General features: G+C 32.6%; 62 protein-coding genes and 4 tRNA genes (1 of these 66 only partly in view). 28 read left to right on the top strand and 38 right to left on the bottom strand.

What is annotated here, in order from left to right:
• The first annotated feature begins 90 nt into the window (after window positions 1-90).
• The 4 genes from K6T82_RS23400 to K6T82_RS23415 all read left to right on the top strand — a co-directional run bounded on the left by K6T82_RS23400 (window position 91) and on the right by K6T82_RS23415 (window position 3,688).
• A complete protein-coding gene (locus tag K6T82_RS23400; RefSeq protein WP_223711362.1) occupies window positions 91-1,233 on the top strand; it encodes an ABC transporter substrate-binding protein in 1,143 nt (380 codons plus the stop codon).
• A 1-nt stretch (window position 1,234) separates the two neighbouring features.
• Window positions 1,235-2,263 carry a FecCD family ABC transporter permease gene (locus tag K6T82_RS23405; RefSeq protein WP_420828334.1) on the top strand — a complete coding sequence of 343 codons (1,029 nt, stop codon included), beginning with the start codon at window positions 1,235-1,237 and terminating at the stop codon, window positions 2,261-2,263.
• Between the two features lie 135 nt (window positions 2,264-2,398).
• The gene (locus K6T82_RS23410; protein ID WP_223711364.1) at window positions 2,399-2,812 is read left to right on the top strand and encodes a GxxExxY protein; all 414 of its coding nucleotides are present in this window, start codon (window positions 2,399-2,401) and stop codon (window positions 2,810-2,812) included.
• A 99-nt stretch (window positions 2,813-2,911) separates the two neighbouring features.
• Window positions 2,912-3,688, top strand: a complete 777-nt coding sequence (locus K6T82_RS23415) for an ABC transporter ATP-binding protein (protein ID WP_223711367.1) — start codon at window positions 2,912-2,914, stop codon at window positions 3,686-3,688.
• Here the strand turns inward: K6T82_RS23415 and K6T82_RS23420 are convergent.
• The 4 genes from K6T82_RS23420 to K6T82_RS23435 are packed head-to-tail and all read right to left on the bottom strand — an operon-like array spanning window position 3,685 to window position 5,499.
• Complete coding sequence (locus K6T82_RS23420) at window positions 3,685-4,167, bottom strand: hypothetical protein (protein ID WP_223711369.1); 483 nt, start codon at window positions 4,165-4,167, stop codon at window positions 3,685-3,687. The genes K6T82_RS23415 and K6T82_RS23420 overlap by 4 nt on opposite strands.
• A 1-nt stretch (window position 4,168) precedes the next feature.
• Window positions 4,169-4,624: a tRNA (cytidine(34)-2'-O)-methyltransferase gene (locus K6T82_RS23425; RefSeq protein ID WP_223711371.1), complete on the bottom strand. Its 456-nt coding sequence runs from the start codon at window positions 4,622-4,624 to the stop codon at window positions 4,169-4,171.
• 50 nt (window positions 4,625-4,674) lie between these two features.
• Window positions 4,675-5,247 (bottom strand): pseudouridine synthase, encoded by a 573-nt coding sequence (locus K6T82_RS23430; protein WP_223711373.1) that lies wholly within the window; start codon window positions 5,245-5,247, stop codon window positions 4,675-4,677.
• 45 nt (window positions 5,248-5,292) lie between these two features.
• Window positions 5,293-5,499: a hypothetical protein gene (locus tag K6T82_RS23435; protein ID WP_223711374.1), complete on the bottom strand. Its 207-nt coding sequence runs from the start codon at window positions 5,497-5,499 to the stop codon at window positions 5,293-5,295.
• 144 nt (window positions 5,500-5,643) lie between these two features.
• Between K6T82_RS23435 and K6T82_RS23440 the strand changes: the two genes are divergently transcribed.
• The 3 genes from K6T82_RS23440 to K6T82_RS23450 all read left to right on the top strand — a co-directional run bounded on the left by K6T82_RS23440 (window position 5,644) and on the right by K6T82_RS23450 (window position 10,640).
• Complete coding sequence (locus tag K6T82_RS23440; RefSeq protein ID WP_223711375.1) at window positions 5,644-6,018, top strand: hypothetical protein; 375 nt, start codon at window positions 5,644-5,646, stop codon at window positions 6,016-6,018.
• 153 nt (window positions 6,019-6,171) lie between these two features.
• Window positions 6,172-6,924, top strand: a complete 753-nt coding sequence (locus K6T82_RS23445) for an SDR family NAD(P)-dependent oxidoreductase (RefSeq protein WP_223711376.1) — start codon at window positions 6,172-6,174, stop codon at window positions 6,922-6,924.
• Between the two features lie 305 nt (window positions 6,925-7,229).
• Window positions 7,230-10,640: a T9SS type A sorting domain-containing protein gene (locus K6T82_RS23450; protein WP_223711377.1), complete on the top strand. Its 3,411-nt coding sequence runs from the start codon at window positions 7,230-7,232 to the stop codon at window positions 10,638-10,640.
• Between the two features lie 47 nt (window positions 10,641-10,687).
• Here the strand turns inward: K6T82_RS23450 and K6T82_RS23455 are convergent, their stop codons facing one another.
• From K6T82_RS23455 to K6T82_RS23475, 5 genes are read right to left on the bottom strand one after another with little or no spacing between them, the layout of a single operon-like run.
• Window positions 10,688-11,215: a MepB family protein gene (locus K6T82_RS23455; RefSeq protein WP_223711378.1), complete on the bottom strand. Its 528-nt coding sequence runs from the start codon at window positions 11,213-11,215 to the stop codon at window positions 10,688-10,690.
• Window positions 11,216-11,254: 39 nt separating this feature from the next.
• Entirely contained in the window at window positions 11,255-12,874 is a 1,620-nt protein-coding gene (locus K6T82_RS23460) for an outer membrane beta-barrel protein (protein WP_223711379.1), read from the bottom strand.
• Window positions 12,871-13,422 (bottom strand): RNA polymerase sigma factor, encoded by a 552-nt coding sequence (locus tag K6T82_RS23465; RefSeq protein ID WP_184167212.1) that lies wholly within the window; start codon window positions 13,420-13,422, stop codon window positions 12,871-12,873. The genes K6T82_RS23460 and K6T82_RS23465 overlap by 4 nt, the downstream gene beginning before the upstream one ends.
• Before the next feature lie 51 nt (window positions 13,423-13,473).
• A complete protein-coding gene (locus tag K6T82_RS23470; RefSeq protein WP_223711380.1) occupies window positions 13,474-13,872 on the bottom strand; it encodes a hypothetical protein in 399 nt (132 codons plus the stop codon).
• A 7-nt stretch (window positions 13,873-13,879) separates the two neighbouring features.
• On the bottom strand, window positions 13,880-14,755 hold the full coding sequence (locus K6T82_RS23475; RefSeq protein ID WP_223711381.1) for a protease complex subunit PrcB family protein: 876 nt from the start codon (window positions 14,753-14,755) through the stop codon (window positions 13,880-13,882).
• A gap of 182 nt (window positions 14,756-14,937) precedes the next feature.
• Between K6T82_RS23475 and K6T82_RS23480 the strand changes: the two genes are divergently transcribed.
• From K6T82_RS23480 to K6T82_RS23500, 5 genes are all read left to right on the top strand, one after another.
• Window positions 14,938-16,311 carry a DNA recombination protein RmuC gene (locus K6T82_RS23480; protein ID WP_223711382.1) on the top strand — a complete coding sequence of 458 codons (1,374 nt, stop codon included), beginning with the start codon at window positions 14,938-14,940 and terminating at the stop codon, window positions 16,309-16,311.
• Between the two features lie 187 nt (window positions 16,312-16,498).
• Complete coding sequence (locus K6T82_RS23485) at window positions 16,499-17,047, top strand: acyl-CoA thioesterase (protein ID WP_223711383.1); 549 nt, start codon at window positions 16,499-16,501, stop codon at window positions 17,045-17,047.
• Between the two features lie 39 nt (window positions 17,048-17,086).
• Window positions 17,087-17,482: a VOC family protein gene (locus K6T82_RS23490; RefSeq protein ID WP_223711384.1), complete on the top strand. Its 396-nt coding sequence runs from the start codon at window positions 17,087-17,089 to the stop codon at window positions 17,480-17,482.
• Window positions 17,483-17,487: 5 nt separating this feature from the next.
• Complete coding sequence (locus K6T82_RS23495; RefSeq protein ID WP_223711385.1) at window positions 17,488-17,940, top strand: hypothetical protein; 453 nt, start codon at window positions 17,488-17,490, stop codon at window positions 17,938-17,940.
• Window positions 17,941-18,140: 200 nt separating this feature from the next.
• Complete coding sequence (locus K6T82_RS23500) at window positions 18,141-18,707, top strand: YceI family protein (RefSeq protein ID WP_223711386.1); 567 nt, start codon at window positions 18,141-18,143, stop codon at window positions 18,705-18,707.
• Window positions 18,708-18,709: 2 nt separating this feature from the next.
• On the opposite strand, the gene K6T82_RS23505 is transcribed toward K6T82_RS23500, so the two are convergent.
• Complete coding sequence (locus tag K6T82_RS23505) at window positions 18,710-19,621, bottom strand: TIGR01777 family oxidoreductase (protein WP_223711387.1); 912 nt, start codon at window positions 19,619-19,621, stop codon at window positions 18,710-18,712.
• Window positions 19,622-19,719: 98 nt separating this feature from the next.
• On the opposite strand from K6T82_RS23505, the gene K6T82_RS23510 reads away from it, so the two are divergent.
• Entirely contained in the window at window positions 19,720-20,379 is a 660-nt protein-coding gene (locus K6T82_RS23510; RefSeq protein ID WP_223711388.1) for a TetR family transcriptional regulator C-terminal domain-containing protein, read from the top strand.
• Window positions 20,379-21,683, top strand: coding sequence for an ABC1 kinase family protein (locus tag K6T82_RS23515; protein ID WP_223711389.1), 1,305 nt, complete (start codon window positions 20,379-20,381; stop codon window positions 21,681-21,683). The genes K6T82_RS23510 and K6T82_RS23515 overlap by 1 nt, the downstream gene beginning before the upstream one ends.
• A 184-nt stretch (window positions 21,684-21,867) precedes the next feature.
• Here the strand turns inward: K6T82_RS23515 and K6T82_RS23520 are convergent, their stop codons facing one another.
• The 7 genes from K6T82_RS23520 to K6T82_RS23550 all read right to left on the bottom strand — a co-directional run bounded on the left by K6T82_RS23520 (window position 21,868) and on the right by K6T82_RS23550 (window position 28,511).
• Complete coding sequence (locus K6T82_RS23520; protein WP_223711390.1) at window positions 21,868-23,163, bottom strand: cryptochrome/photolyase family protein; 1,296 nt, start codon at window positions 23,161-23,163, stop codon at window positions 21,868-21,870.
• 181 nt (window positions 23,164-23,344) lie between these two features.
• Entirely contained in the window at window positions 23,345-23,815 is a 471-nt protein-coding gene (locus K6T82_RS23525; RefSeq protein WP_223711391.1) for an SRPBCC family protein, read from the bottom strand.
• Between the two features lie 55 nt (window positions 23,816-23,870).
• Window positions 23,871-24,311, bottom strand: a complete 441-nt coding sequence (locus tag K6T82_RS23530) for a sterol desaturase family protein (protein WP_144218152.1) — start codon at window positions 24,309-24,311, stop codon at window positions 23,871-23,873.
• A 237-nt stretch (window positions 24,312-24,548) separates the two neighbouring features.
• Window positions 24,549-25,388, bottom strand: a complete 840-nt coding sequence (locus K6T82_RS23535) for a phytoene/squalene synthase family protein (protein ID WP_223711392.1) — start codon at window positions 25,386-25,388, stop codon at window positions 24,549-24,551.
• 3 nt (window positions 25,389-25,391) lie between these two features.
• Complete coding sequence (locus K6T82_RS23540; protein ID WP_223711393.1) at window positions 25,392-26,858, bottom strand: phytoene desaturase family protein; 1,467 nt, start codon at window positions 26,856-26,858, stop codon at window positions 25,392-25,394.
• Between the two features lie 39 nt (window positions 26,859-26,897).
• Window positions 26,898-27,797 carry a MerR family transcriptional regulator gene (locus tag K6T82_RS23545; RefSeq protein WP_223711394.1) on the bottom strand — a complete coding sequence of 300 codons (900 nt, stop codon included), beginning with the start codon at window positions 27,795-27,797 and terminating at the stop codon, window positions 26,898-26,900.
• A gap of 213 nt (window positions 27,798-28,010) precedes the next feature.
• Window positions 28,011-28,511 carry a tetratricopeptide repeat protein gene (locus K6T82_RS23550; RefSeq protein WP_223711395.1) on the bottom strand — a complete coding sequence of 167 codons (501 nt, stop codon included), beginning with the start codon at window positions 28,509-28,511 and terminating at the stop codon, window positions 28,011-28,013.
• 219 nt (window positions 28,512-28,730) lie between these two features.
• On the opposite strand from K6T82_RS23550, the gene K6T82_RS23555 reads away from it, so the two are divergent.
• Both K6T82_RS23555 and K6T82_RS23560 read left to right on the top strand, forming a co-directional pair.
• On the top strand, window positions 28,731-29,216 hold the full coding sequence (locus tag K6T82_RS23555; RefSeq protein WP_223711396.1) for a nuclear transport factor 2 family protein: 486 nt from the start codon (window positions 28,731-28,733) through the stop codon (window positions 29,214-29,216).
• 33 nt (window positions 29,217-29,249) lie between these two features.
• Window positions 29,250-29,759, top strand: coding sequence for a hypothetical protein (locus K6T82_RS23560; protein WP_223711397.1), 510 nt, complete (start codon window positions 29,250-29,252; stop codon window positions 29,757-29,759).
• Window positions 29,760-30,017: 258 nt separating this feature from the next.
• Here the strand turns inward: K6T82_RS23560 and K6T82_RS23565 are convergent.
• The 5 genes from K6T82_RS23565 to K6T82_RS23585 form a co-directional block, all read right to left on the bottom strand.
• Window positions 30,018-30,090 (bottom strand) — tRNA-Lys (locus K6T82_RS23565).
• Between the two features lie 149 nt (window positions 30,091-30,239).
• Entirely contained in the window at window positions 30,240-31,196 is a 957-nt protein-coding gene (locus tag K6T82_RS23570; protein ID WP_223711398.1) for a WD40 repeat domain-containing protein, read from the bottom strand.
• A 187-nt stretch (window positions 31,197-31,383) separates the two neighbouring features.
• Window positions 31,384-31,466, bottom strand: a tRNA-Leu gene (locus K6T82_RS23575).
• Between the two features lie 44 nt (window positions 31,467-31,510).
• A tRNA-Lys gene (locus K6T82_RS23580) sits at window positions 31,511-31,583 on the bottom strand.
• A gap of 40 nt (window positions 31,584-31,623) precedes the next feature.
• A tRNA-Lys gene (locus tag K6T82_RS23585) sits at window positions 31,624-31,696 on the bottom strand.
• Between the two features lie 126 nt (window positions 31,697-31,822).
• Here K6T82_RS23585 and K6T82_RS23590 point away from each other — a divergent pair.
• A complete protein-coding gene (locus tag K6T82_RS23590; RefSeq protein ID WP_223711399.1) occupies window positions 31,823-32,341 on the top strand; it encodes a shikimate kinase in 519 nt (172 codons plus the stop codon).
• Here K6T82_RS23590 and K6T82_RS23595 read toward each other — a convergent pair.
• Both K6T82_RS23595 and K6T82_RS23600 read right to left on the bottom strand, forming a co-directional pair.
• Entirely contained in the window at window positions 32,333-32,833 is a 501-nt protein-coding gene (locus tag K6T82_RS23595; RefSeq protein ID WP_223711400.1) for a phosphoribosyltransferase domain-containing protein, read from the bottom strand. The genes K6T82_RS23590 and K6T82_RS23595 overlap by 9 nt on opposite strands.
• 164 nt (window positions 32,834-32,997) lie before the next feature.
• Window positions 32,998-33,390, bottom strand: coding sequence for an RNA-binding S4 domain-containing protein (locus tag K6T82_RS23600; RefSeq protein ID WP_223711401.1), 393 nt, complete (start codon window positions 33,388-33,390; stop codon window positions 32,998-33,000).
• Between the two features lie 79 nt (window positions 33,391-33,469).
• On the opposite strand from K6T82_RS23600, the gene K6T82_RS23605 reads away from it, so the two are divergent.
• Entirely contained in the window at window positions 33,470-34,660 is a 1,191-nt protein-coding gene (locus tag K6T82_RS23605; protein WP_223711402.1) for a BamM family beta-barrel-assembly machinery protein, read from the top strand.
• Window positions 34,661-34,797: 137 nt separating this feature from the next.
• Here the strand turns inward: K6T82_RS23605 and K6T82_RS23610 are convergent, their stop codons facing one another.
• From K6T82_RS23610 to K6T82_RS23620, 3 genes are all read right to left on the bottom strand, one after another.
• A complete protein-coding gene (locus K6T82_RS23610; protein WP_223711403.1) occupies window positions 34,798-35,751 on the bottom strand; it encodes a transketolase family protein in 954 nt (317 codons plus the stop codon).
• A gap of 78 nt (window positions 35,752-35,829) precedes the next feature.
• Window positions 35,830-36,681, bottom strand: a complete 852-nt coding sequence (locus K6T82_RS23615) for a transketolase (protein ID WP_223711405.1) — start codon at window positions 36,679-36,681, stop codon at window positions 35,830-35,832.
• A 223-nt stretch (window positions 36,682-36,904) separates the two neighbouring features.
• Window positions 36,905-37,207, bottom strand: coding sequence for a hypothetical protein (locus K6T82_RS23620; protein ID WP_223711407.1), 303 nt, complete (start codon window positions 37,205-37,207; stop codon window positions 36,905-36,907).
• Window positions 37,208-37,631: 424 nt separating this feature from the next.
• Between K6T82_RS23620 and tgt the strand changes: the two genes are divergently transcribed.
• The 10 genes from tgt to K6T82_RS23670 all read left to right on the top strand — a co-directional run bounded on the left by tgt (window position 37,632) and on the right by K6T82_RS23670 (window position 47,909).
• A complete protein-coding gene (tgt, locus tag K6T82_RS23625) occupies window positions 37,632-38,762 on the top strand; it encodes a tRNA guanosine(34) transglycosylase Tgt (protein ID WP_026727521.1) in 1,131 nt (376 codons plus the stop codon).
• A gap of 84 nt (window positions 38,763-38,846) precedes the next feature.
• Window positions 38,847-39,935, top strand: a complete 1,089-nt coding sequence (locus tag K6T82_RS23630) for an LptF/LptG family permease (protein ID WP_223711410.1) — start codon at window positions 38,847-38,849, stop codon at window positions 39,933-39,935.
• Window positions 39,922-40,812: a DMT family transporter gene (locus K6T82_RS23635; protein ID WP_223711411.1), complete on the top strand. Its 891-nt coding sequence runs from the start codon at window positions 39,922-39,924 to the stop codon at window positions 40,810-40,812. Before K6T82_RS23630 ends, K6T82_RS23635 begins: the two co-directional genes overlap by 14 nt.
• 112 nt (window positions 40,813-40,924) lie before the next feature.
• Complete coding sequence (locus K6T82_RS23640; RefSeq protein WP_223711413.1) at window positions 40,925-41,878, top strand: acetyl-CoA carboxylase carboxyltransferase subunit alpha; 954 nt, start codon at window positions 40,925-40,927, stop codon at window positions 41,876-41,878.
• A gap of 141 nt (window positions 41,879-42,019) precedes the next feature.
• Window positions 42,020-43,564, top strand: a complete 1,545-nt coding sequence (gene dnaB, locus K6T82_RS23645; RefSeq protein WP_223711415.1) for a replicative DNA helicase — start codon at window positions 42,020-42,022, stop codon at window positions 43,562-43,564.
• 136 nt (window positions 43,565-43,700) lie between these two features.
• The gene (locus tag K6T82_RS23650; protein ID WP_223711417.1) at window positions 43,701-44,078 is read left to right on the top strand and encodes a hypothetical protein; all 378 of its coding nucleotides are present in this window, start codon (window positions 43,701-43,703) and stop codon (window positions 44,076-44,078) included.
• Between the two features lie 2 nt (window positions 44,079-44,080).
• Entirely contained in the window at window positions 44,081-44,710 is a 630-nt protein-coding gene (locus tag K6T82_RS23655) for a hypothetical protein (RefSeq protein ID WP_223711420.1), read from the top strand.
• Window positions 44,711-44,726: 16 nt separating this feature from the next.
• Window positions 44,727-45,518, top strand: coding sequence for a sensor histidine kinase (locus K6T82_RS23660; protein ID WP_223711422.1), 792 nt, complete (start codon window positions 44,727-44,729; stop codon window positions 45,516-45,518).
• Window positions 45,519-45,633: 115 nt separating this feature from the next.
• The gene (locus K6T82_RS23665) at window positions 45,634-46,299 is read left to right on the top strand and encodes a response regulator transcription factor (RefSeq protein ID WP_223711424.1); all 666 of its coding nucleotides are present in this window, start codon (window positions 45,634-45,636) and stop codon (window positions 46,297-46,299) included.
• A gap of 350 nt (window positions 46,300-46,649) precedes the next feature.
• Window positions 46,650-47,909 carry an asparagine synthetase B gene (locus K6T82_RS23670; RefSeq protein WP_223711426.1) on the top strand — a complete coding sequence of 420 codons (1,260 nt, stop codon included), beginning with the start codon at window positions 46,650-46,652 and terminating at the stop codon, window positions 47,907-47,909.
• On the opposite strand, the gene K6T82_RS23675 is transcribed toward K6T82_RS23670, so the two are convergent.
• The 11 genes from K6T82_RS23675 to infC form a co-directional block, all read right to left on the bottom strand.
• On the bottom strand, window positions 47,910-48,713 hold the full coding sequence (locus tag K6T82_RS23675; protein ID WP_223711428.1) for an endonuclease/exonuclease/phosphatase family protein: 804 nt from the start codon (window positions 48,711-48,713) through the stop codon (window positions 47,910-47,912).
• A gap of 71 nt (window positions 48,714-48,784) precedes the next feature.
• A complete protein-coding gene (locus tag K6T82_RS23680; protein ID WP_223711430.1) occupies window positions 48,785-48,952 on the bottom strand; it encodes a hypothetical protein in 168 nt (55 codons plus the stop codon).
• Between the two features lie 137 nt (window positions 48,953-49,089).
• Window positions 49,090-49,758, bottom strand: a complete 669-nt coding sequence (locus tag K6T82_RS23685; protein ID WP_223711432.1) for a DNA-binding transcriptional response regulator — start codon at window positions 49,756-49,758, stop codon at window positions 49,090-49,092.
• 9 nt (window positions 49,759-49,767) lie between these two features.
• Window positions 49,768-51,393, bottom strand: a complete 1,626-nt coding sequence (locus K6T82_RS23690; RefSeq protein ID WP_223711434.1) for an ATP-binding protein — start codon at window positions 51,391-51,393, stop codon at window positions 49,768-49,770.
• Window positions 51,394-51,554: 161 nt separating this feature from the next.
• On the bottom strand, window positions 51,555-53,279 hold the full coding sequence (locus tag K6T82_RS23695) for a tetratricopeptide repeat-containing sensor histidine kinase (RefSeq protein WP_223711436.1): 1,725 nt from the start codon (window positions 53,277-53,279) through the stop codon (window positions 51,555-51,557).
• A 167-nt stretch (window positions 53,280-53,446) separates the two neighbouring features.
• Complete coding sequence (locus K6T82_RS23700; protein WP_223711438.1) at window positions 53,447-53,881, bottom strand: carboxymuconolactone decarboxylase family protein; 435 nt, start codon at window positions 53,879-53,881, stop codon at window positions 53,447-53,449.
• A gap of 79 nt (window positions 53,882-53,960) precedes the next feature.
• On the bottom strand, window positions 53,961-54,533 hold the full coding sequence (locus K6T82_RS23705; RefSeq protein WP_223711440.1) for a Crp/Fnr family transcriptional regulator: 573 nt from the start codon (window positions 54,531-54,533) through the stop codon (window positions 53,961-53,963).
• Window positions 54,534-54,565: 32 nt separating this feature from the next.
• Window positions 54,566-55,231: a hypothetical protein gene (locus K6T82_RS23710; protein ID WP_223711442.1), complete on the bottom strand. Its 666-nt coding sequence runs from the start codon at window positions 55,229-55,231 to the stop codon at window positions 54,566-54,568.
• Between the two features lie 261 nt (window positions 55,232-55,492).
• Window positions 55,493-55,837, bottom strand: coding sequence for a 50S ribosomal protein L20 (gene rplT, locus K6T82_RS23715; RefSeq protein WP_035649542.1), 345 nt, complete (start codon window positions 55,835-55,837; stop codon window positions 55,493-55,495).
• A 100-nt stretch (window positions 55,838-55,937) separates the two neighbouring features.
• A complete protein-coding gene (gene rpmI, locus K6T82_RS23720; RefSeq protein WP_026727505.1) occupies window positions 55,938-56,135 on the bottom strand; it encodes a 50S ribosomal protein L35 in 198 nt (65 codons plus the stop codon).
• 97 nt (window positions 56,136-56,232) lie between these two features.
• Window positions 56,233-56,768 carry the 3' portion of a translation initiation factor IF-3 gene (infC, locus tag K6T82_RS23725; RefSeq protein WP_184167516.1) on the bottom strand. 16 nt of this gene lie beyond the right edge of the window, so only the last 536 of its 552 coding nucleotides appear in the window; its start codon lies off the right edge, out of view — the gene reads right to left on this strand; the stop codon is at window positions 56,233-56,235.

A 56,768-nucleotide genomic window follows, 5' to 3' on the forward strand; every position in this document is an offset into this window, starting at 1 on the left:
GTAAAGATACAATTGTTTAAATTTGTAAGAATAAAGGTAAACAAAAAAAATATAAAATACTTTACCTTTGTTCCAACCAAAACCGAAACCATGAGAGATTTATTCCCTAAAATGATTTTTACAGCAGCGTTTTTTATTCTTGTCGGATGTAAGAAGAATGAAAAAGTAGAAGCTGTAAAAGTAGAAAATGCCCAAAATAGTATCGAATATGCATCAGGACTTTCAATCGTAAAATATGACGATTATTCAGTTGTAACTGTTTCAAATCCATGGCCTAATGCAGATAAAGATTTCAAATATATTTTAAAGGAAAAAGAAGCAAAAGTACCGGATAGTCTTCAATCTTATACTACAATTCAGGTTCCGTTGGAGTCTGTTGTGGTAACTTCAACAACTAACATTCCGTTTTTGGAAATGCTTGAGGTAGAAAATAAATTAGTCGGTTTTCCTCATACGGATTATATTTCTTCAGAAAAAACCCGAGCATTGATTGACAAAGGTTCTGTGAAAAACGTTGGACAAAATGAAAAACTGAACATAGAACAATTAATAGAATTAGCACCAAATCTAATTGTGACTTTTGGTGTTGACAATAATAATCCGATGTTGGATAATCTGAAAAAAAGTGGTTTAAATGTTTTAATTCAAGGCGATTGGATGGAGCAATCTCCACTTGGAAAAGCAGAATGGATCAAACTTTATGGTGCTTTATTTGGTAAAGAAGATAAAGCAAAAGAACTTTTTGATAAAATTGTAGAAAGTTATAACCAAGCAAAAAAATTAGTTGCAGATAAACCTGCAACCTCAAAAGTATTGTATGGTTCAATGTACGAAGATGTTTGGTACGTTGCCAAAGGAAACAGCTGGGTTGCTCAGTTTATGAAAGATGCTCAAGCCACTTATCTATGGGCAGATTTAAATGGAAGTGGAAGTGAAGGCTTATCTTTTGAAAAAGTTTTAGATAAAGCAAAAACGGCAAATGTCTGGATTGCTTCAGGTTCATTTAAAAGTTTAGATGAATTGCAAAAAGCGAATCCGCATTATGGAGAATTTGATGCTTTCAAAAATAAAATGGTTTACAATTTTGAAGGAAAAGTGGGCGCAACCGGAGGAACTGTTTATTATGAATTGGCGCCAAGCCGTCCAGATTTAGTGTTGAAAGATTATATCAAGATTTTTCATCCAGATTTATTGTCAAGTTACGAATTTACTTTTGCATCAAAACTGAATTAATTTGGCGAATAAAAAACGAAATACCATTTTATTTGTTGTTTTGACTTTGGGTCTTTTATTAATGTTTTTTGCAAGCATTAGTTTGGGATCTGTTACTATTCCGTTAAAAGATGTTGTGGCGAGTTTAACCGGAAGTCATGCAACAAAATCTACTTGGGAATATATTATTGTCAATTATCGTTTGCCGAAAGCAATTACGGCTGTTCTGGTTGGAAGCGGATTATCAATCAGTGGGCTTCTAATGCAGACTTTATTCCGAAATCCGTTGGCAGGACCTTACGTTTTGGGATTAAGTTCGGGGGCAAGTCTTGGAGTGGCTTTTGTGATTCTGGGAGCGGGATTTCTACCTTCTTTTTTAAGTGTAATTGCATTATCTTCTTACGGAATTGTTCTGGCGTCTACTTTAGGAAGCACATTAGTTTTATTGTTGGTGTTAATAGTTTCACAAAGATTGAGAGATACCATGGCAATCTTAATTGTCGGATTAATGTTCGGAAGTTTCACAACGGCGATTGTCAGTGTTTTAACTTATTTCAGTACCGCAGAACAACTCCAAAAATTTACTTTCTGGTCAATGGGAAGTTTAGGAAATCTTTCTTGGTCGACAATCGGGATTTTGACTTTTTGCGTTGGAGTTGGATTGCTTTTGAGCGCCAAAAGCATAAAGCCTTTGAATGCTCTATTGCTTGGAGAAAACTACGCCAAAAGCTTGGGGTTGAATTTTAAACAAGCAAGATTAGTCATCATATTTGCAACAAGTATTTTATCGGGAGCGATTACAGCGTTTGCAGGACCAATTGCATTTATTGGCTTAGCGGTGCCACATATTGCAAAATTGACTTTTCAAACTAGTAATCATACCATTTTGTTTTGGAGCACTTTATTTTTTGGCTCTATAATAATGTTGTTTTGTGATATTGTTTCGCAAATGCCAGGATTGGATGTTACGCTTCCAATAAACGCGATTACGTCTATAATTGGTGCGCCGGTTGTAATTTGGTTATTAGTGAGGAAAAGAAATTTTCAGTAAAATATTACAAAAATATTATCTTTAATTTTTTAAACACATAGAGACATAGTTTTAGAAATCGATTAGAGGCGTTTCACTTTACTTAAATAAACATAGCCTTTGTGAAAACATAGCTTGTCTCCAAAAATTAGGATAATGATTACGCAGAAATATTTAGATGAGTTGACTTTTGATGTATTAGGTGCCTGTATTGAAGTACATAAAGCAATGGGTAGAGGACTATTGGAAAGTATATATCATGAATGTCTAAAAGAAGAATTGAGATATCGTAAGATAAGTTTTTTTACAGAATTGAATGTACCGTTAGTTTATAGAAATAAAGAATTAGTTGCAAATTTAAAATGCGACCTGCTTATTGAAAATTGTTTAGTTGTTGAATTGAAAGCCGCTTTAGAAACAACTCCAATACACGAAGCACAGTTAATGACCTATATGAAACTTTTAAAAGCACCAAAAGGCATTCTTGTTAATTTTAACTGTTTCAATATTTTTAAAGAAGGTCAAAAAACTTTTGTAAATGAATATTTTAAATTACTTCCAAAAGTATAAGTTCAAAGCTATGTGTTAATTTACTAGTAAATTTTCAAATAAACTCTCAGTAATAAAGGAAAAGCCTATGTTTCTATGTGTTTAAAAATCAACTAAAAAATGAAAAACATCTTAAAAACCTCAAATCTAAATATTGGATACAAATCCAAGAAAGGTGTTACAACCATTGCTGAGAATTTAAATCTAAATCTGGAAGCAGGAAAACTAATTACTTTAATAGGAGCAAACGGTATAGGGAAGTCCACTTTGTTGAGAACGATCACCGGAATCCAAAAACCTTTATCCGGAAATGTTTATTTGAATGAAAAAAGTATTTCAGATTATAAACCTTTAGAATTAGCACAGAATTTAAGTCTGGTTTTAACGGAAAAACTGCCGCCAAGTAATCTTACTGTTTTTGAATTAGTAGCGCTGGGTCGACAACCTTATACGAATTGGGTAGATAAATTGTCTGAGGAAGATATTGCAAAAGTCCACGAAGCGATGAATTTAACTCAAATCGAGCATTTAGCTTCAAAAAAACATTTTCAAATTAGTGATGGGCAATTACAAAAAGTTCTTATTGCAAGAGCTTTGGCACAAGATACCCCACTAATAATTTTAGACGAACCGACAACTCATTTAGATTTATTACATAAGGTTTCTTTGTTCAAATTATTGAAAAAACTGACTCAGGAAACTCAAAAATGCATTTTGTTTTCAACACACGATATTGATCTAGCAATTCAATTAAGTGACGAAATGATTATGATGACGCCAGAGAATATAGTTCAAGATCAACCTTGTAATTTAATTTCGAATGGAAGTTTCAGCCATTTATTTAAAGATGAAAATATTGTTTTCGATGCTGAAAAAGGGAAGTTTATTGTGAGTTAGTTTTTATTATTTTCTCTGTTATATCTATTTCGGTGAACATTTAGGACAATACTTAATTCACTTACATCTGTACTTAATTCATTAAGATCGAATTTCATTATTTGACTAGGTTCAATAATATAATAAATGAAATATTCTGTATTCCCGTTTTTATAACCATTATGTTCTGAAAAAGTTCTTTCGTTTTCGATATTATTCCACGGAATTAAAAGACTATCCTTGTACTGAATTCCTTTAGAATTAATTCTAAATTGAATTTCATCAATTCTTTTTATTGATTTAATAAGTAGAGGAATTTGAAAAATAAAAACGAAAAATAGCACAGAAAATATAAGAAGTTGGTTTTCTATATAAAAGTAAATAAAACCTATAAAAGCTCCAATCGTAAAGATTACTCTCTCAAGAATTTTTCCTCGTGTGCGATAAATCAAAAATTCTTTAGAATAGCTGAGATTATTTTCATCTATGAGCGGTCTCATCTTATTTCTTCAACCCAATTTGTCTCTTCGCTTCACCAACTACAAAAGCAACAGAATTAGCAATATTAAAACTGCGAATAAGCGGTGACATCGGAATCGTTAAATGATTTTCGAATTTGGCCATAAACTCTTTGCTTAAACCAACGCTTTCTTTTCCAAAAACCAGCCAATCGCCGTCTTGAAATTCATTTTCTAAATACGATTTATCAGAATGCGAACTCATTAAAAATACTCTGGAATGATCTGGAATTTGCGCAATCCATTCTTCTGTATTTTGATATTCGGTAACATCAAGATGAACCCAGTAATCCAATCCCGAGCGTTTCAGGTTTTTGTCGTTAATTACAAATCCGAATGGATGAATTAAATGCAATCGGCTTTCTGTACCCACGCACAATCTTCCGATATTTCCGGTATTATTAGGTATTTCTGGTTCTACAAGAACAACGTTTAACATGTTTTTAGTTATGAATTAAGTTTTTGGCAATTATTTAATTGCCATATTATCTAATTATCTAATTGAAAATTCTCAACCTCGAGCACTTCTCCCGCTTTAAGATTTTGCAAATATACATTTCCGATTCGAACACGAACCAATCGAAGAGTAGGAAAACCAACTGCAGCAGTCATTTTTCGAACCTGACGAAATTTACCTTCATTTATGGTTATAGATGCCCAAGAAGTCGGGCCATGGCGTTCGTCTCGAATCTTTTTGGCTCTCAGTCCGAAATCTGGAATTTCGGTAACGATAAAAGCAGTGCAAGGTTTCGTTTTGTATTTTCCGCCATCAAGACCAATTTGTACGCCTTTCTGTAATTGTTCGATCGCTTCTGGAGTGATAACGCCATCAACTTGAACGTAATATTCTTTATCGACTTTTTTACTTCTAACATCTTCGCTTACCATTCCGTCGGTTGTCAATAAAAGCAAACCTTCAGAATCTTCATCCAGTCTTCCAATGGCCATCGTGCCTTCTGGGAAATCGTGCAATTCACCCAAAAGCTTTTTCTTTCTTTTTAATTCATATATAAATTGGCTTAAGTAGCCGTAAGGTTTAAAAAGAATGAAGTGTCTGTGCATTTTTAATTTTTTGCAAAGATAGTTGCTTTCTTAAAATTAAACGAATTACAGCTTTTGTGATTTCATTTTCTTTATCCATTGATACACAAACCAAATTACAGTAAAAGCAAAAATTTCGATTAAAGCCCAATGATAATTTTGAAAAAAATCATGAAAATAACTTCCAACGAAAATATAGATTGTAGCCATGCAGATTTTGATTATAATAAATTCTGCATTAGACCAGCACGTTTTGATTTTGAGAAAATTCATGTATTAAGAGTGTTAAGTTGCTTTTAATAAAGGTAATAAAATAAAATGCAGGTGGCAATTATAAAAGAAAACCAATCTTAAGTCATAATTTTTTCAAGGTTGAAATTCGTAATATTATAATTTCAATATAAAAACGATAATGCCATGGAAACGAATAATTTAAAAACTAAAAAGATCAACGGAACGCAGAAAAATGTAGACGAATCTAAAGGAGAAAATGTCTCTCATGATAAAGATTTAAAAGATGCAAAACTGAATAAAGAATTGGTTACAGATCAAGACGGTGATAAAAAGATTGTAGAACGAGCCCGAAATGAAAATGAAGATATTAAAACTAAAATTTCAAAAACGGACTCCAATAATGCAAATGCTAATAGAGGAGTCGTAACCGATGAAGAAGTTGAAAAAACAGTAGAAAACAAAGATCGTAATTCTGACATAACACCAAATCGATATCCAAATTCGCATCCTGACAATCATGAGGATCGTGGAAACATGAAATTGGACGAAAACGAATAATACAATACGAAATTTCTAGCGAAACAGGGTCATTTTAATATCAAATAACATAACATTAGCGGTAAGCGTTAATCTTATTGTAAACTCTTTGTAATACTCGGCTGCCACTGAAGTTATTCGTAAATTAGAGGTATAATTTAAAATATAATAAAAATGGCACTTTTAGAAAATAAAGTAGCTTTTGTGTCTGGCGGAGGTTCTGGAATTGGACGCGCGGTAGCAGAAGCATACGCTCGAGAAGGAGCAAAAGTAGTAGTATCTGATATTAATGTAGATCACGGTGAAGAAACCGTAAAAAATATAAAAGACAAGGGCGGAGAAGCTTTTTTTATAAAAGGAGATTCGTCGAGTGCCAGTGATAATAAACATATGGTCGAAGTTACGGTTTCAAAATACGGACGACTTGACATTGCCTGCAACAACGCAGGAATGGGCGGGCCGGCAAAACCAACCGGAGAATACGAGCCAGAAGATTGGGACAGGGTTATAGGGTTAAACTTAAATGGTGTTTTCTACGCTTGCCGATACCAATTGGAACAAATGGAAAAAAACGGTGGAGGAAGCATTGTAAATATTGCATCCATTCATGGACAAGTTGCAGCTCCACTTAGTCCGGCATATACGGCTTCTAAACATGCAGTCGTAGGGTTGACCAAAAATATAGCTGTCGAATATGCACAGAAAAACATTCGTTGCAATGCAGTTGGACCAGGTTATATTGAGACTGCATTACTAAAAGATAATTTGAATAAAGATATGATGAATGCAGTTGCAGCAAAATCGGCAATGAATCGTTTGGGAACTGCAGAAGAAATTGCAGAATTAGTCGTTTTCCTAAACTCTGATAAATCATCATTTACAACAGGAAGTTACATTATAGCCGATGGAGGTTATACAGCAGTATAATATTTTTTAGACTACATAACAATTAATGGAGAAAAGCAGTATTTTTTTACTGCTTTTTTTATTTAATAATTACTGTATTTGTAGGAAAGACGGATTTTTTTTAGATGGATTTTTAAAGGATTGGTTTTGAATAATATTTTGTGTAAAGCTATTTCGATTGGTTTTATTTTAGTAACTTAAAGATTGTGTTAAGCTTTATTGAATTATTATGATAAATAGGTAAACATTAAGTTTATGGTTTTATAATACTGGCTTAACTTTAAAGGCGATAAATTTGACTTCTAAAAACTCTATTTTTTAACAGTATGAAAAAACTTTACTTTTCGCGCCAGTTACTGGCTTTTATATGTTTGATTGGATGCTTTTCGAGTCATCTTTTTGCTCAGACAATGCCTGAGGTTCAAACATTACCTTATTCTCAAAACTTTAACGGATTGCAGGCGACGGCTACAGCTTTTCCAGTTGGATTTCGAGGATGGACCGCTTCTCTTGCTCCCGGATCTGCGTTTAATACCAGCGCAACAGTAGTGGCAGACAGAGCACTTGTTGCTAATAGTTCAGCGTCTACTAATAGTGGGAACTTTCATAATTATAATGGAAAAATCGGTTTCTTAAACACAGGATCTCTAGACTTAACTATTGCTTTGGCATTTTCTACAACTGGTCAAACAGCTGTTCAGGTTCAGTATGAGGCAATGGTTATTCGTAATCCTTATGATGCAAATAATACTCGTGTAAATGAAATGGTTTTGCAGTATAGAGTGGGGCAAACAAATGACTTTGCAACTTTGCCAACGACATCTTATTTGAGTGGAACAACTACTCAAACTGGTTCGGGTGTAACAACTCCTCAAAATCCTCAGACAATAAGTGTTACTTTACCTGCAGATTGCGATAATCAACCAGTAGTTCAAATCAGATGGATTAGTAAACAAAACGGAGGTGGAGGTTCAAGACCATCTTTCGCAATTGATAACATTAAAGTGGGAGGAGATTCAACTGCTCCAGCTAATGAAACAGGTTATCCAAAAGCGGTTGAAATTTTATCAGATGGTTTCGACTTTGTAAATAAAATCAACGAAACGGGGAAAACGTATTTTGTTTTAACTGCTTCAGGAAGTGCATTGCCAACTCCAGAACAAGTAAAAGCAGGTTTCGATGCTACTGGAGCGGCAGCTTTGCAGTCAGGTTCTTTGACTATTTCAGATAAAGCTTTAGAATATTCTAAAATCTTTACTGGTTTAACCTTAAATACAGCTTACACAGTTTATTCTGTTTCTGAAGATGCTTCAGAAAATCTTCAGGCAACTGTTAACAAATTAGATGTTACAACGGCAAATGTTTTGGTGCCTTCTATCAGAACTACGATTGCAACACTTAACTTTGGAAGTGTTGAGCAAAATCTTGATTCAGCGAGTTTAGAATATAAAATTGCAGGAACGAATATTAGTGCTCCAGTAATTGTAACTGCTTCTGCTAATTTTACGGTTTCAAAAGATAATACCACTTTCCAATCTTCTGTTTCTTATAATGCAGCAGATTTTGCTTCAAATGCAACTCCGACTGTTTATGTTCGTTTTAAGCCAAGTACTGCTGGTATTTTGTCTGGAACAATTACAAATGAAACAACTGGTGCTTTAAGCAAAACAGTTTCTGTTTCTGGAATTGGAACGAATCCTTACATTCAAAATTTTGATGATCCAAATGTACTTTCAAATAGTGGATGGACACAATATAATGTTTCTGGACCTTTAAATAAATGGACGTATACAAATGTAACCCGAAATGTAAATTCTGGAACTGGAGCTGTTCTTATGAATGGTTTCTCAGACACGAATGTTCCAAGTAAAGATTGGTTGATTTCTCCAAAATTACGTTTAGATTCTTTTGGTCAATTCCCATTGTTATCTTTTTATACTCGTAAATTTTATGCTGGTCCATCTTTAAAATTAATGGTTTCTACAAATTATGATGGTATAAGCGATCCTACTTTGGCAACTTGGACAGAAATCGATGGGAATTTCCCAACTGTAACAGGAAGTTATGTGCAATCTCAATACATCAATTTAGGGGCTTACAAAACAGATCATACCTATTTGGCATGGGTTTACGAAACAACAGCTGGAGGAACCAACAATGCTTCAGAATGGTCTTTTGATGATTTCGCTATTACAAACGAGTCTGGTTATATAGCTTCAAATCCGGTTTTAGATTTTGGTGATGTTGCTCAAAATACAGTTTCTGTAAGTCAGCCTTTTGCTTTTAAAGGAGATGGTTACGGAGATATTACCATTACTGCTCCTGCATCTTATCAGCTATCTGCAGATAATATTTCTTTTGCTTCAAGTATTGTGGTTTCTTCTGCTACTGCTGCTGCGGGAACAACATTATATGCGAGATTTATTCCAACAACAAAAGAATTAAAAATCTCTGGAGTGTTAACAGTAACAGGAACTTCTTTAAACAAACAAATTGGTTCATTAACTGGATCTTCTTTGCCTAAAGCTGATACTTTTGATGTTGTTACATACAACTTAGAATTTTTTGGAGCACCAACTTCTGCTTATGGTCCAGCTGATAAAGCATTGCAATTGGATAACGTAGCAAAAGTGATGAACAAATTAGACGCTGACGTTTATGTAGTTCAGGAAGTTTCTAGCGATGCTCAGATCGATGCTTTAATCGCAAAAATAAACGTAAACGGTAAAACGTTCGAAAAAACAGTTTCAACTTCTTGGTCTTATTCTTGGGACCCAACTTCAGATCCATCTTTTCCACCTCAAAAATTAGTTGTTATTTACAATACACAAACAACTTCATTGAAAGCAAATGGAACACGTGTAATGTTTAAAGATTTTTACGACGAGCTTCGTGCTGGAACAAAAACTTTGGCAAATTATCCTGGAGGATCTAATAGCAGTTTCTTCTCATCTGGTCGTCTGCCTTACATGGTAACTTTAGAAACGAATCTTAATGGAGTTAAAAATGAAATTAAGCTAATCGATCTTCATGCACGTGCAAACAGTGGAACAGATATTTCGCGCTACAATATGCGTAAGTATGATACACAAGTGTTGAAAGATAGTTTAGATGCAAATTACCCGAATGCGAATATCATTCTTTTAGGAGATTATAATGATGACGTAAAAGCTTCTGTAATTGCTGGACAGCCATCTTCTTACGAGGCTTTTGTAAATGATACTAATAATTACAAAGCACTTACTCTAGAAATCAGCCAAGCGGGTGCATACAGTTTCTTGAGTTCAGGTGGGTTCTTAGATCATATTACAATTTCTAATGAATTGTTTGATGATTATATCGCAAATTCTACAGCGGTTTATGATCCTCGTAATGATATTGCAAGTTATACAAATACAACTTCGGATCACGGACCTGTAATTGCTCGTTTCGAATTAAAACAAGACGTGCTTGCAACACCTGATTTTGGATCTAAAAATAAATACGTAGTGCGTGCTTATCCAAATCCTGCAACAGATATTGTTAATTTTGATTTGCCTACTACAACAGGAAGAGATTTAAAAATCAAATTATACGATATCAACGGACATGTAATAGGAAATCCGATCAGCGTACAAAGCGAATCTGAGATCAGTACAGCGGTTATGTCTGTTCATAATTTGACAGCAGGATTTTATATCTATACAGTGACAGAAAATAATAAGGTTATTTTTAAAGATAAGATTATCAAAAAATAATAATCTTTAGATAAAAAAGAAAGGCAGTCATTTAAGACTGCCTTTTTTTATGCTAATATTTTTTTTAAAGAAGTAAAATCTATTTCATCGTTTGTAAAAGAAAAGAAATAATCTAACTGCCATTTTTGTGTTTTTTGAGCTTGTTTGCTTGTCGTTTCATCCCAGGGCGGATAAACACGAGTGGCTCTGATTCCTTCTTTTTTCTGGGTCGAGAAAACACCTTTTTCTAATAAAATGTTTTTTGGAAATATAAATTGTCCCCAATTATTCTCTTTTCGAACACTGATTATAACAAAATCAATTGCGTCAGAATAATCAAAAGGCTCAATGATACCAGATCGATTGCGTTTCCATAAAGTAACAAATTGTCCTGTTTTTGTCGGTGTTATTTTGGCTTCCCGATAACAAATGTTTTTGTGGTGTAATGAAAAACGAAAAGCACTGTATTCTGCACTTTCATTTTCTTTTTCCAGATTCTTTAATTCAAAACCAGTTTTATCAAAAACTTTTTCTTTTGCCGTTGCTAAATCAGTTGAAATTAAATTCGAATCCATTTCAGATGCTGTAAAATTCATGAAAACAATATTTTTTTATGAAATTACAGTAAATTCAATTTAGAATGAAACATTTAATCCAAAATTTAATCCCCACTGGAACTGATTGAAAGACTGATTGTTTAATGGATTGATATAGTAATTCACCGCCGGTTCTACAAAAACGTTGGTTTTTTTGTACACACGATACTGCACTGTACTACTCAAAGTAGAACCATAGACATAATCATTAGCATTTGCATTCTGACCAATAGAATTTCCGTCTATAGCCACATTATTCGAAATTAATTTGCCCACAAAACCACCTGTATTTAAATTTATACTGGCTTTGTTTCGATTAAAAACAGAATAAGAAACTTCCAGAGGCATTTCGATGTATCTTAAATTCTGATCCAGTTTTCCAGTTTGTACATCATTGTTTTTTAGAGCTTCTTTAGTACTGTTTGAGATTAAGACATAATCGTAATTTCCTACTGCATTAGCGATGCCATTTGCATCGGCTGAGGGAACAATAAGTGCATTGCTTTTAGCACTTACATAAGAAATATTGGCAACACTTTGTCCTAACTCATTCAATTTAAATCCTGAACTTACAGCCCATTTATTGTTAAGGTTGTACTTTGTCTTAACTCCATATGAATTAGATTGTTTAGAATCATTTACATTACCTAATGTTTTTTCGTTTCTAGTATTTTCAGAATTTGCTACACCGGCAAAAACGGCTACAGCCCATCTTTCTTTCAAGTACGGGTTTTTGTCTTTTTTCTCTTTCTTATCCTTTTTTTCTTCTACAGGAAGAATTCCTTTTTCTAAGTTTTGAAGTTCTGCCAATTGCATAGAATCTTGTCTAGTCAAAGCCGAACCGAATTTGGAGCTTTCTTTTACAATACTACTTGAAGTCTTTTCAGTTGTATTGTTTTTAGAATTGCTCAGATTTTGTTTAGCAGTAGTATTGTTAACAACAGCGTTTTCGGTATTAAATGCAAAGTTTTTATTGCTTTTTGGAGCAATTTTTTCTTCGAAAATAGAATTAGAAAGCTGTTTTTGTGTTGTCGAATTAAATTTGTTTGGTTTTCCGAACGCGATTCTTTCTTCAGAAATTCCTTTTGTTGAGGTTTTTTTGTTGTTTCCTAAAGAAGACTTCGTTGCAGATGCAACAGCAGATTTTTCTCCAGAAGCGATAAAACTCTGATTTCCAAAATTCTGATTTGGAGTATTTCGGTTGATTTTATCTTCTGTTTTAGAATTGTTTTTAGTGTTTTTGTTTTTAGAATCAGAATGTGCAACAGCTGTCTCTGTTTCATGATTTGTCTCTGGATTGTCTAATTCGCTTTTTGCAGAAACATCATTTGTTGTATCTAAAGTTTTATGATTATTCTCTTTAGATTCTGTGTTTTTAACTGAATTATTGTGATTTGTATTTTCGTCTAGAACTACGCTGTTATTTTCAAAACCGCCATTGTTTAAGTTATTATTTTGAGTTGAACCAGTAAAATGTAAAACTGTAGGCAGAAGCAGTCCCAGTAATAAGCATGCAGCAGCCGACCACCAAAGAATAGCTCTCTTCTTCTTTTTAGGTTTATTTAGTTTTTCTTCAATTTGACCCCATAATTCAGGAGGCGGAACACTAGAAAAGTCTTCCATTGATGAAAAAATATCTTCTATTTTGTGCTTCTTCATGCTGTCTTAAAATTTTTGATACTCAAAATTCGCTTTTGTAAAATGTGCTTGGCTCGGTTTAAATTTGATTTTGATGTTCCTTCGGAGATTTTTAATAATTCGGCTATTTCTTTGTGTTTCATCTTTTCAAAAACATACAAGTTAAAAACCGTCCGATATTGATCGGGTAAATCCCGAATGTATTCCAACAATTTTTCCTGTTCCATCGGAATAACCTCCAATTCTTCCTCTTCGACAAAATCGGTATCAGGATCAAAGACATCCAGAAAGAAACTTTCTTTTTTCTTTTTATTTAAAGTTTCGATCAGTTTATTGATGAAAATCCGTTTCATCCATCCTTCAAAACTTCCTTCAAATTTATATTGACTTATTTTCTGAAAAACAATTACAAAAGCTTCCTGAAAAACGTCTTTTGCATCGTCTTCGTTCTTCATATATTTCAAACATATTCCATACAAAACAGGAGAGAACAACTGATATATTTTCAGTTGTCCCTCTCTGTCATTTTTCATGCACAGTTTGATGTATTTTTCTACGTCGTCTTTCAAGAAATGGTTTAAATTTGATTTTGCAAAAATAGTTTATAATAGTTTACAAAACTATCTTTTAAAAATAGTTCGGGCACCATCTTGATCGTTTGATACAATCGTTAGGTTTTGATTGTCAAGGTTTTCTATTACATAAGTTTTGCCCTCGAAAGAGATCAAGTCATGTTGCGACTGGTCAGAAAATCCAATTCCTTTTTCTACCTGATAAGCGCTGTTTCTAATCTCAACATTGTTTTTATAAGTAATTATTCTTCCATTAGATGTGAAGATAATTTTCTTTGTAAATCCAATACTTTTTGGAGTTGCTACATACGGATTGTCATTTCCTCCCACAGATTTTTCCCAAGTCCAAGTGTTTACAATTGATCCTGAAGCCACTTTAGAAGCATCTAAAGAATATACTGAAGTAAAAAGAAAACAGACGATAAAAGATATAAAAAGTTTTTTCATAAGTCGATTATTTTAAGCTTGTGATTTTGTCCTGAAGTAGTTTTTTGAAAGCTTTTACAGCAGCTGTTTGATCTGCAGTATCATTGTTGTCAATATAAATTCTTGTAATAACACTGCTTTGGTTCATTTCAAAATAAATACCGCCAAGAGTAGATTCGTTCGGAGTACCATATGTTTTAGTTTGTCCTTTAAGAGCCAAAATTTCTGCAGGAATATCTTTTAATAGTAAAGTATATTCTCCTCTTTTGATGGTTGGAGTATATCTGTATTGGCTGAAATCGTATTGTCCGGAAGCAACATTCAAGAATTTTAAAGTATTATAATCATTGATTTGGAAGAATTTTTGACAATCTGCACCAGTACATTGATTTGAGAAATTTCCAATAATCATATTGTCAGGGCTTTCATTTGTTTTAATGAAAATAAATCCTTTTGATGTTTTTGGAATTAAAACCATATCATACGGATTAGTAGTTACCTGAGAAACTGCTTCATTTGCAGCAGGCACTTTTTCGTAATAATTGACAATGATTTCGCAACCGTTTTCTACAATAGAAGTAATTTTTATGGCATAACCCGTTGTAGGTTTTGGGCCTGCAAAAACACCAACTAAATATTGTTTTGTAAAATCAATACTTGGGTCGCTCGCAACCGAACAACTATTAGTATGTTTTTCAAATAATTGATCCATTTTTGTTTGAGAATTTACAACAGTAACTGCTGAATTTGGTGGAGGAGTCTTGATGCTGTAATTACATGCGAAAGGAAATCCGGTAAATTCTACAATTGTATTAGCTCCACAATCTTCATATTTAGTGTCATCTCCAAGTGAACAAGCGCTAATTCCAAAGGCTACAAATAAGCCAAGCATTAATTTTTTCATGAATATTTTGTAATAGGTTATATCTTGTAGATGGGCGTTTAAAAAAAAGGTTGCGTAGCATTTGATTTTTTTTAAAATAAAATGTTGATTTAGTTTGGATTAATTCTTAATTCGTGAAATTTCTATTTTAAAAACTAAGTACTACGTATTATTGCGTACTTTTACGTAAAATAAACTTAGTTATGTTGAATTATCTACCGTTTTTATTGGGTTTTGTAATAGCGTTATTTATCGGGATCTACGTAGGGAGATTGCTTTCTACGTCTAAAAATCAGTCAGAAAAGGCAATTTTGGAGGAAAGATTAAATGCGTTAAATAATCAGTTACAAATACAGAAAGAGCAATTTGATGTAGAAAAAAATAATATTCAGAAGCAATTGCAATTGACTAATTCGGAGAAAGAAAGCATTCGAACAGAAAAAGACAGTTTGGCGATTCAACTTTCTAAAAAGGAAGTAGATTTTGAAAATTTATGGGAAAGACATAAAGAACAGAAAAGCGAAATCAACGAGCTTCAAGAAAAATTTACGAAAGAATTTGAAAACCTAGCCAATAAGATTCTCGAAGAAAAATCGGCAAAGTTTACCGAACAAAATAGCGAAAACATGAAAAATATCCTGCTGCCACTTCAGGATAAAATTCATATTTTCGAACAAAAGGTGGATCAAACTCACAAAGAAAGTATTGATTATCATGCGGCATTGCGCCAGCAAATTATTGGTTTAAGTGAAATGAACGCGCAAATGAGCAAAGAAACTTTAAACCTGACCAAAGCATTAAAAGGAGATAGTAAAATGCAAGGGAATTGGGGAGAATTGGTCTTAGAACGCGTTTTAGAAAAATCTGGCTTAGAAAAAGGAAGAGAATACGAGGTACAACAAAGTTTTACCAATGCAGATGGAAATCGTGTTTTTCCAGATGTTGTAATCAACCTTCCTGACGGTAAAAAAATGATTGTCGATTCTAAAGTTTCACTGGTTGCCTATGAAAAATGGGTTAATGAAGAATCGGAATTATTAAAACTAGAATTGTTGAAAGAACATGTTATTTCTATAAAAAGACATGTTGAACAGCTTGGAAATAAAAATTATCACGATTTGTACCAAATTGAAAGTCCAGATTTTGTGCTGCTTTTTATTCCGATGGAACCTGCTTTTGCCATTGCGTTGAATGAAGATCCAGCCTTGTACACCAAAGCTTTTGACAGAAATATTGTTATTGTAACACCAAGTACGCTTTTAGCAACTTTAAGAACAATTGACAGTATGTGGACGAATCAGAAACAACAGGAGAATGCTTTTGAAATTGCAAGACAGGCCGGAGCTTTATACGATAAATTTGAAGGTTTTGTTTCGGATTTAGTTCGTATAGGAAATAAAATTAAAGACACAAAAACGGAATACGAAAGCGCCATGAACAAATTGGTCGACGGAAAAGGAAATTTAATTTCGAGTGTAGAAAGATTAAAAAAAATGGGAGCAAAGGCAAAGAAATCGCTTCCAGATAATATTATTGCAAGAGCAATCAATTCAGATGAAAATGAATTATTGAATTGATAATTTAAACACAGAGAGACGTAGATTTTAGATTGAGAAAAAGGCGTTTCACTTGCATAATTACACATAGCTATGTGTGAGAAACTAGTTTCTTTCTTTTAGTCTTTTCAAGAAAATTAAAATCTATGTTTCTATGTGTTAAAAAAAACAAGAATACAACTAATCAAAAAATACCAAAAACAAAAACATGAGTACAGATTTTAAACCCGTTTCATCATCAAAAGTTAGTATATCAGAATTAATGTTGCCGTCGCATACCAATTTTAGTGGTAAAATTCACGGAGGATATATTTTGCAATTGCTGGATCAGATTGCTTTTGCTTCTGCATCAAAATTCAGCGGTAATTATTGCGTTACAGCTTCTGTAGACACGGTAAACTTTCTAAAACCAATTGAAGTTGGAGAATTAGTAACTATGAAAGCTTCTGTAAATTATGTTGGAAGAAGCTCTATGGTTGTCGGAATTCGTGTTGAAGCAGAAAACATTCAAACAGGAGTTATCAAACATTGTAATTCATCTTATTTTACGATGGTTGCCAAAGACAAAGAAGGAAAAAGCGTTCAGGTTCCGGGACTAATATTGTCTAATTTGCAGGAAGTGCGTCGTTTTAGAAAAGCAATCAAACATATTGAAGTTCGAAAAGAAGTAGAAGAACACGAAAAACTGGCCAGAATAAACTCTATTGAAGACTTAGCAAGTTTAGAAAAATATAATGTCCTTTTAGAAATCAGCTAAATTTCTTATATTTATTTAATACACTTTAAATTAGAAATTATGGTCAAGTTTGGATATACAATATTATACGTAGAAAATGTCGAGGAATCAATTTCATTTTATGAAAATGCTTTTGGTTTTTCGAGAAAATTCGTTTCGCCAGATAACGATTATGGCGAATTGATTACAGGAGAAACCACACTTTCATTTGCTTCAAAGAAATTAGCAGAAAGTAATTTAAAAGATGGTTTTATAGAAAGCAGTTTAGAAGACAAACCTTTTGCAATAGAAATTGGTTTTATTACAGATAATGTGCCAGAACTTTTGCAGAAAGCAACCACTTTTGGAGCCGTTATCGTGTCAGAACCAGTAGAAAAACCTTGGGGACAAATTGTCGCATACGCAAGAGACTTAAATGGCTTTTTGATTGAAATTTGTACAGAGGTTAAAAGTTAGTTCATATGAATTATATACAAAATGCACCTCATATTTTATTTTTAGTTTTAATAGTAATTCTTTTGAGTTACGGTTTTTACAGAGGAAATGAAATATTAGACATCAATGTACATGATACTTATTTTGTGATTTCGTGGAAACATTTAATGATTCTTATTTCTATACTTTATGGATTGTTGGCATTGATTTATTTTGCACTGTTGAAACTAGATTTCAGTTTGATAAATTGGATGACAATTTCTCATGTTTTAATAAGTATAATTGGTTTGGTAGTACTTTTTACTTTGCCTAAATTTATGCGAGAAAGCCTTCCAGTAGATTTATCTGCTATAATGGAGAATGCAAGATTCAATCAAAGAATAGGATATGCAATTGCGACTTCCATTTTTGCATTATTAGGAGCCCAACTTTTGTTTTTAATCAATGTAATTTACGCTTTAATAAAAGGAAGATTTTAATCTTTTTACATCTCACAATTCTCATTTTACAAAAGGAGAAAATTCACAAATATTTAGCATAAGTTCTCAAACTTTGCATGCAGAAATTCCGTAACTTTAAGTATAACAATTGGGTTACGGAATTTTTTCACTGAGTACTGCCGTTCTATTTTTAATATAGAAATAAATAGAATGACATAATTGTTTAACTGTAGACGATTATGAAAACAACTACCTTATTATTTTTATTTTTTACCGCTTTTACTGTCCTTGCCCAAGACAAATTTTTTACCAATTCAGGAACTGTAAATTTTGAAGCTTCTGTTCCATTGTTTGAAGAGGTAAAAGCAGTAAACAGACAGGTTGCCATTCTTTTGGAACCTAAATCCAGTACTTTTATATGTACTGTTCTCGTTAAAGATTTTCGTTTTAAACTCGATTTGATGCAAGAGCATTTCAACGAAAATTATATGGAAAGTGATCGTTACCCGAAAGCTGTATTTAAAGGAAAAATACAAAAGTTCGACTTAAAAGATATCAGCGAAATCGAAAAACAATATGAGATTAAAGGAAAACTTTACGTACGCGGAAAGGCGAAAGAAATCGTGGTAAATGCTTTAATTAAAAAAGTGGCCGATGGAATCCAGATTATTTCTGATTTTCCCATCGTAGTTTCCGATTTTAATATCAAAATTCCTGGAGCAATAGCGTCTAAAATTGCGCAAACAGCCAATACAGAATTGACAGGAATAGTAAGAAGCGAAGAAATGCTGCTTACGCTGAAATAAAGTTACTTAATACAATTAATCAAGGTTTTTTCTAAATCAGTACAATGAAATTCGAAACCTGTTTTCTGAATTTTTTCCGAAGAAACCCGTTGTCCGGTTAAAATGACTTCGCTCATTTCGCCCAACAAAATTCTTAATACAAAAGGCGGAACTTTAGGAAGCCAGATCGAATAACCAAACAATTTGGCAAATGTCTTAGAAAATCTTGAATTGGTAGTATTATCGGTTATACAGGCATTGTAAGGTCCTTCCAGTTTGGGATCTTCAATGCCTTTTAAATAAATCTGACATAAATCTTCAATATGAATCCAAGGAAGATATTGTTTTCCTGTGCCAACTATAGCTCCAAAACCGGATTTAAAACTTGGAGTCATTTTTTTGATGAAGCCTTCGTCTTTACCTAAGACAATTCCGGTTCTTACTTTGACGGTTCGAATATCTAGTGCCGCAATTTGATCAGCGGCTTCTTCCCATTTTTGGCAAGTTATGCCTAGAAAATCATTTGCAGGAGGCGTGTTTTCTGTACATATTTTATGACTGGTAACAGCACCATATATTCCGACACCTGAAGCAGAAATAAAAGCTTCCAGTTTTTTATTGTTTTTTTCTAAAATGGAATGAATCATTTCGATTGGTCTCACACGACTGTCAATAAGTTCTTTTTTACGCTTTTTAGTCCATCTTTTGTCTACAATTCCTTCTCCTGCCAGATGAATGATGTAATCGGCATTCAGAACGGCATTTTTATCAATATAGTTTTTATTGATGTCCCATTTGTAATAGGTAACTCTTGGAGTGTTTTCTCTTTCAGAACGACTCAAAACGGATAAAGAATATCCAGCTTCTATCAGAACATCTGTTACATGTTTTCCAATGAATCCGGTTCCGCCAGTTAATAGAACATTTTGAGCCATAATAGTTTATAATATATTTAACAGTGTATTGTGTTTAAGGATTAGTAAAGGTACTTAAACAATGTTTACCTTTATGGCAAATTCTAAATTTTAATAAAATGACGACTAAAAAGAAGGTAATTACCAAAGATGATATCGTTTCAAAATATATGGAAGAGGTTTTAGAAAAAGGTCAAAAACCAAAATCGGTTTATCATTTTGCGAAAGACAATGATTTTACTGAAGCTGAGTTTTATGCCTTTTTTGGAACGTTAGAAGGTTTAGAAAAAGAAATATTCCGACTGTTTTATGAAAACACAGTGAATCTTCTTCACAAAAATGAAGAATACCAGGAATATGATATGAAAAACAAAATGCTGAGTTTTTATTTCACTTTCTTCGAAATACTGAGTGCAAATAGAAGTTACGTTTTACAAACGCTTAAAATAGACAGAAATCCTTTGAAAAACTTGGTTCAGCTGACTACGCTTAGAAATAGTTTCAAAGAATATGTTGCTGAAATTTTAACCGATGAGTACAGATTGGAACAAGAAAGATTTCAGAAATTTCAGGAAAAAGCCATTCAGGAATCTTCGTGGCTGCAACTAATGTTGACCATTAAGTTTTGGATGGAAGATGAATCTGCTGCTTTTGAGAAAACCGATATTTTTATCGAAAAGTCAGTAAATGCATCATTCGAATTAATGAATGTTGCACCAATGAATCATCTAATTGATTTTGGGAAATTTTTGTTTAAAGAAAAAGTACATAGCAGATAATGAAAACGATAGACTATATTCCAACCTCAAAAATAGAGCGTGCAGGAAAATTGGTTCAAACAGGGGCTAAAATCGGTGTGAACTATGTAAAACATTATGCCGAAAAAATAGTAAACCCAGATTTGACCCGTGATAAACTAAATGAAAATAATGCAGAAGATATTTACGACGGACTTAAAAGTTTAAAAGGAAGTGCTCTGAAAGTAGCTCAAATGCTGAGTATGGACAAAAACTTCCTGCCTCAAGCGTATGTAGAGAAATTTTCTTTATCACAGTTTTCTGTTCCGCCGCTTTCTGCTCCTTTGGTTTTAAAAACCTTTAAAAGCAATTTCGGTAAAACGCCTTATGAGATTTTTGATGAATTCAATCCCAACTCTGTAAACGCAGCAAGTATTGGTCAAGTGCATTTGGCTAAAAAAGGGGACAAAAAATTGGCTGTTAAAATTCAATATCCTGGAGTTGCCAATAGTATTTCATCCGATTTGGCTTTGGTAAAACCAATTGCAATCCGAATGTTCAATCTGCAAGGAAAAGATTCTGATAAATATTTTAAAGAAGTCGAAGACAAACTGATTGAAGAAACCAACTATTTGTTAGAATTGAAACAAAGTCAGGAAGTGGTTGACGCTTGTAATAAAATAGAAAATATCACTTTCCCAAATTACTATCCAGAATTTTCATCAGAGAAAATCATCACAATGGATTGGATGACAGGAATTCATCTGTCTGAGTTTACGGCCAAAAATACAGATCAGGAAGTTGGTGATAAAATAGGGCAGGCGCTTTGGGATTTCTACATGTATCAAATTCATGTTTTAAGAAAAGTTCACGCAGATCCGCATCCTGGTAATTTTTTGGTTGACAATCAAAACCAGTTAATTGCTTTGGATTTTGGTTGTATGAAGCAAATTCCAGAAGATTTCTACACACCATATTTCGAATTAATCAACAAAAACGTGATTACAGATGCTAAGCTTTTCAACGAGAAATTATTCGAATTAGAAATTCTTCGCCACGATGATACACCGGCAGAAATTGAATATTTCACCGAAATGTTTCATGATTTATTGTCGCTTTTCACGAAACCTTTCCAAAATGAAACTTTCGATTTTGCCGATGAAAAATTCTTTAACGCAATTGCTGAACTAGGAAAACGTTTCTCAGAAGATACAAACCTCAAAAAAATGAACGGAAATCGTGGTTCTAAGCACTTTATTTACATGAATCGTACTTTCTTCGGTTTGTATAATTTAATGTTTGATCTGAAAGCAAAAATTGTGGTGGATAATTATTTGAAATACTAAGGATTTGTTTCTGTTTGTTTCAGGTTTCAAGTTTCAAGTTGACTGGATTGAGCACAATCTTTGTCTTCCTGAGCGAAGTCGAAGGACGCAAAGTAAGGACAGAAAGTACTTAACTTGAAACTTGAAACCTGAAACCTGAAACCTGAAACTTGAAACTTGAAACCTGAAACCTGAAACAAAAAAACTATTTCACAATTCCCTTCTTATAAGTCGCAATTGCACGATCTCTCGCAAACGCGTGATTTACCATTGGTTCATTATAGCCAAAATCAAATTCAGGAATCCATTTACGAATGTATTCTCCTTTTTCGTCAAATTTCTTTTGTTGGATTTCAGGATTGAACACTCTGAAATAAGGCGCAGCATCGCAACCTGTTCCTGCTGCCCATTGCCAGTTTCCTACGTTGGATGCCAATTCAAAATCTAATAATTTTTCAGCAAAATAGGCTTCGCCCCATTGCCAATTGATCAGTAAATGTTTGCATAAAAAACTTGCCACAACCATTCGAACACGATTGTGCATATATCCTGTTTCGTTTAACTGACGCATTCCTGCATCGACCATAGGATATCCTGTTGTTCCAGAACACCAGCGTTTAAAATCCTCTTCATTATTACGCCATTGAATACCGTCGTAATTGGATTTAAAATTATGATTCACACAATTTGGGAAACTAAACAGAATCTGGATAAAGAATTCTCGCCAGATCAATTCGCTTAAAAAAGTCTGATTTTTTTTGTTGGCCCAGTTTACTAATTTTCGAATGCTTACTGTTCCGAAACGCAAATGTGGCGAAAGATAAGAAGTACTGTCTAAAGCAGGAAAATCTCTGGTTTCTTTATAATTGGCTATCTGTGTTAAGTTATGTGGTTGTACTTTTATTGCGCTTTTTTCAAAACCAATCGATTTTAAATCTGGAAATTTAAAATTGTTTTTGGCAAAATTAGATTCAAATGGTTTTGAATCATTTTCTGGACCTGAACCAGAAAGATGGTATTTCTCCAACCATTTGTTTTTATAAGGTGTGTAAACGGTGTAAGGTAGTCCGTCGGCTTTTGTGATTTCTTTTTCTTCAAAGATGACATGATCTTTAAATGAGAAAGATTCAATGTTATTTTCTTTTAATAAAGATGAAATGGTATGGTCACGTTTAATGGCAAAAGGTTCGTAATCTTTGTTGAAAAAAACGTTCTGTATGTCGAATTCTTCGATAAGCGATTTCCAAACGTCTTTTGTTTTTCCTTTTTTGATTAAAATGGAAGAATCCAGTTTGTTTAAAGTTGTATTTATTTTCTCAAGAGAATCGTAAATGAAAGTTACTCTGGCATCGTTTTTTGGAAGATGTTCTAAAATATCGTCATCAAAAATAAAAAGTGGAACTACAGGAAAATCAGATTGTAAGGCGTGAAATAATCCTGTATTGTCTTCTAAACGCAAATCGCGTCTAAACCAGAATAAAGTAACTTTTTGTTTTGTCATTGGTTGTTTTTATTTTTTAAACACATAGAAACATAGATTTTATTTTTCTTTTGAAGAGTGTAGAAAGAAACTGGTTTCTAACACATAGCTATGTGTATGTATGTGAGTGAAACGCCTTTTGCTCAATCTATCCCGTCCCGAAGTTTCGGGATCGGGACTGTGTTTCTATGTATTTAAATTTTTAAGCTTTTTTAGAATTAAATAATTCGTTGATTTTGTTGAATCTATAATCGAATATGCTTTTCAGTTTATTTTTTACGACTAATTGATTCATGATTCTTCCCAGAATTCCGAATGGTAAAGCGTAATGAACAATGTCGGTCATTTTGGTTCCTCCGTCTGAAGTACGTTCAAAAAAATGTTTGTGATGCCAAAGTTTGTAAGGTCCAAATTGCTGAATGTCTACAAAGTACTCGTTTTCTTGACAAGCTGTAATTTCAGTAACCCAAGAGACTTTGATTCCGAAAAGTGGTTTTAAAGTATAAGTGATGATTTGTCCTTGATACATTCGTTTGTCGTCGTAATCCTGAATTTCAAAATTCATATTATCGAGAGTAATAGTCTGCAAGTTTTTCGGACTCGAGAAAAAATCCCAGCAATCTTCTACACTTGCATTGATATGTTGTACGGTTACTATTTTATACAATTTCATAATAACAAATCTTTCTTGAAATACGTGAGCGTTAGGGGGTGAAGCCCAAATAATGCTACATTTTATAATATTTGAATGGCACGAACAACATTCCGAAACATTCTCCTTTTTCTTTGTTAAGGTGTTTGTGGTGAATTTTATGTGCTTTTCTGAGTCCGATGAGGTATTTGTTTTTGGTGTTTTTAAACCATTTAAAACGTTGATGAATCAAGACATCATGAATTAGGAAATAACAAACGCCATAAAGTGTGATGCCGCAGGCAATAAAAAATAAATAATTGAATCCGCCTTGAACTCCAAAATAAAATAAAATAATACTCGGAGTCGCAAAAATGACAAAGAAAATATCGTTGCGTTCAAAAGTGTTCTCATATTTAGGCTGATGATGATCAGCGTGAAAGTACCACATGAATCCGTGCATAACGTATTTGTGCGTCAACCACGTAACACATTCCATGAAAAGAAAAACGCCTAAAAAGATTAAAAAGGAAATCATTTTATAAATGTTGAGGTTTTAAAATTATCGTTTTATTGTTTTTGAGTTTAGCTTTAAATTATAAAAGATTGACTCAAAAGGTTTTGGTTTGTTTTTAAATACATAGGAGACATGGATTTTTATTTTCTAGAAAAGATTAAAGAAAGAAACTGGTTTCTAACACATAGCTATGTGTGTTTATGCGAGTGAAACGCCTTTTTTGTCAATCTGAATTCTATGATTCTATGTGTTTGAAAATTACACCAACTTCAATTTATATGTAACAAAAGATTGCGCCAAAAGTCCTGCCTTTGTATAATTAGAAACACGAATTCTCGAATTTCCAATTTCGTAATATGGCGTGTTTTTTAGTTTTTTCAACAGTTTTCTATAATAAACATAAGCCGTATAAACGCCGAATTTAGCTTCAATTGGCAATTTTACGATGCCTTGATAGGCAATTCTAAAATCTTCTTCGATTTCTTTGATGATTTGTGTTTTTGAATCTTCATCGAAATTATTAAGATTCACACCCGGAAAATAAGCACGATTTAAAATAGTGCTATCGTCTTTTAAATCTCTAAGAAAATTAACTTTCTGAAAAGCAGAGCCCAAACGCATCGCCTCATTCTTCAATTGTTCATATTTATGCTCTTTTCCTGAAACAAAAACTTTAAGACACATTAAGCCAACAACGTCAGCCGAACCGTATATATAGTCGATATATTCAGTCTGTGTCTGGTAGTTTGATTTGATCAGATCCATTTTCATGCTTTTTAAAAAAGCCTGAACCAAATCGTCTGTAATGTTGAATTCTTTTACAGTATGCTGAAAGGAATTTAAAATAGGATTTAAACTAATGCCTAACTCCATTGCCTTGTAGTATTCTTTTTCGAAATCTTCAATTAGATATTCTTTTTCATAATCATGAAAGGAATCTACAATTTCATCGGCAAAACGTACAAAACCATAAATGCTGTAAATAGCATCGCGAATACTTGGTGAAAGCATTTTTACGGCAAGCGAAAATGAAGTACTGTAACTTTTGGTAACAAGTTTACTGCATTTGAAAGAAACGGCGTCGAATAGTGATTTCATTTTTTAAGATCTAAAAGATTTTTGAATTAATTCAGCTGCTAGTTTTCCTGAAATTAAAGCAGGCGGAACACCTGGTCCAGGAACTGTCAATTGTCCTGTAAAATATAAATTCCTGACTTTTTTGCTTTTTAATTTTGGTCTTAAAAAAGCCGTTTGCAATAATGTATTAGCCATTCCGTAAGCGTTTCCTTTGTATGCATTATAGTCGCTTACAAAGTCATTTTTGCAGAATGATCTCTTAAAGATAATGTTATTTTTTATTTTTTGTTGCGTAAGATCCTCAAAACGAGCAATAATCTTTTCGAAATATTCCTCTCGTAAAGCCTCGGTATCTTCAATTCCTGGTGCGAGCGGGATTAAGAAAAATCCAGATTCCATTCCGTCTGGAGCTGCGGTTTTATCTGTTACAGATGGGAAATTAGCGTAAAATAATGGAGCTTCTGGCCATTTCGGATTGTCATAAATGTCGGCTGCGTGCTGATTGAAATCGACATCAAAAAATAAAGCATGATGCGAAATGTTTTCTATTTTTTTATCAAAACCAACAAAAAAAAGTAGAGAAGAAGGTGCAAAAACTCTGCTTTCCCAATATTTTTCAGAATACATTCGATGTTCTTTTTCCAATAAAGATTCAGAATGCTGATAATCAGCACCACTTAAAATAATATCGGCCTTTATGATTTCGCCATTGATGACAATTGCATTTGCAGTTTTGTTTTCAACTATTATTTTTTCAATTGAAGAATTGGTTTTAATGATAACCCCCAATTCTAAAGCTAATTTTTCAATTCCTCGAATAACATCAAACATTCCGGTTTTTGGATGCCAAGTACCTAAACCGAAATCGGCATAATTCATGAAATTGTAAAACGAAGGCGTTTTGGTTGGTTTGGCTCCGAGAAATAAAACGGGAAATTCTAAAATTTGAATTAATCTTTCGTTTTTAAAATTCTTGCGTATATCAGCACTTACATTACTGAAAAACTGATTGAGTTTTAATGCTGTTTCTTTTGTGATTAATTCTAAAGGCGAAACTCCAGGACGGTAAACCAAATTTTTAATAGCAATATCGTAATTGCTTTTGGCTTGATCAATAAAGGCTTGCAGTTTTTCACCGCTTCCTTTTTCGATTGTTTCAAACGTATATTTTATTTCTTCCAGATTATCATAAATACTGATAAAATCATTGATTCCGAAATAAACCCGATACGCTGGATTTAGTTTTATGAGTTCGTAGTAATCGGAAGGATTTCTATTGAAATCCTGAAAAAAACGTTCAAAAACATCGGGCATCCAATACCAACTCGGTCCCATGTCGAAAGTGAAACCGTCTTTTTTGAATTGACGGGCACGGCCTCCAATAGTTTCGTTTTTTTCGTAAATCGTCACATTGTTTCCCTGTTGCGCAAGGTAACACGCGGCTGCTAAAGAAGAGAAGCCAGAGCCTATTATTTTGATGTTTTTCCTCATTTGTTTAACAAATATAAGAAAAACTTAAACAAAATAAAATTAGATCATGTTAATAGTTTCTTCCATCGAATCAAAAATTCGAATTCTTTCGTTTAAAGCCTTTTGATCGATATGTTCCACCATTTGTCCCATTAACCAGATTTCATTGTTTTTCTGCAATAATTTCTGTCCCATTGATTTCACGTATTGATTGATTACGCTTCTGTCTGGCTGAATGGTCATAAATGAAACGAATGTAATGTTTTCAAAATGTTTGGTTAAATCCTGTAGGTTTTCGATCGGCATACTTTCTCCCAAATAGATTGTTTTGTAGCCTTTGTCAAGAATTTCGTATTGCAGGTACAATAATCCGATTTGATGAATCTCATTTAAAGGAAGTGATAAAACAAAAATTCGATCTGTTTTTGTTGGCTTTCTAATTTGAAGTGCTTCGGTATAAATCAATATTTTCTGCTTGATCAAATGACTCATGAAGTGTTCATTTGCAGGAGTTATTGTTTCAGATTGCCACAACAATCCAAGTTCTTTTAAAAGTGGTAAAAAATGTTCTTTGAAAACCTCTTTAAAAGTCTTTTCAGAAATAAGCCAATCAAAAGTGTTGAAGAATAATTCTTGGTCAAAATTCATCATCGCCATTTTGAAAGAAGTGATGGCATAGTTTTGAGAATTTTTTTTAGAAATTATTTCACGTACTAATTGCGGGATTTTTTCTTCCGGATAAGTTGCTATTTTAGAAATCTTATAACCGTATTCGTGTAATAATGTAATATTTAAAAGTTTCTGTAAATTCTGAAGATTGTAAAATCGAATATTGGTATCAGTACGCATAGGTTCAAGTACATTGTATCTTTTTTCCCAAATGCGAATGGTATGTGCTTTAATTCCAGATAAGTTCTCAAGGTCTTTAATGCTGAAAACGGTTTTAATATTGTTTATCATTTTTAACAATTAAGGTCAACAAATGTAAAACAAAATCTGAAATGTCACCTTAAAACTACATTAAAAAGATAGAGGATTAGAGGTTTTGGTACTTAAAATATATTTTTAAATCAAAAAAGTATACAATTTTTTTAGGAAATGTATTACTTTAATAAAAAAAAGAGAGACCGAAAAACGATTTTCGGTCTCTCTCTTTTTGCTTCGAAGATTTATTTATTTGCAGAATGTTGCTTTATTTTTTGCAGCACTTTGGCTTCCTAATTCAATCGCTTTTGTGAAATCTTTGCAGGCATTTTTTTTGTCTCCAATTTTATTATACGCCAAACCTCTTAAGTTGTAGGCAATGTAGTCTTTAGGATTCAAGTTCAAAGAAGCAGTACAGTCGTCTACGGTGCCTTGATAATTTTGTAATTTGTAATTTACATTTGCTCTACCTGTAAAAGCGTCTGCGTTCATATCGTCTAGCTCAATTGTTTTGCTAAAGTCGGTTTGAGCACCTTTTAAGTCGTTTAATTTGAGTTTTGCAACACCGCGATTTTGATACGCTTCAACGAATTTAGAATTTAGGCTAATGGCTTTGGAGTAATCTGCGATTGCGCCTTTGGTGTTTCCTGCTTCGGCTTTTTTCATAGCTTTGTCAAAATAGCTGTTTGCAGATTGTGCCCAGATAGAGCATGTCATCATAAAGAATGACAAAAATAGTAGGTTTTTCATAAACTAATTTGGGATTAGTGGTTGATATATTCATACGAATTTATGAAAGATTTGTTTTATAAAAGTGTTTTGCTGATAAAATTATAGTTAGCAAATTGAAATAAAAGAAATAATGTTTTGAGTATTAAGTGGGTAAAAATGTTATTTTTATTGACAAGTTGGACGGTTGAAATTGCCAATGAAAATTCAAAAAAATCTAATCATTAAATATAATAGAAGATGAAAAAACTGATTGTACTCTTTTTGCTTGGCACTTCAGTTGGTCTTTTTGCACAAGTCGCTAAAGATTCTGAATTGTTTTTGAAGATGAAAAAACACGATAGCATTTTTTTTGCTAAAAGTTTTAATGATTGTGATATCGCTTTTCTAGAAAAAGCAATCCATCCGGATTTGGTTTTTTATCATGATCAGGGTGGAATTCAAAATAAGAAGACTTTTTTAGAAAATGTCAGAAAAAATATTTGTTCAGGTGGTTCGCAAAAGCCAATTAGAAAAGTGAAATCAGAAAGTTTAGAAGTTTATCCGCTTTATAATGAAGGTAAGCTGTATGGTGTTGTGCAAACAGGAATTCATGATTTTTACTTAAAAGAAGCAAATAAAAAAGATGTTTTTACAAGTGAGGCTAAGTTCACACATGTATATCTTTTGGTGGATAATCAATGGTTACTAAAAGAAGTTTTAAGTTTTGATCATAAAAGTAAATAATAAAGTAAATAAAAAGCAATATCTGTAAAGACTATGATAGAAGACATTGAGATTCCAGAGGTATTGAAAGAAGCTGTCGGGAATGAAAAAATGGAGTTTTTTGTAAAAGCCAAAAAAGATCAGCCACTAAGGAATATTTTTTCAGTTTTTCAGTTTGCTTTTTTTTGGATTTTGGTGATTTCTTTATTTTTTTACGCCTTTGTTTGGGAATTGTTTTATGGAGAATGTACTTCAATTTCGATTGATGGTGTTCTGACAGAAGTTTGTCCAGATGATTTATCGCCGTTGAAATGGCTGTTTGCGATGTATGGCTTTTTTTTATCACCAGGAATTATTGTGGGCTTACTCGGTTTTTTGGGTTTGTTTAAATCTGGCGGTTATTATATTGGAACAGAAAGCAGGTTGATTTGTTACAGTTGGGGAGAAGTAAAAAGCTTTCCGTGGGAAGAATTTACAAATAGGATTGAAGTCTTTGGGAAAAAAAGAAGATGGCAATATCATATTCAAATTAAAAACTGGAGTTTACATTACCCGAAATCATAAAAAAGTATTGGCAAATACAATGATCAATATTGGAAGTATTCCTTATGCTTTTGAAATTACAGCATTTTGCCGAAATCGAATCTTTGAAGTTAGTCAAGAAAAGGTTTTAGCTTGAGATTGTTTATGCTGCTATAATTACTGCTTAATAATTTTAAAGATGTTAATCTTATTTCAAAGTTAAAAGTCTTCAGCTACGTTGATTTGAAAAAATCATAAAAAAGACAAAGGCCGAGTAAATTGCTTTACTCGGCCTTTTTGTGACCCGACTGGGGCTCGAACCCAGGACCCCATCATTAAAAGTGATGTGCTCTACCGACTGAGCTATCGAGTCATTGATTTCTCTAACGAGGGTGCAAAGATAAGTACTTTATTTAGTTTTCGCCCCCTTTTTTTTAAGCTTTTTTTGTAATAAATTATAAAAGCTTATTTTTCAGTAAAATAGACTTTTTGTTTTTTGCGAACATGATTTCTATAGTATGCTTATTCTATAGTTGCTATTTTTTTAGCTTTATTATTCCAAACTATTATATTTTGTTCTAAGCTTGATGTAACAATTTTGTTTCCTTGCTTATTCCACGAAATACCCCACAAATAGTCTGTAGATTTCCCTTCTGAGATAAGTTTTCCTTTAATGTCCCAAATTCTTAATGCGTCACTTGCTGTAGCCAATCTGTCTCCTTTTCGTTTCCATGTTAAATTTCTGTATTCGCCTTTGCTAATATCGATAGATTGTAAAAGTTCTCCCTGTTCACTCCAGTATTGAAGTAATGATTTGTCATGTTTATCTCCATAGTCGCCTGTAACAAAAAAATTACCCGATTTATGCCAGGCTGTACTTAATAGCATTACTTCTTCAGTTCTGTGTTTAATTGATTTCAACAAATTTCCATCGATATCAAATAATCTTATTTTGTCTGAAACCGTTACTAATATATTTTTTTTAGGATGCCAATTAATTGCGGTAATGCCTTTGTTGTTTTCGTTTTTAAAGTTCTTTATTAAATTACCTTTCATGTCATAAATTAGTATTTGTCCGTCGTTGTCACCAACAGCCAGATATTCGCCGGTATAATTCCAATCTATTCCTCTTGCTCCATCAGGTGAAATTTCATTCAATTCGATTTTTTCATTGGTATCTAAATTGATAATACAGGATTTATTTTTAGATAGTTGTGTCGCAACTGCGATGCTATTTTTTGATGGATGCCATTTTACACGAGTTATGGTACTTTTAATTGGAAACGATTTATGCAATTTTAAATTCGATTTGCTATAAATTTTCAAAGTGTCTAAATTTCCTCCTACAGCTAGGAGTTTTCCATCATGATTCCAATCGGTAGTCCATAAAATCTTTTTATTAATGGCATACTGTGCGAAAAAATGATTGCTAAAAAATAGTATAGAAATGATGCAAAGTAGTTGCTTTTTGATTTTCATGTGTTGTAGTTTATTGATTCTTGCAAACCTACTTTCATTTTTGTTGTGTACTACAATTTGGATTGTAAAAGAATTGTAAATAATTGTAAAATTCTATTCTGTATGTCTTTTGATGGGTAAAAAGGGTTTTTTGGGGATACAAAAAAAAAAGCCTGAGAAATATTCTCAGACTTTTAATTTTTGAAAGTGACCATGGAGGGATTTGAACCCTCACGCCCTTGCGAGCACCACCCCCTCAAGATGGCGAGTCTACCGTTTCTCCACATGGCCAAAAATGAAAAAAGGTCGAGTAAAATAAATTACCCGACCTTTTGTGACCCGACTGGGGCTCGAACCCAGGACCCCATCATTAAAAGTGATGTGCTCTACCGACTGAGCTATCGAGTCATTGCTTTCAAGAAATTTAATTTGTTAATCACAAAATTTGTGACCCGACTGGGGCTCGAACCCAGGACCCCATCATTAAAAGTGATGTGCTCTACCGACTGAGCTATCGAGTCATTTAATTTCTTGAATGCGGGTGCAAATATAAGGAGTTTTTTTTGAAGTTTCCAAGCAATTTTATCATAAATTTGTCTTTTTTTTGGAAAAATCTCCAATCGCTTAGTTTATAAGGTTTTATTAATATGAAAAAAATTGTCTTATTAGGTTACATGGGTTGCGGAAAGTCAACAATCGCCCAAAATTTGTCAAAAATTACCAAAATTCCGTTTTTAGATTTGGATGAATGCATCGAAAAAAGAGCAAATTTGTCTATAAATGAAATTTTTTCTCAACATGGAGAGGTGTATTTTAGAAAATTAGAACACGAAATGTTTGTCGAATTGCTGCAATCACCTGAAAATTTTATTATCGGATTAGGAGGAGGAACTCCGTGTTATGCTAATAATCATGAATTGCTTAAAGGGGAAAACGTAGACTCCATCTATTTAAAGGCTTCAATTGATACTTTGTATAATAGGTTAGTACATAACAAAAGTAAACGTCCTTTGATTGCTAATATGAATGAGGAGGAAATGAGGGAGTTTATTGCGAAACATTTATTCGACAGAAGTTTTTATTACAATCAGGCACAGCATAAAGTTGTGGTAGATGATAAATCTGTCGAAGAAACGGTTCAGGATATTTTAGGTGTTTTAGCTTAAAGAAGCATAATCGCCATTTTCAGAGTTGAAAACAACTTGTACATGTTCTAATAATGATGTTGAAAGAGAGATTCCTTTAAAATCTGCTTTTACAGGATATTTTTTGTGATTTCTGTCAACCAATACTGCTGTTTTGAATTTCTTAAGCGGAACGTCTAAGAAATGACGAACAGCATAGATTAATGTGGTTCCTGAGTTTAAGACATCATCAACCAAAACTAATCCTTTGTTTTTGTATTCGTCAGCGCTTAGTGAGGTTTGTATCGCTTCCTGCGGATTTTGTTTGTTTACTGTGACTTCGCAGATTGAAACTTTTAAAGTGGATATGCTGCTTAATGCTGAGGCAATTTTCTCGGCAAAAACAAATCCGTTAGAAGCAATTCCAGCAATAACAACTTCTTCTTCGTTAACGAAAGTCTCGTAGATCTGATAAGCGATACGTTTTATTTTATGTTCGATTTCCTGGTGCGTTAAGATGATATTACTGCTCATGATGTGTTTTTTTTGCTAAGATAAATAATTAAAATTCCAATCCCGATGCCTCGGGGTAAAATTCAAAGTTTCAAGTTCAAAGTTCCAAGTTTGGAAAAGAGAACTATAAAGATTAGGTATGCCGTTTTGTGATTTGGAATTTAGAATTTTCAAATTGGAATTTTTTAGATTTCTTCCTCTTCCTCGTTGTAAATTTCATCTCCGTAATCATCGATATCACGACGATCTTTTTTGGTTGGACGCCCAGTACCGCTTTTGCGATAATGTTCTTTGGATAGTTTTAATAGTTCTAAATGTGCGTAAGCTTCAGGTGGTGTTTCGTTTTTACGATAGATGTCGACAAGTTTTGCACCAACACGACTTTCGGGAATATCCAAAACGGTTATTATTTGTGTAATCTGATCTTTTCTAAAAGTAATTCTGTCTGTAGGAAAAACTTCTTTTGATGGTTTTGCAACCTGCCCATTTACAGTGATGTGATTCTTTTTACAAGCCTCTGTAACCATGTTTCTAGTCTTGTAATATCTAACGCACCATAAGTATTTATCTATTCTCATAATTTTTCTAAAATAGAAGTTAAATTCTTTACAAAAATAAATCAATATTGTATCTTGCGCACCTAAAAAAAAGATAATAATGAATAAATTTAAATATTATTTTGTTTTATTACTTGCTGGTATTGCCATCGTTTCTTGTAATAAAAAGGATGATGACGAAGCTGAAGTTGTTCCTTTAAGGGATTATCAAGAACAATTTAATAATGATAATGCAGATATTGAAGAATATTTAAAGACAAATTATATTACTGTGACAGAAGATATGGATGTGACATTTTCACCCATAACCGATGCCGCAGCGCAGCCATCTATAATGTCATATCTTAATAGCGCTACTTTTCCTAAGTTGATTTTAAGAGAAGTACCGTATGTACACGGAATAACTTATAAGATGTATTACTTGGTTTTAAGAGAAGGTGTAGGTAGTTCTCCAATGAATACAGATGGTGTTTTAACCTCTTATTATGGCCAATATTTAAAACGTGTAGATAAAACAGATACTGAACCATCACATTTGACAACGACATTTTTTGAACAAGTTACATTTCCAAAAGGAACTCAAGACTTGTATTTGACAGTAATGGGATGGAGCGAAGCGTTTCCTCAATTTAAAACTGGAACGACTACTTATAATCCAGATGGTACTGCAAATTATAAGGATTTTGGTGCAGGAGTTTTATTTATTCCATCAGGATTAGGGTATTATGCTTCTCCACCTTCTGGAAGTGCAATTCCGTCGTATGCTCCCTTGATCTTTACTATTAAATTATATGATTACATCAGAATGGATCATGAAAATAATGGTTTTTCTAATAATCAATTAGTATTTGCTTCAGATGGTATTTACGATTATCAGGAAGATCTTGATGGAGATGGTTATGTGCGTGATTATAGAAGTACTACTTTATATCCAAATCCTCCAGCTAAAAATCCTGATGATACAGATGGTGATGGAATTCCGGACTTTTTAGATAAAGATGATGATAATGATGGTTTTTCAACACTTTTTGAAGTTACTAAACCAGCAGGTGCGCCTTATTCAGGTATAAGTAGCTATTATCCGTTTGATCCAATTGGCGATAATCCAGCAACACCAAATGTAGATGAAACAGAAATTTGGGGAGTGCCAAGAAGGCCTACTGGTCCGAAGAAAGATGAAAGCCTGGAAGAATCAATTTCGAATCCGCGTTCATTCCTTCCTGAAGATTATACAACTCCAGGTAGAAAAAGAATTTATTTAGATGATTCTTATCCTTATCAAAAGAAATAAAAAAGATATTTATTAAACCCCGATTAATTCGGGGTTTTTTTATGCTTTGAAGGTATTTGTTTTTAGGTTGTTTGTAAGGAAAATAAAAAGCCCCGAAAATTGCTTTTCGGGGCTTTTCTATGAGTAGGGAATGAAAATTATTTTCTTTTGATAACTCTTTCTACAGCTTCAACAATTGCTTGATTGTTTAATTTGTATTTCTCCATTAATTGTTCAGGAGTTCCAGATTCTCCGAAACTATCTTTTACTGCTACAAATTCTTGTGGAGTTGGGTTGTTTAAAGCTAATACTCCAGAAACACTTTCTCCAAGACCTCCAAGGTAGTTGTGTTCTTCTGCTGTAACCACACATTTAGTTTTAGCAACAGACTTAAGAATAGCTTCTTCGTCAAGAGGTTTAATAGTATGGATGTTGATTACTTCAGCAGAAATTCCTTTTTCTTCTAATTTTTCAGCAGCAATGAGTGCTTCCCAAACTAAGTGTCCTGTAGCGATAATAGTTACGTCAGTTCCTTCGTTCAGCATGATTGCTTTTCCAATTACGAAAGGTTCGTCAGCAGGAGTAAAGTTAGCTACAACTGGACGTCCGAAACGTAAATAAGCTGGGCCGTGGTGATCTGCTAAAGCTAAAGTTGCAGCTTTAGTTTGGTTGTAATCACAAGTGTTGATTACAGTCATTCCTGGCAACATTTTCATTAAACCAATGTCTTCCAAGATTTGGTGAGTTGCTCCGTCTTCTCCTAAAGTTAAACCAGCGTGAGAAGCACAGATTTTTACATTTTTATCTGAATAAGCAACAGATTGACGAATTTGGTCGTAAACTCTTCCTGTAGAGAAGTTAGCGAAAGTTCCTGTGAAAGGAATTTTTCCTCCAATAGTTAAACCAGCAGCAATTCCAATCATATTCGCTTCAGCGATTCCGATTTGGAAAAAACGCTCTGGGTGATTTTTTTTGAATTCATCAAATTTTAATGAACCAATTAAATCTGCACATAAGGCTACTACATTTTCATTTTTTTGACCTAGTTCAGTCATTCCCGCTCCAAAACCAGAACGAGTATCTTTGCTTCCTGTATTTTCGTATTTTTTCATTTTTTATTTTTTGAACTGCTAAGTTTCTAAGTGATTGTGTATCTAAGATGAAAACTGGACACTGAGACTGAGCACTTTTTAATAGTCAACTTGATCTTTAGAGTAATTTTGAGCTAAGGCAGCTGCCAACTGATCATTGTTTGGAGCTTTACCATGCCATGCGTGTGTGTGCATCATAAAGTCAACACCATTACCCATTTCTGTGTATAATAAGATACAAACTGGTTTTCCTTTTCCTGTTCTTGATTTAGCGTCTGTTAAACCAGCGATGATAGCATCGATGTTGTTTCCTTCTTTGATTTCTAAAACATCCCAGTCAAAAGCTTCGAATTTAGCTCTAAGGCTTCCCATTGCTAATACTTCGTCTGTTGTTCCGTCAATTTGTTTTCCGTTAACGTCTACAGTTGCGATTATGTTGTCTACTTTTTTAGCAGATGCGTACATAATTGCTTCCCAGTTTTGACCTTCCTGCAATTCTCCGTCTCCATGTAAAGTAAAAACTAAATGATTGTCTCCGTTTAATTTTTTAGCTTGTGCTGCTCCAAGAGCTACAGATAAACCTTGTCCTAATGAACCAGAGGCAATACGAACTCCAGGCAGACCTTCGTGAGTTGTTGGGTGTCCTTGTAAACGAGAATCTAATAATCTGAAAGTAGCAAGTTCTGAAATTGGAAAATAACCGCTTCTTGCTAAAACGCTATAAAATACCGGTGAAATGTGTCCGTTTGAAAGAAAGAATAAATCTTCTCCAATTCCGTCCATATCAAAACCTTCTTTTCGGTCCATAATGTTTTGATATAGTGTTACCAAAAATTCAGTACAACCTAAAGAACCACCTGGGTGTCCAGAGTTTACAGCATGTACCATTCTAAGAATATCTCTTCTTACTTGGATCGTTAAATCGCTTAATTGTTGTGTGTTAGGCTTCATTTTATATGTAAAAGTTTAAACTGAAGCAAAAGTAACGGTTATTTTGCGGGGAGACAAATCATTTTTTGCTTTAGTTTGCTTCAATTGTTAAATTTTTTTGAGCTTTTTTTATCAATCTGTAAAAAATAATTCGAATTCGGTTTTTTGGGTTAAAATAAATTTAAAATTAGAGCAAAAAAAAAGTCCTTCTGGTAGAAGGACTTTGATTTAGGTAGTGCGATTTTTAATTGGTATCGCTTTCACTGTAAAAATTATTTTCTTCATCTTCGGAGCCAATATCTTCTTGTTCATCGTCTAGTTCGGAACCAGGAACGTCTAAATCATTTCCGATTTTATCGCTGTTTTGTTTCCATTCGTGATTGTCCTGGTTGATGATGCGCTCGCCCGAAATTTCTTCTGGATTGATGTCTTCGAGTTTATTGTCTTGGTTGTAAATATCTTCGTTTGCTGGATAATCCATGTTTTCTAGATTTCTTTCGATTTGATCATCTTTGATTTGATCTAATTTTTCGTCTGCATTTATCATGATTTCTATATTTTTTAGTTGTGATAATTTTCAATTTAATTACTCTAAAATTACAAAAACCTAAGTTTTATGATGTTACACTTTCTTGCTTTGATCTTGTAGTTTTTACATTTGATTGGGAATTTTTAAAAGAGAATGATGATTGCAACGACGGATGCGTTTAGGGATAGAAGCGGCATCTCCCGATTTAGAAAAACAAGGCTTTTTAGCCGTAGTTTTTGTTTATCGGGAATATAGCAGATAGCCCGACCCGCCGCAGCGGAAACGCCCGAATAATTGTTAATGATTAATTGGTAATTGTGAATTTCTAAATTGAGGAATTTTAAATTAAGAAAACATTAGCTAATTTTCTAATTGACAAATTTTCTAATTACTAAAATTTCCCTGAAATTAAACTATCTTTGCGCTCTGAAAAAAGAAACAAATGAAGTTCGATTTATTACAAAAAGATCCGCAGTCTAAAGCAAGAGCGGGAAGTATAACTACTGATCATGGTGTAATTGAAACGCCTATTTTTATGCCTGTAGGAACGGTGGCTTCGGTAAAAGGAGTACATCAGCGTGAATTGAAAGAGGAGATTAATCCGGATATTATTCTTGGAAATACATATCATTTATATTTACGTCCGCAGACAGAAATTCTTGAAAAAGCGGGTGGGTTGCACAAATTCATGAACTGGGATCGTAATATTTTGACCGATTCTGGAGGATATCAGGTATATTCTCTTTCTTCAAACAGAAAAATTAAGGAAGAAGGGGTAAAGTTTAAATCACATATTGACGGTTCTTATCACTTTTTTACACCAGAGAATGTAATGGAAATTCAGCGTACAATCGGTGCTGATATTATCATGGCTTTTGATGAGTGTACGCCTTATCCTTGCGACTACAGATATGCGCAGCGTTCGATGCATATGACGCACCGTTGGTTGGATCGTTGTATTAATCATTTGGAAAAAGTGCCTTATAAGTATGGTTATGAGCAAACTTTTTTTCCTATTGTTCAAGGAAGTACTTATAAAGATTTACGTCGCCAGTCGGCTGAATATATTGCAAATGCTGGGCAACAAGGAAATGCAATTGGCGGACTTTCGGTTGGTGAACCAGCGGAAGAAATGTACGCTATGACTGAAGTAGTTTGCGAAATTTTACCTGAAGATAAACCTCGTTATTTAATGGGGGTTGGAACTCCAATAAATATTTTAGAAAATATCGCGTTAGGAATTGATATGTTCGACTGTGTTATGCCAACTCGTAATGCAAGAAATGGGATGCTTTTTACGGCAAACGGAACAATCAATATCAAAAATAAAAAGTGGGAAGCCGATTTTTCTCCTATTGACGAAATGGGGCATACTTTTGTAGATACAGAGTATTCTAAAGCTTACTTGCGTCATTTGTTTGCGGCGAATGAATATCTTGGAAAACAAATTGCTACGATTCATAATCTTGGATTTTATATGTGGTTGGTTCGTGAAGCAAGAAAACATATCTTAGCCGGAGATTTTAGACCATGGAAAGAAATGATGGTTAAAAACATGAGCCAAAGACTTTAAAAGAGTTTCAAGTTTCAGGTTTCAAGTTTCAAGTTCTCTACAGAACGTGAAACTTGAAACCTGAAACAAAAAAAACAAAAATATATGTTGTCGATAATAGATAAATACATTTTAAAAAGATATCTGGGAACTTTCTCTGTGATGTTGCTTTTGTTTGCGCCAATCGGAATTGTGATTGACGTTTCTGAAAAGGTAAATAAAATGCTGGAAAACAAGATTCCGTTTGGAGATATTGCGTTCTATTATTACAACTTTACGATTTATTTTATTAATTCGCTTTTTCCGATATTTTTATTTTTATCGGTAATTTGGTTTACTTCAAAATTGGCTAATAACACAGAGATTATCGCCATTTTAAGTTCAGGAATCTCATATACTCGTTTCTTACGCCCTTATATTATTGGTGCTACAATTGTTTCACTTTTTGTTTTGTTGATGGGGTTTTTTATTGTCCCTGCGGCAAGTGAAGGTTATAATAATTTTAGATATACTTATTTAAAAGGAAATGGTAAGGAGCTCATGAGGGGCGAAAATACCAATGTTTATAGACAGATTAACGATCATGATTTTATTTTTGTAAATAGTTTTAACGAAGAATCAAAAACAGCTTTTAATTTTTCATTAGAACATTTTGAAAAAGAAAAATTAACCTATAAAATTACAGCCAGTCGTATTAAATGGGATCCGAAGAAAAAGGTTTATGTTTTGTACGATTATACCAAAAGAACAGTAGGAGAACTAAATGATGTTATTGAAAAATCTCCCGAAAAAAATGTGGCATTTAAGTTTGAATTGGCCGATTTGACACCAGTGGTTTACATCGCTGAAACTTTGACTTTGGGAAAACTAATTGATTTTATTGAAAAAGAAAGAAAAAGAGGTTCAGGAAATATCAATACTTATTTGGTTGTTCTTTATAAAAAATACAGTGTACCGGTTTCGGCATTTATTTTAACGATTATCGCTGTAGCAGTTTCGTCTATGAAACGACGTGGCGGAATGGGAACAAACTTAGCCATCGGAATTGCTATTGCGTTTTCATTTGTATTCTTTGATAAAATATTCGGTACTCTTGCCGAAAAATCTACATTTTCACCTTTGTTGGCTGTTTGGTTTCCTAATATTGTTTTCGGAATCCTTGCAGTTTATTTACTACGTAATGCGAAACGATAATTTAAAAAGTTATTTAAATCTTCATTTAATTGTTTTTATTTGGGGTTTTACTGCCATTTTAGGCGCTCTGATTACTATTGATGCCGAAAACTTGGTTTGGTACAGAATGCTGATTGCCATGATTTTTCTTGGCGGATTTATTGCTGTTAAAAAACAATCGTTTCAGGTTCCGATTAAAGAGTTTTTTAAATTGATTTTTGTTGGTTTGTTGATTGCATTGCACTGGATTTTCTTTTTTAAAGCCATTCATGTTTCCAATGTTTCGATTACACTTTCTATATTCTCTCTGGGTGCTTTTTTTGCTTCTTTATTAGAGCCCTTATTTTATGGAAGAAAAGTGCTTTGGTATGAAGTTTTCTTCGGACTTGTCATTATTGCAGGTTTAGGATTGATTTTACAAGTCGAAATAAAATATCTGACAGGAGTTTATTATGCTCTGGCAGCTATTATTTTAGGGGTTTTATTTACTTTAATGAATGGGAAATTAATCTCAGATCACGAACCTTCTGTAATTACTTTTTATGAATTTGGGGCAGGAGTTTTCTTCATTACGATTTATTTTTTATTTCAAGGAAAATTTACTGCAGATTTCTTTCAAATGTCATTAAATAACTGGATGTTATTGTTGATTTTAGCGTCGGTTTGTACAGCTTATGCGTTTACGGCTTCGGTAAAAGTAATGCAGAAATTAACACCATATACTGTAATGTTAACCACTAATTTAGAGCCGGTTTACGGAATAGTTTTAGCTTATTTTATCTTAGGTGGAAAAGAAAAAATGAGTGTCGAATTTTATATAGGAGCGGTTATAATTATTATCACTGTTATTCTAAATGGTGTTTTCAAGCATTACCAGAACAAGAAAGAAAACTTGTAATAGTTTACTTATTTTTATTTTACATTATTCTATTTTAAGAACAAATAATTTATACCAATGATATAATATTTTTATATTTGCGGTTCGATTTACAAACAAAATTCAAAAATCCATGGAATATTTAGATTTTGAGCTTCCCATTAAAGAACTTGAAGAACAGTTAGAAAAGTGCGTTGTTATTGGGAAAGAATCTAATGTTGATGTAACACCTACTTGTCAGGAAATCAACAAGAAATTAGAGCAAACGAAGAAAGATATCTATAAAAATCTTACCGCTTGGCAGAGAGTGCAATTGTCAAGACATCCAAATAGACCTTATACGTTAGATTATATCAAAGCAATTTGTGGAGATACTTTCTTGGAACTTCATGGAGACAGAGGTTTTAAAGATGATAAAGCGATGGTTGGCGGTCTTGGTAAGATAAACGGACAATCATTTATGATTGTGGGTCAGCAAAAAGGTTTTAATACAAAAACACGTCAGTACCGTAATTTTGGTATGGCTAATCCAGAAGGATACCGTAAAGCTTTGCGTTTGATGAAAATGGCAGAAAAATTCGGAATTCCGGTTTTGACTTTAGTAGATACTCCGGGTGCATATCCAGGACTTGAAGCTGAAGAAAGAGGACAGGGAGAAGCTATTGCAAGAAACATTTTCGAAATGGTTCGTTTACAAGTGCCAATTATCACTATTATTGTGGGTGAAGGTGCTTCTGGAGGTGCTTTAGGAATTGGTGTTGGAGACAAAGTATACATGTTGGAAAATACATGGTATTCTGTAATTTCTCCAGAATCTTGCTCTTCTATTTTATGGAAAAGCTGGGAGTATAAAGAACGTGCAGCAGAAGCTTTAAAATTGACTTCTTCTGATATGAAAAAACAAAAATTAGTTGATGATGTTATTCCTGAACCACTAGGTGGAGCGCATTATGACAGAGAAACTACTTTTAAAACAGTAGCAGAATACATCACTAAAGGATATAATGAATTAAAAGACTTATCAACAGCCGACTTAATTGCCCAAAGAATGGACAAATACAGTAATATGGGCGAGTATAAGGAATAAAATTCATAAAAAACAACTTACAATCCGAAGCCTTATCGTTTCGGATTTTTTTTTGGTTATCAACAAAATTATACTATTTATAAACAATTATTAGTTATAACTAGATAGCAGATTTTTTTTAAATTTTGCTACTTTCGCTTTATGGAAAATTTCAAAAACTTTAGCCCTGTAAAGGTCGACAAAACCACTATTATCAATCTAGAAAAAGGTAAGCTCCCTCCACAAGTAATTGACTTGGAAGAGGCGGTTCTTGGTGCAATGATGATAGATAAAAAAGGGGTAGATGATGTAATTGATATTTTGCAGCCTGATGCTTTTTACAAAGATGCACACAAACATATTTTTGAAGCGATTCTACAGCTGTTTACCGAAACACAGCCAATTGATATCTTAACAGTTTCAACTCAGCTAAAGAAAAATGGAAAGTTGGATTTGGCTGGTGGAGATTTTTATTTAATTCAGCTTACACAAAAAATTGCATCTTCTGCTCACATCGAATTCCACTCCCGTATCATTCTTCAAAAATTCATTCAAAGAAGTTTGATTCGTATTTCTTCTGAAATTATTGAGGAATCTTATGATGAAACTACGGACGTATTCGATTTGCTAGATAAAGCAGAATCTAAATTATACGAGGTAACGCAAGGAAATATCAAACGTAGTTCTGAAACTGCTCAGAGTTTAGTTTTACAAGCAAAGAAACGTATTGAGGAAATTGCCGGTAAAGAAGGTTTGAGTGGTGTTGCTACAGGATTTGAGAAACTGGATGAAGTAACTTCAGGATGGCAGCCTTCGGATTTGATTATTATTGCTGCTCGTCCCGGTATGGGTAAAACGGCTTTTGTCCTTTCGATGGCAAGAAATGTAAGTATTCAGTTCGGACATGCAGTAGCGATTTTCTCTCTAGAGATGGCGTCGGTACAGTTGATTACAAGGCTTATTTCTTCTGAAACCGGATTGTCTTCAGAGAAATTAAGAACTGGTAAATTAGAAAAACACGAATGGGAGCAATTAAGTACAAAAGTTAAAAACTTAGAAAAAGCACCATTGTTTATTGATGATACGCCTTCACTTTCTATCTTCGACTTACGTGCAAAATGTCGTCGTTTGGCATCGCAACACGGAATTAAATTGATTATTATCGACTACTTGCAGCTGATGACAGCGGGAGGAAGCGGAAAAGGAGGAGGAAACCGTGAGCAAGAGATCTCGACAATTTCTCGAAACTTGAAAGCTTTGGCAAAAGAGTTGAACGTTCCGGTAATTGCACTTTCTCAGTTATCTCGTGCCGTTGAGACTCGTGGATCTAGTAAACGTCCACTTCTTTCGGATCTTCGTGAATCTGGAGCGATTGAGCAGGATGCCGATATTGTATCGTTTATTTATCGTCCTGAATATTATAAAATTGAAGAATGGGATGATGACGAAGCTTCTTCTACACAAGGTCAAGCCGAGTTTATTATTGCAAAACACCGTAATGGTGGTTTGGAGAATATTCGTCTGAAATTCTTAGGACATCTCGGTAAATTTGATAACCTTGAAGATTTTACAGGTGGTTATGACGACTTGCCTTCAAAAATGAATCATGATGATAATCCTTTCATAACAAAAAATTTACCTTCAGCTAACGAGGCTTTTGGAAGCAATTTGAACGATGATGATGATGACAGTGATGTACCATTTTAATAAAATATAAAAGCCTTATTTTTAAGGCTTTTTTTTTGGTTTGAAAGTTAATTCTTTAATAAAAATGACTAGTTTAGCGTAACCAAATTTGAACGAACGTATTTTTTTAAATTATTAACCAATAACAAATTAAATTATGAGTCAAGAATTAGATTTAGGAAGTGTTGTAATTCCTTTAACGGAAGGTATTCAATGGGCAGACCAATACCGTAAAGACGGAGCAACAGAAGAAGGAAGAAAAAAGCATGTTGACGGTTACTTAATTCCTTTGCAAACGTTAAAGTTAGTTATGGATCAGGATATTCAGGCTGTTCGTGCTTACAAAGGAATCAACAAAGCTGGAGAACAAACTTTAATACTTGTTGGAGCAAAATGGGATGCTAAAAAAGGAATCTATGTTGATGTTTTCAAAGAAGAAAAAGGTGAAGGTGTTGAAGGTGGTATTCCGTTAGTTTATGATGGTGCTCGTCCAGTTCCACCTTATGGAGATCCTGAGAGCCCTCTAAATCCATAAAAATGGCCGATATTTTTATATATCTCGGTTATTTCGTTTTAACGATTGACCTGATTTTATATACATATAGCTTTTTCCGAAAGGAAGAAGCTAATGTTTTTTTTGTAAGTTATCTGGCTTTTTGTTTTATCATGCAGTTTTCAATGGAAGCGATGTATCATTTTCATCTGAATAATTTATTTCTGGTAAATATCTTCATTATTGGTCAAATGATATTTTTAGGGTTGTTTTATAATTCTATATTCAATGTAAAAAGCCAAAAAAGGTTTGTTTTAATAAGTGTTGGTGCTGCATTGCTAATACTTGCGATACAATTTGCGACAGATTGGGGTCAGTTTCTACGTTTTAATTTATTTGAAATAACATTGGCTTCTTTGTTAGTTGTGATTTTTGCATTAATTCACTTTTACAATATGCTTACAGAAAGTAAAAAATATTACTACATCAGTATTGGTGTTATGTTTTATTTGCTTACCAGTACCGTTTTGTTTTTGATTGGAAACTTAACTCATAATTTAAGTAAAGAATTTAAATTTTTGAGCTGGCAGTTAAATTCCGTGTTATTGGTTATGTATTATGGGTTCATATTGTTTGATTGGAAAAAGAATTTTTCAAAAAAATCCGTTAATTAGCATTATTTTATAAAATATGAATGTTCATGCACTGCCAGAAAAAGAAATCGTTGCAATCATTTTGTATACGTCACTTTTCTTAATGATCTTATCGGTAGTTTTAATTGTATTCTTTTATTTTTCAAGAAAAAAAATTATCCAGAAAGAGCTGGAAAAAAAAGATTTAGTATTGCAATATCAAAAAGAACAATTGCATGCAATTATTTTTACTCAGGAAGAGGAACGCAAAAGAATTGCGCAAGACCTTCATGATGATATTAGTTCAAAGCTAAATATTGTTTCGTTAAACAGTCATTTGCTTACAGCGCCAAATCTTACAGAGGCCGAAACAGCAGAAATTACAGAGAATATAATCAACTTAACAACCAAGGCGTTAGATAATTCGAGAAAAATTGCCCATAATTTATTACCTCCTGTTTTTGAAAAATTTGGATTGAATGCTGGTATAGAAGAACTATGCGAAGAGTTTGAAACCAGTAAATCGGTTAAAACGCATTATAAAAATGAAATCGATTTTGATGACAAGGATATCGATAAGCATTTGCATGTTTTCAGAATTTTGCAAGAGTTGATGAACAATTCACTCAGACACGGAAAAGCTACAGAATTATGGATTTCTTTTACAAATAAAGACGGAGTAAATAATTGTGATTACGAAGATAACGGAATTGGTTTTGATAGCTCTAATGCTGAAAATCAGAAAGGACTTGGGATGAAAAATATTGACAGCCGTATATCGTTTTTGGAAGGTACAATAAAAATTAACTCCGAAATCAACAACGGAATAACTGTGAATTTTACGTTTTAAATGAAATAAAAGATTTTAACAAGTGTTTAGTCAATAAAATCAAGTAATTAGATGTTTTGTAAATCATAATTTCGTAAATTCGGCAGACCAAAACAAACGACCAAAATCAAATAAGATGAATGCCGATATTAAAATTGCTCTAGTCGATGATGAAATTTTATTTCGAAAAGGAATTTCTTTTTTATTGCAAAGAGAAGAGAATATAGATGTTCTTTTTGAATCTTCAAATGGAGAAGAATTAATCTCTCAACTTGAAAAAAACGAAATTAAACCCGATATAATTATAATGGATTTGAAGATGCCGGTTTTAAACGGTGTTGAAGCCACAAAAATTATTAGAAAATCGTTTCCTGATATTAAGATTATTGCATTGACAAGTTATGATACTAAATCATTCATAGCCAATATGATTCAGGTTGGTGCCGTGGCTTATTTGATAAAAAATACTACTCCAAAAGATTTAATTCTCACTATAAGTGAAGTAGCTTCTAAAGGTTTTTATTACAATGAAAATGTTCTGAAAACAATTCAGGAAACTATAGTTTCTCCGAAAAATTCTAAGGGTGGTCTGGAAACTAATTTCCTTTCACCTCGAGAAATTGAAATTCTTCAGTTGATCTGCCAGCAGAAAACTACAGCCGAAATTGCAGAACTCCTTTTTTTAAGTCCAAGGACTATTGAAGGGCACAGAAATAATTTACTGCTTAAAACAGAATCGCGAAATATAGCAGGTTTGGTTGTCTATGCCATTCAAAATGACTTAGCTGTTTTGACTATTTAAAAAATTTAAGCCGTCAAAAACTGAATTGACAATACATAATATACTATGATTGTTAAAACTAAAACGCCTATTCCTATTTTCTGAATTACATTCATACCCTTTTCTTGATTATTACTATCATTAAACTTCATGGTGGTTTGTTTTTTTACATTGATTAGTTTGATGACCTGGGATAACAAATGTAGATAGATTATTTATGTGAACTATAGGTGTTTTTACCTGTTTTTTGAGGTATTGTAAATCAGGTATTTACCCCTGTTTTTATATTTAACATTCTATTAAGTCATAAAAGATTCCTACGATTCTTTTTTCTGATAGTTCCTTTATATCTTTACTAAAATAATTTTCGGATGAATAAGAGTTTATTCTACATTTTTATACTTTTAATTACATTTAATGCTCGTGCGTCGTTTATTTTACTTCCGATGGACGAATCAACACAGCAAAATCACTTAAAAGCTTACGGTATAACCTACTGGTGTCTTAGTCGCGATTATAAAGCAAGCTGGCTTTTAAATTACCGAGGAGGCTCTTTTCTTCTTCCTGATGTTGAAGAAATTAGAAAAGAATGTAAAATTCGCGGGGTTAGTTTTGAAGTTATTTCAGATAGTGAAGAAGCTTCAATCTTAAATGAAATTTCGAGCCCCTCTCAAAATATGGAATCGGTAATTCTGGAAAAGGCACCAAAAATTGCAGTTTATACTCCAAAAGGAAAACAACCTTGGGATGATGCCGTTACTTTGGTTTTAACTTATGCCGAAATTCCATTTACACCTATATATGATGAAGAAGTTTTAAGTGATCAATTGTTAATGTATGATTGGCTGCATCTGCATCATGAAGATTTTACCGGACAATACGGTAAATTTTATGCAGCTTACAAAAATACACCTTGGTATATAGATCAGAAAAGAGATGCTGAAGCGCTGGCTTCTAAATTAGGATATGAAAAAGTTTCTCAGGAAAAAGGGGCTGTTGCAAAAAAAATCAGAGACTTTGTTATTGGGGGAGGATTCATGTTTGCCATGTGTTCTGCAACAGATAGTTTTGATATTGCGCTTGCTGCAGATGGAGTAGATATTTGTGAAACTATGTTTGATGGAGATCCAAGTGAATCTAATTATCAGTCAAAGCTGAATTATAATAACTCTTTTGCCTTCAAAAATTTTACTTTAGAAAGAAGACCTGAAGTTTATGAATTTTCAGATATCGATATGACGACAAAAAGACGTATCGTAATGGAAAAAGATTATTTTACTTTAATGGAGTTTTCGGCAAAATGGGATCCAATTCCAAGTATGCTATGTCAAAATCATACACAATTGGTAAAAGGTTTTATGGGACAAACTACTTCGTTTGATAGCTCTTTAATAAAATCGAATGTTCTAATTATGGGAACTTGTGAGTTGAATGGCGAATCCAGATATATTCATGGAGAGAAAGGCAAAGGAATGTTTACTTTTTTTGGAGGACATGATCCTGAAGATTTTCAGCATCAGGTTGGTGATCCACCTACTGTTTTAGATTTACATCCAAATTCTCCTGGTTATAGATTAATCTTGAATAATGTTTTGTTTCCTGCTGCAAGAAAAAAGAAACTTAAAACGTAATTAGTTTAGAGAAAATTCGAACCAAATCGGAATATGATCGGATATTTTTCGGGCTTCTTGAAGCGATTCAAAATCTTCGTAAAAATGAATTACACCCGAATGGATTATTTTTAAACGGGAAGTATTGTAAAATATATTGTCAAACTCAGAAGCCAGACAGATATTGTTTTTACATTTTTGTTTCAAAGTAGTTTTTTGATTTTTTAAAACAGATGAATATCCCATTTTTTTTAAAGGATTAAAAACAGAATGTGTTTCAGGACAGTTAAAATCTCCTAAAAAAACTAAATTCAAATTCGGATATTGTGAGGGTAAAAACTTAAAATATTTGATTTCAGTTTCAGGTTGTTTTTTTTTGGTAATAGCGTGAAAATTGACAAGTGTAATGGTTTTTTTGTCTATTTGAAACGTTGCAAAGTAGGGTTCCCGATCAATTTCTAGGTTGTACTTTTTCTCCAGCCAAGGATCGCTTTTTAATTTTGCTTTGGCAGTTTTCCAGATAAAAGCATATCGCTCTGTTTTATAACTGCTGCTGGTAGTTGGATCACTAATTGCGTATTCCCACTTAAATCCTTTTTGATTTAGTAGTTGAGCAAGTTTAGCTATAGTTTGTGCGCCTCCGTAACCGGCAACAACTTCCTGAACAGCAACGATATCATACGCCGAAATTTTTTTGGCTATATAATTTAACTCTGCTGCCGATTTTGATTTACCAAAGTTTTCTAAATTCCAGGATAGAACTTTGGTTTGTGAAAAGGATAAAAATGTAATTAATAAAAGGAAAAGGCTGAGAACTTTCTTCATGCAAAATTTAAAATAATATCAAATATAGGCATTTTCTGTCCTTGTAAAATCAGTTCTTTTGCTAGAATTAATTAATGTTTTTTATATCTGTTTTTTAAAGCTGTTCCAATTATTATAATCTGTAAAACTAATAATGCCGGAATAAAAATCAATTTCCAGTCAATTTCCAGCCAACCGGTTTTCTCAGAAATAAACGCAAAAGTTATTGATAAAAATAAACAAAGAAACATTGTTTTCATGATGATTTTGTTTTGAGTTGTATTAATTTTTGACAATAAAATTGCCGTTATGTTTTTTGGTCTCATTAGTAGGTTTGATAACAAATTTAAAATTATCTAGGGAGCAAATCCTTACGTTATTCCGTAAAGATGTTTCATTATACCAATCCAAAATCTTTTGCAATAGCAATCAAATGGACATTATTATTGGCTTTAAAATAAATTTTTAGCTTATTAATTCTTTTTTCGATGCTGCTTGTTCCATTGGGTGTAATAGACAAATCTTTAAATTCTTTCGAAATACTTTCTAAAATGTAGCCTTTTGATAAAAGTTTTAAAATTGAAATGTCATAAGATTCTATTTCAATCAGGGATTTGTCATTAAATGAAAATGATAAATCAGAAGAAAGTATTTTTTCTTCATTGTTATAACTAGATACAATAGCATTTTTTAACTCTGCTATACTATTTCTTCCCTTTGATACATAAGCGTTGATCCCTAATTCATTAAAGAGAGATTTAATTCGGTAACTTTTGTCTTCGATAGAAAAAACGATCTTTTTTAATTTAGGATCCACCTTGTTAACAGCTTCAATAAGTTCATCTCCACTTGTTAAAGTTGCTTTTCTATGATCTAATTTAAATGATAAATCGGTAATTAATAAATCGTAAGGTTCATTTTCAAGTGAAGCTTTTTTTATTTTGAGCAAACCTTCATCGCAATATTTTACATGATGAATAGTTGGAATTTCCAATTCTTCAAGTACTTGAACTACAGCGATACTAATGCTGTCTAAATCTTCGGCAACTAAAACTTTTTTAAACATATTGTCGTTTTATATAGGGAATGTGAAACTTATTTTAAAACCATTTTCAGAATGTTCATCAAAATTAAGCGTTCCTTTTATTGTTTTAATACGGTTTTCCACATTTTGTAGTCTTTTTTTTAAATTAATGTATTTATCTTCCATTTCTCTACTATTGTCAGCATATGTTATGGTAATATTTTTTTTGTCTTTCTTGAAAGTTAAGCTTGCTAAAGAAGGATTATTTATATTTTTTAAAGAATCAAAAATTTCCTGAAGAACCCTGTAAACAGTAATTTTTTTAATGCGATCAATTTTTGACCATGAAAAAGAATTCAAACCATTTATGATAATGTTTAAATTGGCTGTTGTGTAACCGGAAATCATTTCTTTTAAACCACTCGAATAATTATCATCAGTAAGTATGGCGCTATTTTCTCTAGAAATACTTCTTGTTTTTGAATAAATATTATTAAGGCTGTAAAGAAATTTATCTTTGTTTTCTATATTTTCTAATTCATTGTTTTCTGCAAACGACAGGATTTCGTAGATTTCTTTTGTTAGTTCGTTATGAAGTTTATCTGAAATACGCATTTCGCTTTTAAAAACAGCATCATTTTTTTCTTTTCTTCCTTTATGAGTTATATAATAAGCAAGAAAAAGTAAAACAAGAACACTGATAAAAATAATAACGTAAGAAATAAAACTTGTATTTTTTTGCCTTTGAAGATTTAGTTCGTTTTTTGCTTGTTGGTATTTTAGTTCTATATTTTCTTCCTTATCTTTTTTCGAATTGTATATAATGTCGGCAAATTGATTTTTTGCCTTTTTTGTGCTTATACTAAGACTATCGGTCATTTGACTATAAATCTTCCAGTATTTTTTTGAATTTTGAGCATTTTCGGCGCCAATTAAGCAGGCTAACATTTGAACTTGATAAGTAACCGATTTTGTTTTTTTTGCGCAATTATATGCTTTTTCGATATTTATTTTTGTTAATTCCGGATTATCATATTTTAAATAATATAAATAAAAAGAGTAATAGTTGGCAATTAATTCATAATCATCATTTAATGGAATTGTTATTTCCATGCTTTTATTAAAAGCCTTGTATGCTTGTTCTTTATGATTTTCAAGTCCTAAATAAGCAAGACCAAGATTATAGAATAAAGCAGATTGTTGCATATCTGTATTTGAAGGGGTAATTTTATCTTCAATTCTATATTTGGATATTGGTTCTAAAATATCTACGGCTTCTTGAAATCTTTTTTGGGTTATATATACAAATGCGATTTCAGACAATATCCGTGATTTTCTAAAGGTAGATATTGCCTTTTTTAATGCTTTTTTATGATAATGTAATGCGCTTTCATAATCATAAGTATTATAATAATTGTACGCCATAAACGTATAAGTATTTACAGGATACTTTACATTGGTTGTGTGGTCTAAATAAGGGAATGTCTTTGTAAGGATGGTTTCTGTTTCATAAAAATCACCGTTTCGTTGCAGTATTTCTGCAATATTGTTCAATATGCCAACATAATCATCTGCATATTCTGTTTTGGGATTGCATAGGAGTTGTGCTTTATTGAAATAATAAATAGCACTGTCGTTTTTTCCCAAATCCCAAAAAGAATCTGCTTTATCTCTCATCTTTTTTATAGCAGCAGATTTATCTGTTTTGATGTGATTTATTCGATTTTTTTTTGTTTCGGAAAATTGGAAATAAAAAAAAGCGGCTAAAATTAAAATAAAAATTAGCAAGCAAACAACAATGTATTTTTTTTGAATAGAGTAAAAAATATCTTTAATCATTATAATGGAAATTTGATTAAAAATTTAAACCCTTTACCATATTCTGATTGAATTTTGATCTCGCCTTTTATGGCATGAATTCTATTCTCAATATTATGTAAACCATTTTTCAATACCATTTTTTGGGTGTCAATTCCTTTTCCGTTATCGTTGTAATTGATTGTTATAGTATTGGATATCTCTTTAAAAGTTATTCCAACCAAACTTGCCTCACTATGCTTTTTCATATTTACAAGTAATTCCTGTATCGAACGGTAGACCGCTATTTTTTTAATTTTATCAATGTTATCCCAGGAAATAGTATCTAGGCCGTTTATCAAAAGATTTACATCAGGAGTATTAAATCCGGAAATCATTTGTTTTATTGATGCGATATAATTTTGATTGCTTAAAAGTGGAGTGTTTTCTTTTGAAATATTTGTTGATCGTGAATAGATATCATCTAGTTTTTTTAGTATATCATTTCTATTATCCTCAGAAGAAAGATTTTTGTTTTCAGCAAATGCCATTGCATGGTAAATATCATTGGCTAATTCGTCGTGCAGTTTTTTCGAAATTCTGGTTTCACTTTGATAAGTTGCTTCAATTTTTTGACGATTAGCTCTTACAGTTAAAAATATATACACAAAAACAATTAGGCATGATGCTAATACGATTATCATATAAGATATAATATTTCTATTTTCTTGTTTTGCTAATTGAAGTTCATTTTTGATTTTTTGAGCCTTTAATTTTAAGTTCTCTTCTTTTTCTTTTTTAGAATCGTATTTGATTTTTGCAAATTGATTTTTAGCTCTTTGTCTATCAACGAAACTTTTTTCTCTAAGTTCTGTATAGATAATTGCATTTTTTTGAGATTCAATGGCAGAACTATTTTCTATAATGAATTTTAAGACAAGTAAACAATCATTGCTGTTTTTAGATAAAGTGAAGTTTTTGTAACTTAATTTAGCATACTTCATTGCCAAATCGGCTTTGGTATTTTGATAATATTCCGCAAGATTATAATAGGTTCTGCCTAAACCATCACTGTCATTTACCTTAGATTTTATTTTGAGACTCGTTTCAAAAAAAGATAAAGCTCTTGGATCCTTAAGTTTATAATAGCAATAACCTATATAGTCTAATATTTTAGAATAGCTTTCGGGACTTTTTTGGACAATTTGCTCATTACTTATCGATAAAAAAATAGGAAGCGCTTTGTCAAATTTTTGTTGCTTTAAGTAGATGACGGCAATGTTATTTTTTGCTTCAAGCTTATTGATTCTATTAGTCTTTAGGCGAAATGCTTTAGAGTAGTAGTAAATAGCTGTCGGATAATCATAAGTGTAGTAATAATTTCTTCCTAGTACACTATAGATATTCCATACAGAATCTGAATTTTTGAGATGACTTAAAAGCGGAAGGGTTTCACTTGCCGTTTTGATACTTCCTGCAAAATCTTCATGGTCTTGCTGGATTTCGGCCATATAGTACATGCAGTAAACATAATATTTAGCATCTTCTTTAAGGTTGCAATTTGCTTTTGCTTTATTGTAGTAAAAAAAAGCGCTGTCGCTAGAATCAGTTTTTTTGTGAAATTGATCTGCTCTACTAATTAATTTTTGAATTTCAACTTGGTTATTTGTTTTTTTTGAAGAATCAATATTGTGTTTCTGACAAGAAAAAAGTGTTAATAATAAAGTTATTAAAGAAGTAAATATTTGTATTCTTTTTGGTATCATGCGCCAAAAATAAATAATTCTAGAAATCACGAAAGAGTATAAATACGGTATTTTAAAATATTTTCAAATTCTGTTTTTTTTGATTCTGATTTCTAATTAAATACAAAAAGCCCTTTATTCATAAGGGCTTTTGTCTGGTAAGAGCTTGTAAATATTCTCTTTATAAATTATACAGCACGCAATCCGGTTGTAATTGCTAATCGATTCCAAGAGTTAATCGTGATGATCGCTAAAATGATTTCTGCAAGGTATTTTTCATCAAAAAATTGCGCAGCATTTTGATAAACTTCATCAGAAACATGATTGCTTATTAAAGTCACTTGTTCTGTTAGAGCTAAGATTGCTTTTTCTTCTTCAGTATAAACATCAGCTTCGCGCCAAGCACTGATTAAATAAATTCTTTGTTCAGAAATACCATGTTTTCTAGCATCTGCTGTGTGCATGTTGATACAGTAAGCACAACCGTTAATTTGAGAAGCACGAATTTTGATTAGTTCTTTATGAACGGGAGTTAATGCAGTTGAAGAAATATATTTTTCTAAATTCAATAAAGCATTATAAGCTTCTGGAGCAACATTCGGGATAAGAATTCTTGATTTCATTTTTATATGTTTTAAAAGTTCATTACAAAGGTCAGTAATGTATGCTCTCAAAAACTTGAACTACTTCAAGAAATACAAATTAGACCTTTCCAGCTCTAATTTTACTCATAAATTCAGCAGAAAAATCTAAATAGGAGGCAAGCATGTATTGTGGAACGCGTTGTACAAAGTCTGGTTGCTGATTATTGAAGTGATGATATCTTTCTTCCGCCGACATTGTAAATAGAAATTTAATACGCATTTGTGCAGCGCCAAAAGCTTTTTGTGCTACAATCCTAAAGTACTTTTCTAGTTTAGGGATTTCATCAAGCAATGATTCTAAAACAGATTTTTCCAGAGCAATAACTTCTGTAGTTTCTACTGCCTGAATGTAGAAATGAGAAGGTGTCTGATTGTGGTAGCTCAAGTAATCTGTAATCCACCAATTCTCTACACCAAATTGTAATGTTTGTTCTGTTCCTTTCGGATTAATAATATATTGTCGCATGCAACCTTTTACAACAAAATACATCGTATTGCAAATTTGTCCTTCTTGCAACACATGATCTTTTCTTTTAATTGTAGAAATGCTTAATCTTGATTCAAGAATAGCAACTTCTGAAGAATCAAGGGGAATAAACTTTTTTATATGGCTAACAAGTTCGTTATGCATTATTGAATCTATATAGAGGTTTGATCTGTCTTTTAATTGTGAAAAATAATTTCAAAGTTAGTATTTACTTTTATACCATTGCTTACAGCGGCTTGCCAATTTGCATGTTTAACAAATTCGGTGATTTGATCAATCAAGAAGTTGTTGAACTGTTCGTTCTTTGAGTTTTTAAATTCAATTTTTACACTAATATTAGATGTTGAATTGTCTCTGTTGATTGTAAATTTAGTTTTTGCACGAAAATCTCTTTTTTCATTGCTTTGGATGAAATTTTTGGGGAATACAAAAGAAGAGAAAAAATCTTTTTGAATTTGAATCTTTTGTTCTAAAAAGTCTCCAGCTTTTGGATATATCAGACAGTAATCGTCTACTCCAAAAGGATATTCAAAAGGTGTGTCTATTCTGCTTAGCACATACAAGCTATCAGCCTTTCTTTCAATGTTTTTTATAAAGTTCTTTCCATATTTCAGATTCAATAATTCATTGGATGCTTTGCAGTAACAATTTGTAACTAATGGATATCTATTTTCGTTATCAGAACTCCAGAAGGATGAAAATTCAGGATGATTAGACTGAGAAAAATTAATTCCTTTTTCTTTCAGTAAATTTATTAAATAAGGATGATGTCTATTGTAATTGCTGTCAAGATATCCTTCGGCAATAATGTTGAAAAGAACTTCCTTGTTTTTAAAATCCATTTTAGCTCTTTTAATTTCGGAGAGACAATTTGTATCACGTTTGTCAATTATGCCAATGATTGTCTGTACGGAATTTTTGTCCAGATTTTTCTCTTGGGCTTCTACCAAGAGTATTTGTGTTATAAAAAAAAGAGTAAATAGTTTCTTCATTTCTTACTTGTGTGCTGACATGGAAAAATAATAAAAACAAAAAGCCATTCGAATAAACGAATGGCTTTTTTTATAATAAGTAAGTAATCTTAAATTGAGTTTATAAAACGTTTATTTTACTTTATTAAGAATAGCTTTGAAAGCTTCAGGGTGGTTCATAGCTAAATCTGCAAGAACTTTACGGTTCAATTCGATTCCGTTAGCTTTAACTTTCCCCATGAATTGAGAATAAGACATTCCTTCTAATCTAGCTCCAGCGTTGATACGTTGAATCCATAATGAACGGAAATTTCTTTTGTTTTGTTTTCTATCGCGGTAAGCGTAGCACATTGCTTTCTCTACTGCATTCTTAGCAACTGTCCAAACGTTTTTACGTCTTCCAAAGAAACCTTTGGCTTGCTTCATTATTTTTTTTCTTCTTGCTCTTTTAGCAACTGAATTTACCGATCTTGGCATAATTTTAATGTGTTTTTGTAGCAGGCGTCCTGAATTGAATCAAAGGAACTTAAGGCCATACTCCAAGGTTATATAAATAATTTTTTAACCTAAAGAATTATTAGATAATTCTTAATTGTTGTTTAATGCTTTTCATATCTGTTTGGTGAACTAGCGCTGAGTGTGTCAAAGCTAATTTACGTTTTTTAGATTTTTTAGTCAAGATGTGACTTTTAAAAGCATGCTTTCTTTTAATTTTTCCAGAGCCAGTAACTTTAAAACGTTTCTTAGCGCTAGATTTTGTTTTCATTTTAGGCATTTTTCCTAGTGTTTTAATTTATTCTTACTTACTTATATTTTTGTTTCAATTTTACAGTTTCAGATTCAAAACTGAATACTGAAACTGCAAACTGAGACTATTTTTTCTTTTTAGGAGCAATGAACATGATCATTCTCTTTCCTTCCAAAACAGGCATAGCTTCAACTTTACCGTGTTCTTCTAAATCCTGAGCAAGACGCAATAATAGAATCTGACCTTGATCTTTATAAATGATAGAACGTCCTTTAAAGAAAACGAAAGCTTTTAATTTAGCTCCTTCTTTTAAGAATTTTTCAGCGTTCTTTCTTTTAAATTCATAATCATGCTCGTCAGTTTGAGGCCCAAATCGAATTTCTTTTACAACAACCTGAGAAGATTTAGCCTTTAATGCCTTGTCTCTTTTCTTTTGTTCGTAAACAAATTTCTTGTAATCCATAATTTTACAAACTGGCGGCTCGGCATTTGGTGAAATTTCAACCAAATCCAATTCAAATTGATCTGCCAATCGTAAAGCGTCAGCAAGTTTAAAAACACCTGGTTCGATGTTTTCACCTACTAGTCGTACTTCTTGTACACCACGAATATTGTTATTTATCCTGTGTGCGTCTTTTTTTTCTACTCGAGGTTGAAAAC

The organism is Flavobacterium potami (genome assembly GCF_020026915.1).
GTDB lineage: Bacteria > Bacteroidota > Bacteroidia > Flavobacteriales > Flavobacteriaceae > Flavobacterium > Flavobacterium potami.

Coding starts and splice junctions, on each gene's coding strand:
- K6T82_RS23455 (WP_223711378.1), bottom strand. CDS start 11,215: ATGAATTTTACAGCATCTGAAATGGATTCGAATTTAATTTCAACTGAT.
- K6T82_RS23630 (WP_223711410.1), top strand. CDS start 38,847: ATGTTGTCGATAATAGATAAATACATTTTAAAAAGATATCTGGGAACT.
- K6T82_RS23670 (WP_223711426.1), top strand. CDS start 46,650: ATGAATAAGAGTTTATTCTACATTTTTATACTTTTAATTACATTTAAT.
- K6T82_RS23515 (WP_223711389.1), top strand. CDS start 20,379: ATGAAAACGATAGACTATATTCCAACCTCAAAAATAGAGCGTGCAGGA.
- K6T82_RS23615 (WP_223711405.1), bottom strand. CDS start 36,681: ATGAAGCCTAACACACAACAATTAAGCGATTTAACGATCCAAGTAAGA.
- K6T82_RS23535 (WP_223711392.1), bottom strand. CDS start 25,388: ATGAAATCACTATTCGACGCCGTTTCTTTCAAATGCAGTAAACTTGTT.
- K6T82_RS23550 (WP_223711395.1), bottom strand. CDS start 28,511: ATGAAAAACCTACTATTTTTGTCATTCTTTATGATGACATGCTCTATC.
- K6T82_RS23665 (WP_223711424.1), top strand. CDS start 45,634: ATGAATGCCGATATTAAAATTGCTCTAGTCGATGATGAAATTTTATTT.
- K6T82_RS23475 (WP_223711381.1), bottom strand. CDS start 14,755: ATGAAAAAATTAATGCTTGGCTTATTTGTAGCCTTTGGAATTAGCGCT.
- K6T82_RS23525 (WP_223711391.1), bottom strand. CDS start 23,815: ATGAAATTGTATAAAATAGTAACCGTACAACATATCAATGCAAGTGTA.
- rpmI (WP_026727505.1), bottom strand. CDS start 56,135: ATGCCTAAAATGAAAACAAAATCTAGCGCTAAGAAACGTTTTAAAGTT.
- K6T82_RS23605 (WP_223711402.1), top strand. CDS start 33,470: ATGAATAAATTTAAATATTATTTTGTTTTATTACTTGCTGGTATTGCC.
- dnaB (WP_223711415.1), top strand. CDS start 42,020: ATGGAAAATTTCAAAAACTTTAGCCCTGTAAAGGTCGACAAAACCACT.
- K6T82_RS23555 (WP_223711396.1), top strand. CDS start 28,731: ATGAAAAAACTGATTGTACTCTTTTTGCTTGGCACTTCAGTTGGTCTT.
- K6T82_RS23620 (WP_223711407.1), bottom strand. CDS start 37,207: ATGATAAATGCAGACGAAAAATTAGATCAAATCAAAGATGATCAAATC.
- K6T82_RS23560 (WP_223711397.1), top strand. CDS start 29,250: ATGATAGAAGACATTGAGATTCCAGAGGTATTGAAAGAAGCTGTCGGG.
- K6T82_RS23700 (WP_223711438.1), bottom strand. CDS start 53,881: ATGAAATCAAGAATTCTTATCCCGAATGTTGCTCCAGAAGCTTATAAT.
- K6T82_RS23400 (WP_223711362.1), top strand. CDS start 91: ATGAGAGATTTATTCCCTAAAATGATTTTTACAGCAGCGTTTTTTATT.
- K6T82_RS23485 (WP_223711383.1), top strand. CDS start 16,499: ATGAGTACAGATTTTAAACCCGTTTCATCATCAAAAGTTAGTATATCA.
- K6T82_RS23490 (WP_223711384.1), top strand. CDS start 17,087: ATGGTCAAGTTTGGATATACAATATTATACGTAGAAAATGTCGAGGAA.
- K6T82_RS23640 (WP_223711413.1), top strand. CDS start 40,925: ATGGAATATTTAGATTTTGAGCTTCCCATTAAAGAACTTGAAGAACAG.
- K6T82_RS23505 (WP_223711387.1), bottom strand. CDS start 19,621: ATGGCTCAAAATGTTCTATTAACTGGCGGAACCGGATTCATTGGAAAA.
- K6T82_RS23600 (WP_223711401.1), bottom strand. CDS start 33,390: ATGAGAATAGATAAATACTTATGGTGCGTTAGATATTACAAGACTAGA.
- K6T82_RS23430 (WP_223711373.1), bottom strand. CDS start 5,247: ATGCACAGACACTTCATTCTTTTTAAACCTTACGGCTACTTAAGCCAA.
- K6T82_RS23530 (WP_144218152.1), bottom strand. CDS start 24,311: ATGATTTCCTTTTTAATCTTTTTAGGCGTTTTTCTTTTCATGGAATGT.
- K6T82_RS23695 (WP_223711436.1), bottom strand. CDS start 53,279: ATGATACCAAAAAGAATACAAATATTTACTTCTTTAATAACTTTATTA.
- K6T82_RS23705 (WP_223711440.1), bottom strand. CDS start 54,533: ATGCATAACGAACTTGTTAGCCATATAAAAAAGTTTATTCCCCTTGAT.
- K6T82_RS23595 (WP_223711400.1), bottom strand. CDS start 32,833: ATGAGCAGTAATATCATCTTAACGCACCAGGAAATCGAACATAAAATA.
- K6T82_RS23710 (WP_223711442.1), bottom strand. CDS start 55,231: ATGGATTTTAAAAACAAGGAAGTTCTTTTCAACATTATTGCCGAAGGA.
- K6T82_RS23690 (WP_223711434.1), bottom strand. CDS start 51,393: ATGAGAGATAAAGCAGATTCTTTTTGGGATTTGGGAAAAAACGACAGT.
- tgt (WP_026727521.1), top strand. CDS start 37,632: ATGAAGTTCGATTTATTACAAAAAGATCCGCAGTCTAAAGCAAGAGCG.
- K6T82_RS23675 (WP_223711428.1), bottom strand. CDS start 48,713: ATGAAGAAAGTTCTCAGCCTTTTCCTTTTATTAATTACATTTTTATCC.
- K6T82_RS23650 (WP_223711417.1), top strand. CDS start 43,701: ATGAGTCAAGAATTAGATTTAGGAAGTGTTGTAATTCCTTTAACGGAA.
- K6T82_RS23445 (WP_223711376.1), top strand. CDS start 6,172: ATGGCACTTTTAGAAAATAAAGTAGCTTTTGTGTCTGGCGGAGGTTCT.
- K6T82_RS23410 (WP_223711364.1), top strand. CDS start 2,399: ATGATTACGCAGAAATATTTAGATGAGTTGACTTTTGATGTATTAGGT.
- K6T82_RS23450 (WP_223711377.1), top strand. CDS start 7,230: ATGAAAAAACTTTACTTTTCGCGCCAGTTACTGGCTTTTATATGTTTG.
- K6T82_RS23610 (WP_223711403.1), bottom strand. CDS start 35,751: ATGAAAAAATACGAAAATACAGGAAGCAAAGATACTCGTTCTGGTTTT.
- K6T82_RS23480 (WP_223711382.1), top strand. CDS start 14,938: ATGTTGAATTATCTACCGTTTTTATTGGGTTTTGTAATAGCGTTATTT.
- K6T82_RS23420 (WP_223711369.1), bottom strand. CDS start 4,167: ATGAGACCGCTCATAGATGAAAATAATCTCAGCTATTCTAAAGAATTT.
- K6T82_RS23425 (WP_223711371.1), bottom strand. CDS start 4,624: ATGTTAAACGTTGTTCTTGTAGAACCAGAAATACCTAATAATACCGGA.
- K6T82_RS23470 (WP_223711380.1), bottom strand. CDS start 13,872: ATGAAAAAACTTTTTATATCTTTTATCGTCTGTTTTCTTTTTACTTCA.
- K6T82_RS23520 (WP_223711390.1), bottom strand. CDS start 23,163: ATGACAAAACAAAAAGTTACTTTATTCTGGTTTAGACGCGATTTGCGT.
- K6T82_RS23415 (WP_223711367.1), top strand. CDS start 2,912: ATGAAAAACATCTTAAAAACCTCAAATCTAAATATTGGATACAAATCC.
- K6T82_RS23495 (WP_223711385.1), top strand. CDS start 17,488: ATGAATTATATACAAAATGCACCTCATATTTTATTTTTAGTTTTAATA.
- K6T82_RS23545 (WP_223711394.1), bottom strand. CDS start 27,797: ATGATAAACAATATTAAAACCGTTTTCAGCATTAAAGACCTTGAGAAC.
- K6T82_RS23655 (WP_223711420.1), top strand. CDS start 44,081: ATGGCCGATATTTTTATATATCTCGGTTATTTCGTTTTAACGATTGAC.
- K6T82_RS23680 (WP_223711430.1), bottom strand. CDS start 48,952: ATGAAAACAATGTTTCTTTGTTTATTTTTATCAATAACTTTTGCGTTT.
- rplT (WP_035649542.1), bottom strand. CDS start 55,837: ATGCCAAGATCGGTAAATTCAGTTGCTAAAAGAGCAAGAAGAAAAAAA.
- K6T82_RS23500 (WP_223711386.1), top strand. CDS start 18,141: ATGAAAACAACTACCTTATTATTTTTATTTTTTACCGCTTTTACTGTC.
- K6T82_RS23590 (WP_223711399.1), top strand. CDS start 31,823: ATGAAAAAAATTGTCTTATTAGGTTACATGGGTTGCGGAAAGTCAACA.
- K6T82_RS23540 (WP_223711393.1), bottom strand. CDS start 26,858: ATGAGGAAAAACATCAAAATAATAGGCTCTGGCTTCTCTTCTTTAGCA.
- K6T82_RS23510 (WP_223711388.1), top strand. CDS start 19,720: ATGACGACTAAAAAGAAGGTAATTACCAAAGATGATATCGTTTCAAAA.
- K6T82_RS23660 (WP_223711422.1), top strand. CDS start 44,727: ATGAATGTTCATGCACTGCCAGAAAAAGAAATCGTTGCAATCATTTTG.
- K6T82_RS23435 (WP_223711374.1), bottom strand. CDS start 5,499: ATGAATTTTCTCAAAATCAAAACGTGCTGGTCTAATGCAGAATTTATT.
- K6T82_RS23460 (WP_223711379.1), bottom strand. CDS start 12,874: ATGAAGAAGCACAAAATAGAAGATATTTTTTCATCAATGGAAGACTTT.
- K6T82_RS23440 (WP_223711375.1), top strand. CDS start 5,644: ATGGAAACGAATAATTTAAAAACTAAAAAGATCAACGGAACGCAGAAA.
- K6T82_RS23685 (WP_223711432.1), bottom strand. CDS start 49,758: ATGTTTAAAAAAGTTTTAGTTGCCGAAGATTTAGACAGCATTAGTATC.
- K6T82_RS23635 (WP_223711411.1), top strand. CDS start 39,922: ATGCGAAACGATAATTTAAAAAGTTATTTAAATCTTCATTTAATTGTT.
- K6T82_RS23570 (WP_223711398.1), bottom strand. CDS start 31,196: ATGAAAATCAAAAAGCAACTACTTTGCATCATTTCTATACTATTTTTT.